This is a genomic window from Alteromonas lipotrueae, assembly GCF_019249215.1.
Classification (GTDB): Bacteria; Pseudomonadota; Gammaproteobacteria; order Enterobacterales; family Alteromonadaceae; genus Alteromonas; species Alteromonas lipotrueae.
Genome location: NZ_JAESDI010000025.1, coordinates 1 through 44,531, shown reverse-complemented (window position 1 = coordinate 44,531; position 44,531 = coordinate 1). Strand labels below are relative to the sequence as shown.

The following is a 44,531-nucleotide window of genomic DNA, read 5'->3' as shown; positions in this document are numbered from 1 at the left end:
CTTCTGCTTCTGCTTCTGCTTCTGCTTCTGCTTCTGCTTCTGCTTCTGCTTCTGCTTCTGCTTCTGCTTCTGCTTCTAAAACGCTAGCCGTTTGAGTAGAAGATTCAACAACAAATACTTCGCTTTCTTGCTTTGGTTCAAGATCTTGAACAGGCGTTGAAAGTAACTCCTCGGCATTGTCGCCATCTTTTGCTGGCGCTGACGGGCTTGCTTCATCGGCTATTTCTACAGCATCTAACTTATCTGGTACCACACTCAATGGCGTAGCGTCTTCTTTCTCTACAGGTACTGGCACTGGCTCGTCAGCCACTGGTGCAACGCTTTCTACTGAATCGCTCTGGGGTGTATCTGTTGAAACGCTCTTGGCAGTTTCAGGTAGATCGCTCTTGGCAGTGCTATGTGACTGCTCAGCATCTGAAGTTTGTGATTCATCAGGCAAAACGGTGCTTTGATCAACTGATTTTTGATCTTGGTTTTCCTGTGCTTTTTGCTTATTTGCTTTTTTGTTCTTACCGAACCAGCCAAAAAGTTTCGACATTGTTAAGACAAATCCTTATAAATACTGGGCAATTTCGGCTACACTTGCCGAATATTGAATAACCCCATGATACCATTGTCAGCGACTATGAAGCGAGTTTCTCGCCCACTCAGGGCACCTTCAACTACAAAAAAAACCCATTCTACCCACGCAAAAGCGAATGGCGGGCATATTCGCATTATTAGCGGTCAATGGCGTGGAAGAAAGCTACCGGTTCTCGACGCCGAAGGTTTACGCCCCACCACCGACCGAAATAAAGAAACCTTGTTCAATTGGCTTATGCCTTATTTGAATGACGCAACGTGCTTAGATGTATTCGCAGGCTCTGGAGGTTTAGGGTTAGAAGCCCTATCGCGCTATGCCCTTTCTTGTGACTTTATTGAATTGGATAAATCGGCAAGTGCGCAGTTAAAGAAGAATTTGGCGTTGCTATCACCTAATGATGCTCAAAATGCTAGTGTCCATCAGGGCGATGCCTTAGCAATACTGCCTACCTTTTCAGGTAAAAATTTCGACATTATGTTTGTCGACCCGCCTTTTAACAAAGGACTGGTTGAACCAACCTTATCGGCTATTGCAAGTAATAACTTATTGTCTAACGATGGGGTACTATACGTAGAACACGAAGCGAACCTTGCGCCTATTGCCTTGCCGAGCCACTGGCAAATTATAAAAGAAAAGCGCACATCGGCGCTTTGCTATTATTTGATAAAGGCTGTGTAGTAAGCTTTTTGTCTCGCGGTGAAAGCGTTAAGCCAAATCGAGCCCTATATTCGAAATACCCTCTTCTAGCGCAATCACTTTAAGCGCATCAGCAGTGCTAGCAGGAGACTTTCCAGCTTCAACACAATCAAGCAACGCTTCTTGCACTGCTACTTCAAACACCATTAGTGGGTGTTCTTTTACCGTTTCATCGTCGGCTTCGCCGCTTTCTAACAAGTAAGCTTCTACACTCCCTTGAGAAAGCTTGCTAACGACCACCGCACCTTGCGGATCGTCGCCTGCGATAAGATTAAGCACAGCGGCTAACCCAATTGCGGCATCAATCGCGGGGTAAACACCGTAGGTATCAAAATCGCTAGTATCGGGCGTCGCCACTTCCACTTTTTCAAGCTGTACTGCAAGGTTAAATTTGCTTTTAGGTGCTTTCACCGACTCCCATACAAGATTGAGACAGTTGCGAATACCTTCTTTATCACCAAATTCGGTAAGGTCACAGAACAGCTCGTAGTTAGGGATCATTCGCTCAAGCAAGGCTGCACTAAACGCAACTGCTTTAAATCCTTCAAGCGCGCGCACGCGCCCAAATGTATTAAGTTTTTGCTTTGCCATTAATTAGCTCCGGTGGCATGCATAAAGTATTGAGTAGCACCATCAAGAAGCATTTGAATGGCTATCATGACGAGGATCATCCCCATTAGTCGTTCCATCGCAATAAGACCACGTTCGCCTAATAGCTTATGAAACACATTTGAAAACATCAAAATTACTGCACTTATCAACCAAGAGGCGCCAAGCGCGAGTGCCCAGTCAGACATACGTTCTGGGTTTTGGTTTGCCAGAAGAATGAGAGCCGCTAATGTTGAGGGCCCTGCAATCATTGGAATAGCAAGCGGCACCAAGAACGGCTCTTCACCTACGGCAAGCCCGCTAGGGTTGCCTGCTGACGGAAAAATCATTTTAAGTGCAATCAAAAATAGGATGATACCACCAGCAATGCTAACCGTTTCTTGTTCAACATTGAGAAAATTTAACACCGACTGACCACTAAATAGGAATAAAAACAAAATTCCTAATGCAAACAGTAATTCTCTAATAAGAATCATTTGCCGTCTTCGGGGTTCTATTGACTTCAAAACCGACATGAACACAGGCAAATTGCCAAGAGGATCCATGATCAAGAATAACATGACGGCTGCTGACCAAGTATCCATTTTTTCTTATTCTCCAATAGCTTGCTGGGTATCATTGGCAGCAAGAATATTTTTTATAAAACAATTTTCAGCATTGTACAAAAAAGCATTCGTAATTTGTCAATTTTAGGCTTAAATATTAAATATAACGCGTTGAAATCGTGGCGGGCCAAAATACATCTAGTGCAAAGCTGCACAATTGAGCTATTCTCGTATTTCTGTATTGAGTCATTTTATTAATAATATGTACCTCAATAATTGAGCGCACCGAGGTATTGCAGCGGTAGCTGCGCTTACAACGAGAATGAATTTAAAAACAAAATAACGTTGGGAACCAGCAGAATGAGTTTGATGACTGTAAAAGAAGTAGCGGCCTATTTAGGTGTTCAAGAAGTGAGAGTTGAACGCTTAGAAAGAGAAAGCTTATTAGTAGCAAAAGAAAAAGACACAGACGGCAATGCCCTGTTTGATAGCGCGGATGTAGAGCGTTACAAAGTGCTTGCTGAGCGCTTAGGCGGTATTTAACTGCCCGCAAACATTTATCTGTACAGATAAACTGAATTAAGTGATGTCGCCACCTTAGGGTGGCGACATCCGTTTATGACTTATTTAAAGTCTTGAAGCATTCTTGCAATGCTTCGAATTCCTTTGGCCGTTGCACCTACTGGCATTTCTGCCGTTGCTCCACCATGATAAGCTGCCGCTAAATCTAAGTGCACCCAACCTTTCCCTTCAGGGTTTACAAACCGTGATAAAAAGCCTGCCGCATTAGAAGCACCGCCACCGCCACCGCCTTTCATAGGTCGGCTGTTTGCTGTATCTGCAAAGGCAGATGGGCATCGCTCTGCATGAAATGATTCAATCGGTAATGGCCAAAAACGTTCGTTTTCAGCGCTTGCCGCCGCAAGCATTTGTGAACGCGCGCTATCATCCATTGAAAATACTGCGTGATAATCAGCGCCTAGCGCCACCACTGCTGCCCCCGTTAAGGTAGCCGCATCAATAATGAGTGGCGCGCCCGTTTCCGTTGCTGCCATTAACCCATCAGCTAATACCAAACGCCCTTCTGCATCGGTATTAACGACTTCAACGGTCACGCCATTTTTGTAGGTAAGTACATCACCTAATTTATAAGCATGACCGCTAATTAAGTTTTCCGCACAGCATAAAATGAGTTTTAAACGCTTACTAATACCTTGGCTAATGGCAAGGCCTAGTGCGCCGGTTACGGTAGCTGCGCCGCCCATATCACATTTCATATCAAGCATACCTTCACTTGATTTAATGCTGTAACCACCACTGTCGAAAGTAATCCCTTTCCCTACCAGAACCGCTTCAACAGGCGCATCAGGATCACCGGTTGGGTTGTAATCAAGCTCTAACATCACAGGCGGGCGTTCACTGCCTCTACCCACGTTATAAATGCCTGTCCAACCCGCATCTCTTAATTCTTCACCCACTGTCATGGTATAAGACACATGTTCTTTACCTAATTCAGATAGCCAAACTGCAGCACGCTGCGCTAGGGTTTCAGGACTTAAATCTTCTGGTGTGTCGTTCACCAACTGCCGGGTAAATAGCAACGCTGCGTAGTTCTGTTCTAGCCACTGCTTATCGTCGTTGTCGGCCCACTTGATAGTTGAAGGGTTGCGGGCTCGGGTAAAACTTAACGCGAAAGCCCATTGTTGTTCTTTGGTCCACTTGCCCATTAAGGCCACTTCAGGAATGTTTAATCCATCAAGCTTACGCGCCACTTGTTGAATTGTGCGCTCAAGCGCGTCACTGTTGCTGTTGTCGAAGTTTGGCAAGTGGATTACTGCGCCGTTTTCACTAAAAGAGAGCTTAGTATTTTCTCCCCACGCACTATTGGCTTTATCTGAGGATAAGCTTACGGTAAATTCTGCCATTACGTTTTAATCCTTATATATTTTTGCGTTTCATTGCTGGGGTAGATATTTAGTTCTAGCAATGCATGTAAATGTATGTCGTTACAGGTCTATTATTATGCTTTTTTCGCCATCACTACTACGTGGCACTTTAATTAAACGCTATAAACGGTTTCTTGCCGACGTAGAACTTGAGGACGGCTCAATAGTGACTGCACATTGCCCTAATACAGGGGCAATGACAGGGTGTGCCGAACCTGGCTACACCGTTTATTTGAGCGAGTCTGACAATCCTAAGCGAAAATTAAAATATACCTGGGAGCTTGCCCAAACCTTCGAAGGCGACTTCATTGGCATTAATACTCACAATGCTAATAAATTGGTGGCAGAGGCACTAAATAACAAGGTCTTGTCCGCATTTTCTAACATTAGTCATTGGAAAGCTGAAGTAACACCGCCTGGTGGTAATAGTCGTTTTGACTTTGCCTGTGGTCAAGGTGACACCCGTGAGTATGTTGAAGTGAAATCTGTCACACTGGCGCGAGGCAACCAAGGATATTTTCCTGATGCGGTAACCGCTAGAGGTGCAAAACACTGTTTAGAACTTGCAGAACTTTCTCAACAAGGTATAAGTACCTGCTTATTATTTTGTGTTCAGCATACGGCCGTGCATTCTGTACAAGTAGCGCGAGATATTGATCCTGTTTACGCCGACGCCGTAAACACCGCGGTTGCATCCGGAGTGAAGATCCTCGCTGCCAGCTGTTCAATTGATGAACAAAAAATAGTTATAAATCAAACACTACCAGTAAACGTGTGAAAAAGAGGTTGATTTTTTTCATTTCGCCTTCATATTTGCGCCTTGTTTTACTGGAAGTACGTGAAACACGTAGACTAGTAACAGTGCTGACTTATAATCAATATCATCAGCATAATAATTACATAGACACGAGCAATTGCTTGTAATGAACGGCTTTGATTTAGTTAATCGATTCATTCAGGACAAGATGGATGTCGTAGTGTAGGAGATGTGGCAGATGCCAACAGGAAAAGAAACAAAATCCCTAGGGCTATTAGCACTAGCAGGATTGCAGCCGTACCAGGCTACCGCTGACGAAGAGTACATGGGCGAGCCGCAAATGGAGCACTTCCGTTTACTGCTTAAAGCATGGCGCAATCAACTTCGTGAAGAAGTTGACCGTACCGTTACGCACATGAAAGACGAAGCAGCAAACTTTCCAGACCCGGTAGACCGCGCTGCGCAAGAAGAAGAGTTCAGCCTTGAATTACGTACTCGTGACCGCGAACGTAAATTAATCAAGAAGATTGAGAAGACCCTTAAGCGTATTGAAGAAGATGACTTTGGTTTTTGTGACCAATGTGGCATTGAAATCGGTATTCGTCGCTTAGAGGCTCGTCCTACCGCCGATCTATGTATCGACTGTAAGACCATGGCAGAAATCAAAGAAAAGCAACTACAGGGTTAATAAACCTTCGTAGTAAGTTACACGCCTCATAGTATTTACTATAGAGGTGTGTAACAGTATTTCTATTAATGCCAACTAAAATCGACTCCTCGCCTCTATATGTCGGCCGCTTCGCGCCTTCGCCGTCAGGTCAACTTCATTTCGGCTCTTTAGTTACCGCGCTCGCTAGCTACCTAGATGCACGTCATCACAATGGGCAATGGTTAGTTCGAATGGAAGACATTGACGCAACTCGATGTTTACCTGGTGTCGATAGCGATATTTTGCATACCCTTGAATGCCACGACCTTCACTGGGATGGTACCGTTTTATATCAACAACAACAGCATGCAAGGTATCAGGCAAAACTTGATAATTTATTAGCAGAAAAGTCAGCCTATTTTTGTGCCTGTACTCGCAAGCAAATAAAAGCAAATGGCGGGCACGACAATCACTATTGTCGAGAACTAGGCCTAACCGCTCAGGCAGTGTCCGAATCAGCGCCAAATACCCGTGGCTTAGCAATACGATTAAAACTTGATTGCCACTTAAGTGCCTTTGATGACGGTATTATGGGCAGGGTTGATAAAACAGGGGCAATATCTGCAGCCCATTCAATCTCGCCTGATTTAACTTCTTCTAGCTTTGCCGAAGCGGGACAACACAGAGTCAAAAGCAATAGCAATAGCAATAGCAATAGCAATAGCGACGATGGCTCAATAAGCGCTAGCGAAGCAACACCATTAAGTACAGTACCAGAAGATGTTGTAATTAAGCGCAGTGATGGTCTTTTCGCTTATAACTTTGTAGTAGCATTAGACGATGAATATCAGGGTGTAACGGACATTATTCGGGGCAGTGACCTTTTAGATGTCACCCCGCTTCAATACGCTATTTATCGTTCGTTAGGCTGCAGTGTGCCACGATATGGGCATATTCCGGTTGCAGCTGTGTCCCAAGGGCGAAAACTGAGCAAACAAAACCATGCTGCACCCATTAACAACAAAAATGCGTTGGAAAATATCGTTCACGGCCTGTCTTTTTTAGGCCAAGGTAACTATCACGCGAACGAATTTGAAAATGTCACACAACTGCTTACTATGGCAATATCACGCTGGGATAGGAAATTAGTACCTAAAATAGCCGAAATTATTGTGGGCGAGCACGAATCCACTTATTATAGCCATCCTTTATAACCTTCGGAGACTTCACCATCATTCATCGTGTTTTCAATTCTGTTAAGCGAGCCTTTACTAAGGAACATACCGCTGACAATGTACTAGAGCCTCGTGTTATGACTCGTGGGGAGCACGGCATCTCTCGCGAAGACGTGAGCCCTAATGCGTTGAAAGTCATGTATCGCCTTAACGGAGCAGGCTTCGAGTCCTATTTGGTCGGAGGTTGTGTTCGCGATATTTTGATGGGGCATGAGCCAAAGGATTTTGATGTGGCCACCAATGCCACACCGGAACAAATTAAGGGGCTGTTTAGAAATTGCCGTTTAATTGGCCGTCGTTTCAGACTCGCTCACATTGTATTTGGCCGTGAAGTAATAGAAGTAGCAACTTTTCGTGGCCATCACAACGAAGAGCCTGAGGCTAAAGAAGTACCGAAGAACAAAGCAGTGTCGAAACGAGATGCCCATGGGCAGCTGGTTAGAGATAATGTTTTTGGCAGTATTGAAGAAGATGCCGAACGCCGAGACTTTACGTTTAATGCCATGTACTACAGTGTGGCTGATTTCACGGTAAAAGACTTTGCGAATGGCCTAGAAGCCATTGAGAAGCGTGAAGTACGTTTAATTGGCGACCCTGAAGTTCGCTACCGTGAAGATCCGGTTCGAATGCTTCGCGCCGTGCGTTTCGCGACTAAGCTTTCAATGCGTATAAGCGACGACACTGCTACACCAATCAAAAAGCTGGCTGGGTTATTAAATAATATTCCTGCCGCCCGTTTGTTCGAAGAAACGTTAAAACTATTCTTATCTGGAAAAGGTGAAAAAACCTTTATGATGCTGCGTGAGTACGGCTTAATTGCACCGTTATTCCCGCAACTTGCGCCACTTATCGAAGACGAAAACAGTCGTGAAATGCAGTTTGTTTTGAAAGTACTGCAAAACACCGATGAAAGAATTAATAACGATCAACGGGTAACACCTGCATTTTTGTATGCTGCACTGCTTTGGTACCCATTAGAGGAGCGCGCGCAAATCTTGCAAGCGGAGTCTGGCTTAAACGCACACGATGCTTTTAATCTCGCATCAACAGAAGTGATTGCGAAGCAAACACAACGCATTATGATCCCTAAGCGTTTTTCCACGGTTATTCGAGACATTTGGATTTTGCAGCAACGCCTTCCTAAGCGTTTCGGCCGTCGTGCCTTTCAGCTGTTAACCCACCCTAAATTTCGTGCTGGCTACGATTTTCTACTCGTTCGCGGGCAAGTTGAAGGCGGAGCCCTATTGGAGCTAGCTCAGTGGTGGACGCATTTTCAACACGGCGAACCCGGTAAGCAAAAGAAAATGTTAAACGACTTACGACGCCAAGAAGGTGATGGCCCAAAACCAAGAAAGCGTAAACGCCGCCCAGCATCGAGAAATACTGATGCATAAAGAGCACGTTTATATTGCTATAGGCAGTAACCTAGGTGACCCAGTTCAACACGTTGAAGATGCCTTTATTGCGCTGGGTTTACTTGAAGGTACTCGGGTGCTGACATGCTCGTCGCTGTATGCAAGTAAACCTATGGGCCCGCAAGACCAACCGGATTACATTAACGCGGTATGCCTAATTGAAACAACGCTAGCACCGGATAAGTTGTTAAGTGCACTCCAGCGTACCGAACACGATTTTGGCCGTGAACGTAAGGGCCAACGCTGGGGCGCAAGAACCCTAGATTTGGACATATTACTTTACGGTAGCCAAACTATTTCTACGCCTGATCTTACTGTGCCACATATTGGCATGTCTGAGCGGGAATTTGTGTTAGTTCCTCTCTTTGAAATAGCCCAATCTATGGTCATGCCCGACGGAAAACCTATTTCTCACTGGGTTGCTAAGTGCTCACTTGATGGCCTTAAACGCCTGCGCCCTTCCATTTAGCTTCAAAATCCGTATAGTTCGCCACATTACTCTTTCCCTGGAAGGTTGCTATGAAGAAAATTACTGTTTCTGGCTTGCTCAAAAAGAAGCAAGCCGGCGAAAAAATTACCTCACTAACAGCTTACGATGCCAGCTTTGCTAAAATGTTTGATGAGCAAGGTATTGATGCCTTACTAATTGGCGATTCGCTGGGTATGGTGCTTCAGGGAGAAAGCGACACCTTACCGGTGACCATTGAAGATATTGAATACCATACGCGCAGCGTAAGGAAAGGCACCGAACGTGCCTTCGTATTAGCTGACATGCCGTTTATGTCCTACGCGACGCCAGAACAAACTTATGCGAATGCAGCCAAGCTTATGGCAGCGGGTGCAAGCATGATTAAAATGGAAGGCGGGAGCTGGTTATGTGAAACCATTCAGGGTTTGAATTTGCGTGGCGTGCCTGTATGTGGTCATTTAGGGCTCACGCCGCAGTCGGTTCACGTTTTTGGTGGATTTAAAATACAGGGCCGTGAAGCCGACAAAGCAGAAAAACTGCTAGCTGAAGCGAAAGCGCTTGAAGCGGCAGGCATTCAGCTACTAGTGCTTGAGTGCGTACCGTCTTCGTTAGGCAAAGCCGTAAGCGAAGCGTTGAGCGTACCCGTTATCGGTATTGGTGCCGGAAATGATACTGATGGCCAGATTCTGGTGATGCATGACATGTTTGGTATAAGCGCCAATTACATGCCGAAGTTTTCAAAAAACTACCTTGCCGAGACGGGCGATATGCGCAAGGCCGTTCAGCAGTATATCGCAGAAGTACAAAGTGGTGCCTTCCCGTCCCCTGAGCACAGCTTTGAGTAACGAGGTTTAAATATGAAGGTTGTTGACGACATTGCGTCATTACGAAAACTTACTGGCGAATGGAAACGCAGTGGCAACACCGTAGGATTCGTCCCTACCATGGGGAATCTCCACAATGGGCACTTAAAACTGGTTAAGCGCGCCAAGGCACATAATGCCCGGGTGGTGGTGAGCATTTTTGTTAACCCTATGCAATTTGGTGCTAATGAAGATTTAGATGCATACCCACGTACCATTGAAGAAGACAAAGCCAAGCTTATTGAAGCCGGTGTTGATGCCGTCTTCTTACCGAGCGTGTCTGATATGTATCCCGGCGGCGTTGAACATCAAACCGTCGTAGAAGTACCTGACATTTCAGATATCTTGTGCGGAGCAAGTCGCCCAGGGCATTTTCGTGGCGTAGCCACCGTGGTGAGCAAATTATTTAATATGGTTCACCCTGATGATGCCTTTTTCGGCGAGAAAGACTTTCAGCAGTTGCAGGTTATTCGCACCATGGTGCGCGACCTTTCTATGGGTGTGACCATTCATGGTATTCCCACACAGCGAGACGTTTCTGGCTTAGCCTTAAGCTCACGCAACGGTTATTTGACCGACGAGCAACGCCATACTGCCGCCACTATTTACAGTGAAATGACGGCATTGAAAGCGCGTATAGAAGCGGGCGAAAGAAATTATGTCGCCTTGGCAGCCGACCTTGCAGATAGCCTCACCGATTCAGGCTTCAACAATGACTATGTGCATATTGTTAATGCTCAAAGTTTAAAGCCTGCCAAACAAACCGATACACACTTGGTTATTTTGGTGGCGGCGTTTCTGGGTAACACCCGTCTTATCGACAACCTCCAAATCCAAGTTTAGGTACAAACCCACGTATAGGCTCCGGTATTAATACCGCGCTTTAAAGCTTACGTTGTTAATGACGCATTAAAAAAAAGCCCCCGTACGAATGCGGGGGCTTTTTTGTATCTGCTTTCATTTGCTAGTAATGAGTCATCCTAATAACCCGAATAGTCAGCGCGATTTATCAGACAACAGGTATTGTCTCTATCATCTTCACTAACTCTTTATAAAGTTTAGTACCGGTAGCAATAACGTGCTGCTCGTTAAGTATATTGCGTAAGTCCTGAGTACTGGTAAGCGGGTTCGCTAACACCACCCTGAATACAGTAATACAGTTAGTGGGGTATTCTGGCGCTTCTAAGCGTGTACGAGAGACAAAAGACTTCCCTGCCTCACGTTGCTGCTTCTGTACAATTACAGTCAGCCTATCAAGCTTCTCGTTAATCTTATGCTTAGTGGCCTCACCCACATGTTTAACCTTTTCTTGAAGGCCAGCAGGACAGACTCGATAAGTCAGCAATGACAGTGTAGGTGACGTGGTCAACTCAAAGTCAGGGTGCTTGGCAATCATATCGGCAAAGGTGACCGCTTTTTCGATGCTTCTGTCGATTAACAACTCATAGCCCCTACGACCAAAAATATGCATGGCAGAGTACACCATCATGGCCATACCGTTACGCGAACCTTCAAGGGTAGTCGCGCCTAAATCTTTAGATCCTGCACGCAGTATGTATTGGGCATGGTGGCGCACTGCATTGGCATCTTCAGGGTTTTTGAACAACGCCATACCTGCCCCCATGGGCACATACATTTGTTTATGGGCATCAATAGTAACTGAGTCGGCACGCTCAATGCCTTTTAAGCGGTGTTTATATTGCGATGAGAACAAGGTTGCCCCACCCCATGCGGCATCAACATGGAACCAACATCCTAATTCTTTAGCTACATCAGCCAATTCGTTAAGCGGATCGACATGCCCTGTTTCAGTAGTACCACCAACGCCAACAATGGCCAGCAACTTGTTGCCTTCTTCCTGATAACGTTTACCTGCGGCGAGTGCTTTTTCAGGGTCGAGGGTTTGATTCGGGGCAGGTAGGGATAGTAATTGCTCACGACCTAACCCCAATGCATCGACTGCTTTTGATAGGGAGTAGTGCCCACGCTTACTGCACATGACACCAAGATGATTAATATCGTGGAAGCGATAAGCCGCAGCAAGCCCTGCTTTTGCTACACCAGCAAACCCCTCTTGCGGGCCCAAAATTTTATTTCTAGCTACCCACAAGGCGGTAATATTGGCAATGGTACCACCGGAACAAAAAGCGCCTAAAGAACGCTTAGCACTGTGTAAGTGACTATCGTAGAAGTTTTTTGATTCGTCATAAACGAGGTTATGCATCATACCTAGCACTTGACGCTCAAGGGGCGTGAAGGCTTTCGAGGTTTCTATTTTTACCAAGTTCTGATTAAGTCCCACCATCAACTTAGACAGGGGCAAATGAAAATACGGTAATGCAGAGGTCATATGACCGATAAACGTGGGTGAATAAGTATTTACCGAATGGGCAACCAGTTTATCTAGTAAGCTTTCAGCGTGGGTTGAAACAAACTCTGGCGATTCAGGTACTTTTGAGTCCGAGAAGTCTTTCTCAATCTCTTCCAGTGAGGTTTTTTTGGTAACAACGTGCTGCGACAAAAAATCTAAGATATTGTCAGATAAATGCTGTTCAATTTGAGCCATCTTTGAGTCTTTGTGTTCAGGCTTGGTAAAGACCCTAAACAGGTGCTCTAGACTAACTTGCGCTTCACCCACTCAACCAACCTCACTTTGAAATGACTCTTTATCAAGAAAACACAACCCAACTTCGTTGCCTACGCTGAAAGCGATCATAATACTTTCAGGGTCACGAACTTTACCTCAGATTGCCCACTACGCCAAGCGTATCCCGATGATTTGACCGTGTATCAGCGCAAGATATTCTGTGGTGATAATTCGCTATCATTACTGTGAAGTAACCTAAACTTCTCAAATGATGACGGGTAATGCTATATTTTGGCTATACATACGAATAAAAATAAAGGCTGCAGTGTGCCAATAAGAGCCGTAAGTGAAACCGTTTCTATCAATAATATCGTGCCCTACTTCCAACCTATCATAGATTTAAGGTCGAAGCGTGTGTGGCGTTACGAGTGCTTAGCTCGTTTAATTACCGCCGAAGACAAAACCTTTTTACCTAGCGAATTTCTCTACCTGATTGAACGTGAGCAACACGTTAAAGCCCTTACTGAAGCCATGTTTTGCCAAAGTGCCCGTTATTTTCGCCATGTACAAGTGCCTTGGAGCATTAATATTAGTGCGCGAGATTTACTAAACGAAAGCCTGACCAATACGCTTCTATCCCATTTAATAGACTACCCCAACCCGGAAAGAGTCAGTGTTGAGATAAGCGCCGCCAGTGCATTAACCCACCCAGAGTTAATGCAAGCGTTTGTTGAGAGAAGCACTGAGGCAGGACTCGGGGTTTTCTTAGATAACGTGGGTGAAAACCCCGGCAATATTAATGCAATACTGAATATGCCGATTAACGGCATTAAATTAGCCGGAGGTTTGATTAGCCACTATGAAAAAGATGACGCCGTACAAGATTACGTCGACAATTTGCTCGCTCTCTGCCAAGCGCGTGCTATTAGCGTGGTAGCAGAACATATTGAAACAGATTTACTGCTGGAAAGCGTGAACAAACTGCCCATTCAGTATGCCCAAGGCTATGTCTTTAGCCCTCCACAACCAAATACACCCCATCACTAGGCGCCGGTAGCTGTTCTCGCCTTTATTCTACGCGCCGCCATCGGCCTCTTCTGAATAGCAATTAAGTGACCAGCAGTGTTGGCCGCTAGCGCGATATTTTCGTTCAAAAGGGGTCATGGCGTTAGCAGATGTAATTTCAGCTACATTCGATACCAAGCCGTAATGCGTAGCAGCTTGAGCAAATTCCATTAAATAAACCAACCAATTACTACGCACTTCAATATTCGGGGTGATGGCCATCAAGTCTGCCATGGCAGCACTACCGTGCCAGCGTTTTTGCACCTGGGTTTTCTTCGGGTACGGATTTGGATAATACAAGCAATGCTGGCTCACCTTCCAATTTGCCCGGTGAACCAATCGCCAAAAATCATTCACATCGGCGCGAATAACCCGATAATTATCTTGCCCAGCTGAATAATGCTGATGCTTGTCCACCCGCAGCGCCGATTTATCTAAGCCAATAACGCGGCAATCAGGGTTCGCTTTAGCAATATTTGCTGTGCTTTCACCCACGCCACAGCAAGAGTCTAAAATAATATAGCCGGTAAACCCGTCAAGCCATTCGGTTGCTTCATTGAAGGCGAGCTGCGTATGCTCGCCAATGGGGCGCTGGTTTTCAGATGACTTGTAACGCTTTACTAGTTCATCGAGCTTTTCGTGCACACCTTCTTGATTTGTTGTAATCCCTCTGGAGTTCCCGCTAGCCATTAGCTACGTATTCCTTTACCTGTTTTAAGCAGGTAATAAGCAACAGCGAACAGCACAATATTAAAGCCCACTAATAATGCTAACGATAAGGTAACGTCAACATCTGAAACCCCTAAGAACCCGTAGCGGAACCCATTCACCATATACACAACAGGGTTGGCTTTACTTACCCACTGCCAAAACTCAGGCAAAAGAGTAAGGGAATAAAATACGCCGCCAAGGTAGGTTAACGGGGTTAATACGAAGGTAGGTACAACACTAATATCATCGAAAGTTTTTGCAAAAATGGCGTTAATTAGCCCTGCCGTTGAAAACAATGATGAGGTCAGTAGTACGGTAAGAATAATGATACCGATATGGTGTATCTGCACATCAACAAAGAACAGCGATACCAAAGTAACAATAATGCCAATTAGCACTGCCCTTGCTACACCGCCCCCTACAAAGCCTAGAATGATCACCGAAGTGGGCACCGGAGAAACCAATAACTCTTCAATATTTCGCTGAAATTTCGCACTGAAAAAAGACGACGATACATTTGCGTATGAGTTGGTGATAACCGACATCATGATCAAGCCTGGAACAATAAACTCCATGTAAGAAAAGCCGCCCATTTCGCCTATTCGGTTACCGATAAGGCTACCGAAAATCACGAAATACAAACTCATGGTAATAGCGGGTGGAACTAAGGTTTGGATCCAAATGCGTAAAAAGCGAGTGCACTCTTTTATCCAAATAGTGGTTAGCGCCACGTAGTTTTGCTTGAACCAGCCAATCTTTTCTTCAGACTGTGTGTTTGCCTGTGAATTCATGTTTAACCCTCTGCCTTTGCCGTTTCAACCAAACGCACAAACAGCTCTTCTAATCGGTTTGATTTATTACGCATACTCAATACTTGAATGCCTTGTTCGGTCAATTGAGCAAAAACAGGGTTTAACCCTTCTGCCTTTTCCACATCGACTTCCAAAGTATGGTCGTCAAGTAAACGACTTTCGTAACCCATCAGGGACGGCTTTTGTTGACCAAGGTTAATGTCCAGCACGAACGTTTCTGTGTTCAACTTCGACAATAAGGCCTTCATGCTGGTGTTTTCCACAATGGCGCCTTTGTTAATAATGGCAATGTTGCGGCACAGCATTTCTGCTTCTTCAAGGTAATGCGTCGTTAAGATAATGGTAATACCTTGGCGGTTAATCTCCTCTAAGAAGCCCCACATTGAACGGCGAATTTCTATATCTACACCGGCGGTAGGCTCATCAAGTATTAATAAACGAGGCTCATGCATAAGCGCGCGGGCAATCATTAGCCTGCGTTTCATGCCGCCTGATAGTTCGCGGGCTCTGGCATCGCGTTTTTCCCATAAATCGAGCTGAGCTAAATACTTCTGAGCCCGTTCTTTCGCTATGCTTCGGGGCACGCCGTAATAACCCGCTTGATTGAGCACAATTTGCATCACGGTTTCGAACTGATTGAAGTTGAATTCCTGTGGCACTAAACCAATACATGCTTTGGCTTGCTCTTTTTGGGTATGAAGGTCGTAGCCAAAAATCGATACCTTGCCATCGGTTTGATTAACCAAAGAACTGATAATCCCGATAGTGGTAGATTTACCCGCGCCATTAGGCCCAAGTAAAGCGAAAAAGTCACCTTTATCGACAGTGAGATCTACGCCTTTAAGTGCCTGTACGCCACCTTTATACGTTTTGGTTAAGCCTGATATATCCAACGCTTTCATGTGCTGCCCGTAAGTTGCTCGTAAGTTGCTCGTAATTTGAGGCCTCCAGAAATGGAGTGCTCTGTAAATCGAGAGCCCTGTAAATCAAATGCTCTATAAATTCAGTTTGACGCAAGTTGAAGTGATTACCAATCTGCCATAATACACCGACAACAGTGATAATATGACGGTATACCTACCGTAAGCGTGTTTTAAGCATAGTGCTGGCAAATGTTAGTAATTCAACCCTTGCCGTAATAGGGATATTCAATACCCATTCCACTCATGCTATCACTAATTCAAAGACGAAATAAAAAAGGGGGTAATTATGTCACACTTATTATCCCATCTGTCTGCAACTCCCCTGAGCTTGCCGATTATTTTGCTATTTTTATCGATTTTTTATCGAAGCCTCAATGTATTCCTTTATCGATATTGAGCATTTTTGCCCTGTCGTTTACTGACTGGGTTACAGACTATTCAGGGTGATTAACGATTATCGCAAGCAAACAAAAATAGGAAGAGAGCGAGATAAAGGAGGCTTAACCAACGGTGGCAGGTATAAAAAAGCACTGCACCTAGTTGGGGGTTAGGCACAGTGCAAGGGGTTGGCGTACCAAAGTGAGTCATACTTGAGTCAATCTGTCTTCCCAAGCACAGATATAGTTAACCAAGCAGACAAGGCAATATCAGGGCACAATAATGGAAAAGCTATTTTGTTTAATGGCAAATATGGCCAAAAGCGGGCGACTTTATGGAATTTGCGCCGAACTCAGGCACGCGCGCTTTTGCCAAGGTATAGTAGTGCCAATAATGATTGAGAGTAGATCCCATGCCTAAAACAATTGCGCTAGTAGAAGATGATGCTGCTATCAGAGAAAACTACCTTGTTGCCCTAAGAGCACAAGGCTACAAGGTGAATGCGTTTGAAGATCGCCCCTCGGCAACTCAGGCGTTTAACGAAGCATTGCCAGATTTAGCCATCATTGATATTGGTTTAAAAGAAGAAATGGAAGGCGGTTTTTTGCTATGTCAGCAGTTGCGAGGTTTGTCGCCCACTTTGCCTATTATCTTTTTTACCGCTAGAGACAACGACGTAGACACCATCAGCGGGCTTCGCATGGGTGCCGACGACTACTTAACTAAAGATATCAGCATGGCTCACCTACTTGCCCGTATCGCCGCGCTTTTCAGACGAAGCGATTTAATGTCAGCCCCTGTCGAGCAAAAGGACGAGCTTCGTATAGGCGAATTAAAAGTGGATGCCTCTCGTATGACAGTAAGTTGGAGCGGCGAGCCTGTCGCCCTGACAGTGACAGAATTTTGGATGTTACACGCGCTGATTAAACACCCAGGCCATGTTAAAAGTAGGCAACAATTAATGGATGAGTCGCGCATGGTAGTAGATGACACCACCATTACTTCTCATATAAAACGTATGCGCAAAAAATTCATTCAATTAGACCCGCAGTTCGACCACATAGATACCGTTTACGGTATGGGGTACAGATGGCAGTTGTAAGGTATTGCTAATATGCGGTTAAGGTTCTCCATACGCTTACAGTTGCTTGTGTTGTCGCTGTTCTTTTTTGCCATTCCCTACCTTGGGTATAATTACGTATGGGAGCTAGAGCAATACCTTCGCACAGGCCAAGAACAAACCATGATAGGTACGGCGCGGGCGGTAGCAACCGCCCTACATGAGCGCCCTGCGTTATTCGACAGCGAATCGGCCTATTTAAAAGACGTACGCCCTGGCACTGACTTATACGCCCCGCCCATTCCTTATCCTATTCAGCTTGACGGTGAACTAAACGATTGGCAACAAGTTGACGACTTGCTTACCCACTATGGCGCAAGTGAAATTGTTGAGCGCTTTACTAACCTTCACACTAACGACGAAAACAAGGGCGCCGCTAGCGAGAATAGAGGCACCGCTAGTGTAGATAAAGCGATTAGCCTCTCATTCGAGCATATGGTAGGCCGATATGATCAGTTTCTGTATGCCATGTTCAACGTTACCGACGATGCCTTGTTGTGGCGACAGGCAAATAGTTTAAGTGTGGAGCGGGGTGACCATTTACTTATTGGTATGCAAACCCCAGCAGGTAATTTAGCACGATACGTAGTAGCCCCCTATGAAAGTGGCTGGGTAAATGCGTTTAAACTAGCAGAATCTGGCTCAGCATATCGCGCTGTAGAAAATGCGCTTAGCATTCAAGGTCGCTGGCAAGAAACCGCTACTGGCTATAATATTGAACTTCGCTTTCCCCTTTCAATGACATCAGGTGCACTCGCCTTTGCCATTGTTGATGTTGACGACCCAGTAACAAGGCAGAAACGCTATGCCATAGGCACCGCCAACACCAATAATATTGATGAGCTAGGGACTGTGGTAACACCGTCACCAGAAATTGAGCGCATATTGGCAGGGCTAAAATATGCTGATTCCAGAGTGTGGGTGATAGACAACCATAAGCGGGTATTGGCGCGAGCAGGCGATATACAAACGGCTTCAGGGCTAAATACTGCCAAGCGAGAGGCAAGCGAAAACCCGGTATGGCAATGGGTGGAAACCCATTGGCTACTGCCCTTGTATTACCATATTCTCACAAAGCCACCCGCCGACTTTGTGGATGAACTGGAAGATGCGTACGCGTTGGCTGGCCGAGATATAGGCTTAGCCCTTAACGGTCAACCGGATTCATTATGGCGGTTAACACCCGATAACAAAGCCGTGGTGGTGTCTGCCGCTTACCCTATTTTTATTGAGGGCGCAGTAATGGGTGCTGTGGTGGTAGAGCAAACCACGAACGGTATCCGCACATTGAGAAACCGCGCTTTAGAGCAATTATTTCACGTGATTTTGGCAGTCATGTTACTGGGTACTTTAGGTTTATTACTTTTTGCCAGCAGAATATCCAATCGTATTAGGCGGCTTCGAGATAACACCGAGGCAATCATTGATGCCAACGGTAAGATTGTCGGTAAATTACCGGTTGCCAAAGAGGGTGATGAAATTGGCGATCTGTCGCGAGCGTTTTCCGATGTTTTAACGCGATTACAGCAATATAACTCCTATTTAGAGAACATGGCTTCTCGGCTTTCCCATGAACTTAGAACCCCAATAGCCGTGGTGAAGTCGTCTCTTGACGCGTTGTCTCAAGTGAGTGCCCAAGACAGTACTCAAGCCAAAACTCAGCAGCCTAATACTTCTCAAGAAGACCAAGCAAACGCGGTCGTGCAAAGCAGTACACAACAAGATGTATTCGTTCAACGTGCCCAGTCCGGTATAAGTCGGTTAAGTTCTATTTTAAATGCCATGAGTGAAGCCACCCGACTAGAGCAAGCCATTGCGCAGGAAGATGTGACTACATTCAACCTGATTGACGTAATTAAAGGCTGCGTGGGTGGGTATCAACATGCTTACACCGATAGGCAATTTGCACTGTCTTGTGCATCAGACGCTGCCGTTCTCGAGGGCGCCCCCGACCTTATCGCGCAAATGTTTGATAAAATTATTTCTAACGCGGTCGATTTTAGTCAACCCGACGACATCATAGATGTGGCAGTTTATACCAAAGATAAAAGAATTATCCTCACTGTGAACAACCCTGGCCCCCTATTGCCCGAAGGCATGAAAAAACAACTCGTACAATCAATGGTATCGGTTCGCCCTGATTCTGAGGCGGCGCAATCAGCAGGTTCACCGCATCTAGGTTTGGGGCTCTATATCGCTGACATTATTGTCGCTTTTCATCAAGGTACGCTCGCCCTGGCCAATCGAGATGACAAACGCGGAGTGATTGTCTCCGTTAACTTCCCAAAGATATGATGCGCTACGCTATTTGAGGTGGTTTGCAAACCACCTTCCATTTTCTGTTATATCCCCTTTAAAGCAGCCCTTTAAGTTTTTCTAAAAACCCTCCAATAAATAACGCATGAGAATTATTCTCATTAGTATTTACATTCATTTACTACTTGAATACACTTCTGTGCCTCAACACACATAGGGAAAACACACACAATGATAAATAAAACGTTAACGATGGGTGCACAAACCATTGCTGCGGCCTTAGCTTTCGGACACGGCGCTGCAATTGCACAAACTCAAGAAACTGAAATCTGTAAAGATAAAACCGAAGCGGAATGTAAAGCGCAACAAGACGAAATTGAGCTAATTCGCATCCATGGTGTTCAGCAGTCTATCTATCGCTATGACAAGTCTGGCGATCCTCGTCGTTTAGCCGACCTTGTTGATACACCACAAACCATTAGTGTTCTTACACAAGACCAAATTCAAGAAAGTGGTAAAACTGACCTTAAAGATATTCTTGCTGCGCAAGCCGGTGTAACTCTTGGCACAGGTGAGAATGGTAATGCTTTTGGTGATCGCTATGTAATACGTGGCCACGAAGCACGCAGCGATGTGTTTGTTGATGGTTTGCGTGACCCAGGTATGACTACCCGTGAAAGTTTCGCCACCGAGCGTGTTGAAATTACTAAAGGCCCAAGTTCAACATTTGCTGGCCGTGGCTCTTCAGGCGGTGCGGTAAACAGCATTACGAAAAAAGCCTCTACTAGCTATAACTTTGGTCGTGTTGATGCTGCCGTTGGTACCGATGAGCACACGCGCTTAACGGTAGATTTGAACAAGACCTTAACGGAAAACAGTGCAATTCGTGTTAATGCACTCACGTCTCAAGAAGACAAGCCGGGTCGCGAAGGCATTGAACGTGGACGTGATGGTGTTCAGCTTTCTTACGTACTAAACCCTAACGACAGGTTGTCTTTCATTGGTGATGTTTATTACCTTAATGCAGAAGATAAGCCTGACTTAGGGAGTTACTACGACCGTGATGCGGGTTATCCGTTAGAAGATATTCCTGTTTATGCACAAGATGACGACTTCCAAAACTCAGAAGTCACCACTTTTACCTTCCGTACCGAATATGAAATTAGCGACAATGTTCGTTTTTATAACGCGACTCGTGCAGGTAACACTGAAAACGAATACGTAACGACCGGTATGAGCGCGACAACGCGTGATGATTCTGATGAAACCGCACCAGGTGTAGATACACTTCGACTTAGCACTCACCAAGGCTGGCAAGAAGTAGATTACTTCACGACTCAATTTAACCTTTTCTGGGACACGTCATTTGCAGGCTTAGATCACCGTTTAGTATTTGGTTTTGAGTACAGCGATGAATCGGTTGATAACGGTGTTTTTGATATTGAAAACCTAAATACTAACTGTGCAATTGGTGGTCGTCGTGGCGTATCACAAAGCTATTGTATCCTTGATGGTGATGGAAACCTTATCGATAACATCGGGTCATTAATGGACAGAACCATTGAACGTGGTGATGAAGATGCCCTTTTCGATATTGAAACCTATGCCATTTACGCCATGGATACCTTTGCGTTAACCGATAAGTTAGACGTGTTCTTTGGCCTACGTATGGATAGCTACGACTATAGCAACCAAACAAGTCGCGACCTTTATGAGTTTTCTGATGAGTTGTTTAACGGGCACTTAGGTTTAGTATATGACATTACTGAACACGGTAATGTTTACGCCTCTTACAGCACTGCAACGAACATCAATGGCGGCGAGTCTGACCTTGGCGCGAACTGTGGTTACGGTGGACTATGTGGTACGCCTGAACAAGCTGCGCAAGCTGATCCAGAGCATGTTGAAAACATCGAAATTGGCACAAAATGGATGCTATTTGATGAAAAATTGATGGCAAATGCATCAATCTTCCGCATTACGAAAAGCGATGTACATGAAAGTATCGGTGAAGTTGACTACTCAACCATTGGTACATTAAACACGGGTGAAAACCGCGTTGAAGGTGTTGAGTTTGGTGTTAGTGGTGATATTACTGAGAAGTTTAGTGTTCAAGCCTCTGCCGCCTTCATGGACTCAGAAGTACTAGACTCATTCACAGAGTCTAATATTGGTCTTGCATTAAGTAACTTCGCTGATGAAAGTTTCTACTTGCAGTTGCGTTATCAACCCAATGAGAAATTCGCGTTTGGTGGTGACTACACGTACAAGTCGGAAATGTTCGGTGGTCAGCCTGACACTGCGGCAGGTTACAGCGCAGATACTGGGGAATACTCAATTGTCGTTCCTGACTATCAAGTATTTAACTTGTTTGCAAACTACTACGCATCTGAAAAACTAACGTTCCGTGTTAACATTGGAAACTTGTTTGATGAAGAATACTGGACTGCCGCTTATCGCTCTGGTGCCTTCATGTACATTGGTGACGGCCGTAACGTAACTGGTACGGTAAACTACGAGTTCTAAGTTAGTTTAAAGAGAAACGCAAAAAGATGATCATTATTGATAACCTACTAGACGCCGACCAAGTAGCGCAATATCGGGCTGCTTTAGCCGAAGTACCATTTAACGATGGAAAAGCGACCGCAATGGGCATGGCAGCAGGGGTTAAAAATAATGGTCAAGCTGATGCGCAGCACGCTACGGTTCAAGCGCTTGCCAACAACTTGTTGGCAAGCCTAGGCAACCACCCGCAAGTAGTCTCTGCTGCGCTACCTCAGCGCATTTTTCCTCCTTGTTTCAACCGTTACAGCGAATCGCAAACTTACGGCTATCATGTAGATGCCGCTATTATGCGTATTCCTAATACCCCTGATGTTTTGCGTAGCGATATGTCGATGACGGTGTTTCTATCTAGCCCAAGCGATTACGAAGGTGGAGAGTTAGTTATTCAGACCGGATTCGGCGAGCAGAAAGTCAAAGGTAACCTAGGTAGCGCTGTACTCTACCCTTCCTCAAGTTTGCATAAGGTTACACCAGTAACTCGCGGCGAGAGAATTGCAGCGATTACATGGATGCAAAGCATGATAGCTGACCAAGACATTCGTGAAAGCTTATATGAGCTAGACCAAAGCATTCAGTCTTTGGTGCAAGGCGGTAAAGCCGATAGAGAAGAACTCGATAAACTTCATCACGTATACCACAACCTCATTAGAAAATTCTCCATCGTTTAAACTGGACAAAACCTTACCCGTCACGCAAGGTTATTCTTGTAGGTATGTTTTGACAGTCTTATTTTATTAATAATTATATCTTGCTAGGTATTTTCCTCGTTTATGTGTAAATGCACCTTAAAGATTGGCCTAACGTCATCCATAAAGTTAGGCAGCGTAAAGAAAGATTATTAATCAATGCGCTTATTTAAACACTTACATAGATGCTCATATAAACGCTTACAATACTGTGAAATAAACCAGCTTTACCTCCGGTCTCTATATGACTGAAAAAACAGCTTTTAGCAAAAGATAGGGTTACTCTTAGATGAATGAACTAATGTGTGGATCATGCTTTTTTACACCGAACATTTGCTGGTTTAACCGCGTGGCGCAAAACTTCAATAAGCGTGCTGTGCTAGCCTTTATTGTAATGCTTGCGCCATTTAATGCGCTTGCAGATAATGTAACCGCATCAATAACCCTATTAGACGCCGAACAGTCCCCCGTAAAAGACGGCGTAGTTATCTTCACCCCTTTGTTTGATTTACCCAGCACAGAAACTAAAAACTCAGAAGCAGAATCAACACCTAAAACTGCAATTATGAATCAAATCAATAAGCAGTTTGCCCCTCATGTACTTGTAGTACAGAAGAACACAGAAGTTACCTTCCCTAACGCCGATAACGTGTTCCATCATGTTTATTCTTTTTCACCCACTAAGCAGTTTGAGCTAAAGCTATACAAAGAATTTACCGCCGAACCATTGTTCTTTGAGCAAGCTGGAATTGTGGATATTGGCTGTAATATTCACGATTGGATGCTAGGTTACATCGTTATTGCCGATAGCCCTTATTTTGTAAAAACCGCAGATGACGGTAACGCCGGTATCTCACTTCCCGCTGGCAAGTACAGTGTTGAGTTTTGGCATCCTAACGCGCCAAACGAGAAGCCCTTTATTGAATCTGAAGTTGAGTTAACCAGCGATAAAAGCTTCACACTAACCTTAACAAAAGTGATAGCAAGCGATGATGATTTCGACGATGGTTTTGGTGATTATTAATGTTCAGCCGCTGTATTCTCGCTATTTTTTGCTTCATCAGTTTTCACGCTTTTTCAGATACAAGGTTGTTGCTTAGAGGTAGCATTCTTTCAGCAGATAATGCTGGTACATTTCAAAAAAATGGCGCTTCCCACCAGCGCTTTGAAAATAATGCAGTCGCGTTATCTCAAGCGGCCCTGGCGTACAATAAAGTGCTCAGCGATGATTGGCAGTTTCATGCTGTGGCCAATGGGTATAGTGATGGAGAACAAAAACTCGGGGTTAGCCAACTCTATACTCAATACCGACCACTCACTCCATCTACGATTAAACCAGAAGTTAAGCTTGGCTTTTTCTACCCTGCAATTTCTGCCGAAAACACCGACATGGGGTGGCTGTCACCACACTTTCTATCTAATTCAGCCATTAATAGCTGGTTTGGCGAAGAACTTCGTACGTTCGGTGTAGAGGCAAGCTTAAGACAAAACGGCAGGCAAGTAAGGCGTGACTGGTCATGGAAAGTGGTAGGAAGCCTATTTAAGGGTAACGACACCACAGGCACCGTGTTATCTTGGCGTGGTTTTGCGCTACACGACAGGCAGTCGCTGAACAATGATAGAGTGAAATTCACTCCCATTCCTGGCGTGGTATCTGAAGAAGGAATAGGCGCTTGGGCATGGACAGATCCCTTTCGTGAAATTGATACTAAAATAGGTTATTACGCAGGTGTGCATTTAGCCCATAAGCGCCGTTCAGAGCTACGTTACTATTATTACGATAACCGTGCCAACCCACTCATTTTCGACCCTGACAGGATATATGCTTGGCGCACGCGATTTCACGCGTTAACCCTTCGCCATATGCGTAACCGCAATGTAACCTTTTTCGGGCAAGCGCTGATAGGTGATACCTTGATGGGGGAAAATATTGTCAACAATGACTTTTACGCGGCCTACATTGCTGCAACGTATACCCATGAAGCACATCAACTTTCTACACGTTTAGATTGGTATCAAGTGATAGATAACGACAACACCATAAATGACCCCAATAACAGCCGAGGGGAAGCCATTACCGTTAATTACACTTATGCAATGAGCTCGAAAATAGCATTATCTGCCGAGTGGCAAGTGAATCGAGGCCGCCAAGAAAACTTGAGATTTTTAAACGCTGCATCGGTATCTAGCGAGGCCTTCCACGAAAATCTGCTTCAGCTTGCGGTTACCTACCGAATCGACTGAACAGAACTAATCAGCGTTACCATTGGATTTAGACTTATCGAGTGACTCATCGGGTACGTTTTTGACCATCATTCGCTCTTTGCGGCGTGTCATCATTTTCGCCAGCCTGCGCATACTTACCGTTGTGTCTTTTTCATCAATAATATCCACACCTAGCAAGCGCTCTAGCAAATCTTCAAGAGTAATCACCCCTTCCAATCCACCATACTCATCTACCACTAAAAGCATATGAACATGTTTATCGATAAAATGGTCGAAGGTTACCGACAAAGGCATAGAGCCTAATATGGTTACCATGTCTTTAGCATATTCAGATAAGGGTTTATCAGTATTCCCGCGAGCTTGCGCTACTAATAAGTCTGAACGCATGACATAACCGGTGATGTTTTCCGAGTCTTTGTCTTCATAAATGGGGATTCGTGAATACTCGATATGCGCGTGTTTGTGGAAAAACACTTCTACCGTCATCGACTCTGCCACTGAAAACAACACTGTACGGTGTGTTATGGCATCTTTTACTTTTAATTCGTGCAAGCTTAACAAGCTTTGTAAAAATACCGCCTCGTGGTTGGCCAACTGCCCTTCTTGACCCGATAGCTCGGCCATGGCGTGAAGTTCTCCGCGACTTAACCCTCGAAGTGGACTGTCATCTTTAAATCCACGGGTGAGCAGTTCAGACATCACCACAAAGGGTTTAAGAATTATAATAAGATACTTAAGGAAATAGGCTGTTACTGGCGCCAATCCACGCCAATAGGTTGCACCGACGGTTTTAGGAATAATTTCAGAAAAAACTAAGATAAGTAGTGTTAATACCGCTGAAATCACGCCTAAGTATGCTTCGCCAAATACACTAGCCGCTTGTGCACCCGCGCCAGCAGCACCCATGGTATGCGCAATAGTATTTAACGTTAAAATTGCCGATAACGGCGTATTAATATTATCGGTTTGCTTTCGTAGCAAGATACCGCTAGGACGATTCTCTTTTTCTAAAACAGAGATGTAGGCTGAGGACACACTTAAAATGACTGCTTCAGCAATTGAGCATAAAAAAGAAAAGCCCAAGGCAATCAGTACATAAACGATGAGTAAAAACATGAGTCCTTTCCGATAATCGGAGTATGAAGCAAACGACCATTATGCAAGCCTTAACGGGACTTACAAGGGCACAAGTGAATTAATTACGAATACCGAACAATTTACTTAAAATATAGGTAAATATGAGCGGAAGTTACTCAATAATCTTGAGCTTTATCTTAGCCGCAACAGTCTTGGTGGCTATCTTCACGCTGCGCTACTCTGGCGCTAACTTTTTTAACGCCTAATCGAGCCATTAGTGCAGCAAGTAGAATGGCGCACGCCGCATAGAGCGCTTGAATGTTAGCGCCATGACTATGCAGTTGGCTTTCCATGTGAATTAGGCCTTCTAACGACAATGCTGACACTCCGTAATTAAGCAAATAGCCAAACCCAATACTGGCAGAAATAACGCTAAACAAATATAAACAAAGGGTTCTAAAACCCATTTCTTGCTTAATCATGCCCATGGTAGAAACATTAGTAGCCGGCCCCGCCATGAGAAATACCAACACCGCACCGGGTGATAATCCGGCAGCTAAAAAGCCCACCGCGAGCGGCGTAGATGCCGTAGCACAAATATACATTGGAATACCAATGACGGCCATGACTAACATCGCGATAACCCCATCGCCCCATTGAGTGAGAAAATCCGTTGGCACCCAAGTTTTAATGGCCGCGGCTAAAGCTAGGCCCACAAGTAGCCATACCACAATATCTTCTAGCAACTTACCCGAGGCATAACGAAGCACCTGGGTGAGTTTATTCGCTTGTTTTACTGATTTACCCTGAATAGCTGGCGTGTCGTCGCAACAACTTGTGGTTGGCTTTTCACTGGCACAACAACTAGTTTGTACTTTATCCAGCGATGCGGCTTCTTCTTGCTCTGGAGCTATAGAGGCTTCACTTGAACAGCAAGATACACTGCCCGCGTGTTTATGAGGGTGCTGATGAGAGCTCTTAAGAGAGTGAGCATCTGAATGCTCTGCTTTCTGACGCTTAGCGTCATCAAACCATCTCACCATAAGACCGGCATAGATTGCGCTAGCAATAGCGGCTATTGGTCTAACAATGGCGAACAGGGGGCCTAGTAATGCGTAAGAAACAGAGACACTGTCTACCCCTGTTTCAGGCGTAGAAACTAAAAATGAAATTGTCGATGGTTTAGACGCGCCACTTCTACGCAGCCCTATGGCCGCAGGGATAACGCCGCAAGAACACAAAGGCAATGGAGCACCTATTACTGCGGCTTTGGTGATAGAGGCTGTAGAGCTGCTTCCCATATGACGTTCTAAAAAGCTAACCGGCACCAATTCGTGCATAATCCCCGCCACCAGCAGGCCAAGTAACAGCCACGGAGCAGACTCCATAAATAGGCTGATAAAATTTTGCACTAATAGCATTAGGTCAGTCATACCACTCCAAACGAACCGCGTTGAACATTTATATTTTTCACTTGCTGATTTGCTTTGCTGACTTGCTATCCGACTTCCGACTTCCGACTTCCAGCTTCCAGCTTCCAGCTTAATGTACCAATTTACTTGGCGGTAAATTTACCAAATCAGGCGAATGCGTATGATAGCAAATTTACGCGCCTACCGTGAATGAACGATAAGTAATCCACCTCATCGAATAACCCGATTGCCTACAAAAAAGCCGACGCAGAGAATAACGCTCTACGTCGGCTTTGTATAAAGCTAGCACTCAACAATGTTGTGATAGCCGCTAGCCACTATTTTTACCGCTGTTGCTATTCCTTCTCGCCCACTTCGTCTTGATGTCCGCTACGAAGTTTAGCCACAACAGACCATGCTTCGAGCATCACCAACACAGACACCACTAGCACCACAGCATCTAGGAAAACTAATAGGTAATTTTCAGCAAGATAATACTCTTTAAGCTTTATTAGCCCAGCAAAGAAAGCCATGACCAAAACGAATACCATGGGTATTAATGTGTAACGGGCTGGTCTTCCCATCTTAATCAGCATGACTGAAATAACCAACAAGGTAAGACTAGCCAGTATTTGGTTTGTAGAGCCAAACAGCGGCCAAATGATCATACCGCCACCGCCTGATGAACCACCTGCGCCGAACGCTAGCAGTAAGCAACAAGCAACCGCTAAGAAAGTGGCTACCACACCATTTTTAAGTGCTGACAATTTATAAATATCGCCCCACTCTTGAATAATGTAACGCTGAAGACGAACACCAGAGTCCATGGTTGTGCCCGCGAACAGCACGACCATTACCGCCAGTATGGTTGATGAAAAGGCTTCGGGCAGCCCCCATCCTTGATGGATAAGCGCCGCGCCGCCGCTAATAAACGCACCTACGCTACCTGCACCTAAGTGACTGTAGACTTCATGCCATTCTTCTGGAGAGGCCGCAAATGCCACACCACTAACCGCAACAATGGTAATCAATGCCAAAGAACCTTCGCCAATCGCCCCTAAATAACCGACAAAGCGTGCATCAGTTTCTTTATCTAACTGCTTAGAGCTGGTGCCTGAGGCCACAATACCGTGGAAACCTGAGACTGCACCGCAGGCAATCGTAACGAACAATAAGGGAATTAAGCTGGGAGAGTCCATGGCCGTCTGTGTATTAAAGGCAGGCGCGGTAATGTCTGGCATAGCAAAGAAGACCGCACCATAAAGTAGGAATAAGCCAACCAACAGCTGCATACCGTTAATAAAGTCTCGGGGTTGAAGTAACATCCACACTGGCAATAACGAAGCGATGGCAGCGTAAATAAATAAGATAATAATCCAGTTCGCTTTGTCAGCTAAACCAAACATGGTTTCTGGCAAGCTAATAGGAATGTAGCTACCGGCATAAACCGAGGCATAAAGCACCACGATACCCACAAGGCAAAGAGGCACTAACCCAAAGTTGCGTTTCAATAACTGACCAATAACAAGGGCCACGGCAATTGCCGTCCAAGCAGGGAAAACCGCATTGGGCTGAGAGACAAACGAGTTTGCTATTACCACACCAAAAACGGCGTTAACCATTAATAGTACGAGAAAGATAACAATCATAAACAATGAACGAGAACGCTTGCCTATAACACTTTCAGACAAAGCTCCCATCGATTTACCCTTGTGACGAGCACTGGCCCACAAGGCCCCCATATCATGCACACCCGCAAACAGTATGGTGCCGAAAATCACCCAAAGTACGGCAGGCACCCAGCCCCAGTACACGGCGATAGCTGGCCCTACAATTGGCGCAGCCCCAGCAACTGACGTAAAGTGATGCCCCCAGAGCACCACTTTATTGGTAGGTACAAAATCTTTACCATCCTGCAGCTCGTGAGCAGGCGTAGTGAAGTTATCGTCTAGTTTAAATATTTTCGTGGCAATAAATTTCGAATAAACGAACCACCCGAGGAGCATGCCCACGATCCCGAGTAATACTATGGCTATTGACTGCATATTATTGTCCTGTGTCGATGTTGCACCGCATTATTCAATTTCTTTTTTAAACGCATATACAACGCTTTTCTGTCGTTAAAAAACGCTTATCTAAACATTAAAACATTATTTACTTTTTGACGTCGCCATATTAGACCAAAGTCTATTGTGGTAGCAGCTTTTTTACACTGCTCGTACCATGCTAGCTTTGTGGCTTCTACCAATCATTTACAACAAAAGTAGCAGGCTTAAAGAAAATAGCTGCTAAATATAGCGTTAATCTTACCTACACCCTTCAAATACCGCTCAGTCTCGTTTATAAAGGCTCATCAATAAATAATTCTATTAATAAGCAGTTATGGCATCACCAAAATTTCATATGGCCGTCCGTAAATATCACCGATGGTTAGGCTTTTTCTTAGCAGGCATAATGGCAATTTATGCTATCAGTGGCGTGTTACTCATTTTTCGCCCCACCGATTTCCTGAAATTCGATAAAACTGAAGTCCGTCAGTTGTCTCTAGACTTGAACGGAAAACAAGTAGCATCAAAAATTAAGGTGAAAGGTTTAAAGGTGGTTGAAGAGAATGCCAGCCAAGTTGTGTTAAATATGGGAACCTATGACAAGGCAGATGGTGTCGCTACTATTACTCGTAAAGACTACCCTCTTGTGTTGGCAAAAATGGTTAAGCTTCACAAGGCGACGAATAACAGCCCATTATTTTGGTTGAACATTAGCTTCGGTGTTGGACTTTTGTTTTTCGTCATCTCTGCATTTTTGATGTTTATGCCTAAGCTGCCTATGTATAAAAATGGGCTTAGAATAGCGGGATTAGGTGCAGTAGTGGCTGTACTTGTGGTGATGTTCGGCTCATAACTTCACGTGTTCGAACCGCCGTGGTGTGGTTCGAACACTTTTTAGCACATGCTTGAACCCTGTGGTAACGTATCTGAATAGTAACGAACTCGTACGCTCACTATCAGGGAAGATTTATGCCGCGCCAGTACAACCTTCTTTTCACTGTAAGCACGCTTGTATTTGGTGCTCTCACTTCAGCTTTACTCGAGTTACAACACACTTCAAATATAGCTGTGCATCTGCTCGGTGAGCGTCTATGAACTTTGTCGATTTCACGGTAGTGGCTATCTACCTCGTGGGTTTGTTAATCATGGGGTTTGTGTTTCGAAAGCAAGTGAGTAAAAAAGATTACTTTCTTGCTAATCGACAGCTGGGCTGGAAGCCACTTTCCCTTTCCATTATGGCCACGCAGCTATCTGCAGTTAGCTTTATTTCGGCCCCTGCTTTTGTGGGGTTAAGAGAAGGTGGCGGTCTTATTTGGTTGTCATACGAGCTTGCGCTTCCCCTTGCCATGCTAGCCCTACTCTATTTTATCTTGCCTACCTTGTATCGCTCAGGCGTAGTCAGCGTCTATGATTTTTTAGAGCAACGCTTTGGCCGCTCTTCTCGGGTGCTCATTAGCGTGGTGTTTCAAATAAGCCGTTCTTTTGCCACCGCCGTCATGATTTATGCGATTTCTATCATCCTGCAAAGCACCATGGGCTTAGCGTTCTGGCAAAGCGTGTTGTTAATTGGGGTTATAACCCTCATTTATTCCCTTCAAGGTGGCATGAAAGCCGTAGTGTATGGTGATGCTGTGCAAATGGTATTAATAGTCGCAGGGGCCTTGGTATGTTTAGGTTTTGGGCTATATCACATAGGCGGGTGGACAAGCTTTCTTGAGCAAGTGCAGCCTGAACGACTCACTACACTAAACACCGCATCTTATGGGTTTGATGGCGAAGGTTTCGGCCTGCTGCCCATGATTTTTGGTGGCATCGTGTTATACGCTTCGTATTACGGCTGCGACCAATCAGAAGCCCAGCGTTCGCTGTCAGCGAGAAGCCTAGGTGATTTAAAGAAAATAATCATGACCGCCAGCTTTTTACGTTTCCCTATCACCCTTATTTACTGTTTTGCAGGCTTAATCATTGGTACATTGGCTCTGACCACCCCTGAATTTTTAGCACAAATTCCTGCCGACCAACCTGATTGGCTGATGCCTATTTTCATTGTTAACTATCTACCAAATGGTATTTTAGGCTTGTTGTTGGTGGCCATTTTAGCTGCAGCTATGTCGTCTTTAAGTTCTGCGGTGAACAGTTTAGCGGCAGTTTCAGTTGAAGATTATTGTCGTGTGGTGGGTAAAACCCTGTCGCCAGAAAGTACCCTTCAGGTTGCTAAGTATGCAGGCATGTTTTGGGGATTGCTCACATTGAGCTTGTCATTCGTCGTAGACGATATTGCCCCTACTATTATTGAGGCCATCAATAAGATTGGCTCTGTATGTTACGGGCCTATTCTTGCGACATTCTTTCTAGGCGTGTGCACAAAACATCTTTCAGCAAAGCAGGTTAATACTGGGCTTATTGCAGGCGTGCTTTTAAACATCTATCTGTGGCTAGCCCAACCAGATGTATTTTGGTTTTGGTGGAACGTGATTGGTTTTTCAACCGCGCTTGGTATTTCACTGGGAGTGTATTGGCTTAGTCACAAAAAGGTTAAACAGCCCTTTATTAACACCCGCCAGGATGTACTCACTAAAACCAATATAGCGGCACTCATTACTTGGTGTGTTGTGCTTATTGGTATTTGTATCGCCTTACCAGTAATGCTTATTCAATAACCGGCTAGGTCGTACATTTAAGTTGTTAACCGTCATTAACGGCGGTTAGTCGCTACTTTTAGTACACACGCTTAGTAGAAATTGCTTAAGCTCTTGGTATACAGAGTGAGATTCTGGGGCTTCATAAGCAACAACGTAATCGGCATGGGATAACCCTTCGAAAACCTCTAACTGAGTGCGTACTTGCACATCACGTAACTTCCGATTCACCCGCACCGTATCACTTAGAAACATATCTCGCGTGCCTGATATTAAAAACGTAGGCGGGAAGCCATCAAAATTGCCATAAAGAGGGGAAATAGAGGAGTGGGTTAAGCTTTCACTTCCAGCATATAGATTAGCCGCTGCTTCCAAAAATCCTTGGTATGTCACCAAAATACGATCAACACCTTCATTGGTATAAAGGGTATCGCCGGTTTTCGTCAAATCAGCCCATGGGGTGCCGGCATACACTGCTGATGGCAACGGTTGTTTGTCAGCAATAAGCGTTTGCACGGCAGCAAGCACTAAGCCTGCTCCTGCAGATGTGCCACCTATAAAAAGGTTCTGTGCGCCATGTTCTGCAGCCACGCTGCTATAAACCGACACTACATCGTTAAGTGCTGCTGGAAATGGCGCATGAGGTGGCATGCTATAATCGATACTAATCACTGTAATACCCACTCTATGGGCAATTAACAAGCTTTCTTCTATGCTGGGCAGCCCGGAAAAAAACACGTAAGCGCCACCGTGTACGTCAATAAATACCTTGTTTTTAAATTCAGGGGCAATTGTCTTTGGCGTAAGTCGCCTGACCGGTACGCCATTAATTTTTTCCAAAGACACATCAACATCAAACTGCTTGCGCATTTTTTTGATTTTCTTTTTTTGCTCCCCATTTCTTGTTTGAATCATTTCACGCCACTGCGCTACAGATTCAGGAGTATTCCTACTGACTTCATCAACCGATGGCATCGGGTATTGGGAAATAGCGCTTTTAAGTTCATCGCTTGCGGCACTTGGCAGCGGTACCGTTTTAGCTGACACTGTTAATGGAGATTCATTTGACATTTTGACTGTATCGGTCTTTTGTTTACTCGCACTGGCCGTATCAGTGTTGTGGTCAGAAGCCCCAGATGTAGAAGACGAAAAGGTCATTGATACCACCAAAATGAAAAAGGCGAAGGAAAAGGTAAGTAGGTTCATGCGTAAAACGCTTTTATATTATCAAGATTGTTATAACCGATAGACTCACCCGTATATTGTTACTTTTCAACAATAATCACTATTATTAATAGTTACGCGAGTGGCTTGCACGAAAAAAGCTATGGGCGATTGCGACCATATTCATCATGACTGGATACCCACTCATCTGCCACTACCGCCGCACCTAACGATAGCTCGCCGCATAATACAGTAGCAGCAATGATCTCAGCCAACTTATTCACGCCACCTTTGCCATAACACCCTAGCGTTTCTAAGCACTCTCGCTGCGTAGCTAACCCAGTACCACCGCCATAAGATGCTACGACGAGTGAAGGGATAGTAATAGAAAAATAATAATCGCCATTCGGGGTAATTTCACTGTAGGTATACCCTGCTGATGATTCGGCTACATTTGCGACATCTTGGCCGCAGGCTATAAACAGTGCAGTAATCCCATTGGCAAAGTGGGCTCCATTACTCACGCTGCCTGCCACAAATGCCCCCATATTAGACAACTGGCGTTGCTTGAATAAGGCGTGCGGCGAGCAATGCATTAATGATTTCATTAAATCAGCAGGAATAGTGGCCTCGGCAACCACACGCTTACCTCGGGTATGTAGGGAATTCACAAAAGAGTGTTTCTTGTCGGTATCTAAATTACCCGATAGGGCAAAGTGTTCAAGCCCAGCTATGTGTTGCGCTTGCATCCATTGGCAAGCATGTCGCGTGGCCTTGCTAACCATGTTCTGCCCTGCCGCATCGCCACAGGTAAAGTTAAAACGTAACCAACGCATTTTTGATACGGCATACTGCTCGATATCACGCAGCTTACCTACCGAAGTCGTTTCTTCTGCTTTGGCTTTAATTAATTCAAAGTTGTCAGTGACCCATTTTCCGAATGCTAGTGCAGCGCGCGCATCTTCAAACACAAATACCGGCGCCCGCTGCATGGCATCATCAATAACCGTAGTTTTAACCCCACCCGATTCAGCAGTTAACCGCATCCCCCTGTTATAACTGGCAACTAGCGTCCCTTCGGTAGTTGCCATTGGAACATAAAACTCCCCGTGAGCATCTACGCCCTCGATGACCAATGGGCCTGCTAACCCAATAGGCACTTGGGCGACACCGGTGAAGTGTTCTATATTGCCCGGCAAAGTATCTGGCTCGATTGAAAATGTACCGACATGATTCATTTCAGCGCCAGTCTTATCTTTCACGAATTGACGCCGAGTTGCCGCCATCTCTGTGCTGTACTCGCTGGAGTTCTGGTCATTGGATTTGCTTCGCGGGATCTTAGCCATAACACTTGCTTGTTAATTTAATGTTAACTCATTATGTTATGCCTTCAGCCTCCATACCAATCAACCCTGTGTATTTTTACTCATAGCTATCCGCAATAGTATTATCTACAACTTCCTAATGCGTTTGTTAAAGACGCAATTGGCTGGCATATTTCGGAGGTAAACTTTTAATAGTTATAAATGCATAGGAGATGTTGACGGTGATAAGCGGATTTTTAGTTTAATAAAGATCTCTGTGATATCGACCTTTATCGACAAGCATACTGTAGTACTGTTTACCAAGTACATCCTGTAAGGCAGCATCAACCCCCTTACCCATTCCTTCAAAATGACCGCACACATAAATTTGCGCGTTGCGACTAGCCTCGGAATTGACACCGCTACTATCATTAACACCTAGGAATACCTTCAAAGCATCAGCTTGTTCTACTATCAAGTGTTGTACATATTGATTTGGTGCAATATTTGGCTCTAAAGAAGGCTTTGAAAAAATCACCGAGCGTTTATGAATACACGATGCATTGTGAAAAGGAGATAGCGCTTTGGGCAAAATGTCATCTTTTTCTGGGCTTCGTTCACCGTAAAAAATCCACACTGGCCCGCCATCTTTAAGCATGGCTCGTTTAGCAAGTTGCGCTCTAACGCCTGCAATACCGCTTCCGGCCGCTATAAGCACTAATGGACACTGCGTATCGGTGATAACCGCATTCGTGTTTTTACGTATTTGCGCATATACGGGCTGGTTCATCGCCAATTTGCTCGTTAAAAAACCAGAGCCATAGCCTAGTTCACCATGCTCTTTTCGTACTTCTCTTACTATCAGCTTCAAGTCATTTTCTTGCGGTGCCGAGGCTATGGTGTACGAACGTCCGACTCGTTTTCTTGGGTGCCCGCTTGAGGGTTCTTTTAAGTGCTCGCTCGAGGGCTCTCTTAAGTTCTCGCTCGAAGGCTCTTTTAAGTTCCGGCTCGAAGGCTCTTTTAAGTTCCGGCTCGAAGGCTCTTTTAAGTTCCGGCTCGAAGGCTCTTTCATAGAAAGGTACCCATGCGCCATGGCAGGGTAAATATCAATGATATCCCCCGCTTCCCAAGCTATTGGCACTTTACCAGCCTCACGGGCTGATGGCGGCTGCTTTAAGGTCATTGCATATAAGCCACGGGTATCGTCTTGATTGAGCTGTTTTCGGTGTTCTAATACCCAAGGTTGCATTTGTTCAGATGGTTCAGTCGTTAAAGAATTAAGATGGACTAAATGTTCACCTTTTCCACTATCTAATGTGGTGAGTGATGTTAATGGCGTACCGCCCAGTAAGCTTACGTTCTCATAAAGAGCCACTGCAAAACGGCAAAACTGTTTGTATTCCCGACTTCCCAAACCGATAACTTCGTATGACAAGTTCGATAAAGGTGTGGCCCCACTCTTTTTGGCTCGCTGCAAAGCGTGATAAAAGCGAGTGCCTGCATCCGGCGGCTCACCCTCACCATAAGTGCTAACTACAAACAGCGCCTTCGATACGTTGCCGAGCATCGCAAGATTTAACGAAGCCATGGAAACCAAAGTAATCATTTCACGCTCAGCCAATGCCGCCGCTTTAGCCCGCGCAATCTTTTCGGCGGTGCCGGTTTGGCTGGCATAAACAATAAGGGTTTGATTTTTACTATCGCGGCTCTTTACATGTGTATTGTCTGTTAGGGGATCGGTGACGGAGCGCTTTTTCCTATTCCTATAAAAAATCACCGCTACCCACAACACATAAAGCGTGATGCTAGATAGTGCAATAAGTAAACGGTGAGTTTCAGTCATGGTACTTTTAAAGTATCTCAGTAAATGCCTAAGCTTATAGCGGTAGCACTTCGAAAGTACCTGAGTAACTTCCCGTTCTTACCGTTGCTGGCTTTTCAGCTTTATCATCTTTATAACCAATCTCGACAAAATACATGCCTGCTTTTGGCCAAGTAACTTCAAACTGACCTTCGTCGTTAGAGGTTACCGAAATCGTTTCTTGGTCATTTCTGTAACGCATACCACCACGAACAACTTCAACTTCTGCACCCACTGCAGGTTCGCCGTCGATAAGCAAAGTAAAGGTAGCGGCTTCTGTAGCAAACAAATCATTCGGGTGAGTTACTGGAATAAGTTCTAAGCCTTCGTTAGTTGGTGTAAATACCTTTTCTGAAGGCTCACCAAGGGTTACAAAGGTTTCCACTCGACGAGAGCCTTGGGTAATACGTAATTCTGATGCCTCTTTCGGTACTGATGAAGCAAACTCTTCAGCTACATAAGCCTCACCACGACCAGGCCACATTTTGCGTTTACCCTCGTCATCTTTCCAAAAGGCACGTATACCCGAACTGAAAGACGTGATCTTAAAAGTCCCTTCCTCTTCCAACTTTACGTCGAAAGTGGTGCGATATTTTCCACGGGTTCTATTTTCAGTCTCAATCGTTTCCCCGTTTGGCGCGGTCACGACTAAGTTGTCAGTATTCATTGCAAAATGATCTGGGTGAAAGATAGTATTTGAGATAGCGGCGTCAAACGTTACATAAGAATCTTCACCTGATAGCACTGTTGAACTTGGCAATATCCATGCGCGGTGAGCGCTGGCAGAAAATGACACGGCTAATATTGCGGTTATTGCCACGATTGATGTAGTAACTGATAATTTTTTCATAATGTCCTCTGAGAGTTTATTCATCTTCCAGACGCAATGAAACGCGCCCAATTTCTGATTTGCCTTCCACCGTAACGGGGAGTATTTCTACTGATAAAGGGAGACTAAATGGAATAGACAATACTTCTCTGCCACCCACTTCACGTGATGCTTCTACACGAAGGGTATAATCTCCGTCACTCAACTGCGCTAAGGCGCTATTAAGTTGAGTATCGATGACGTGCGCACCAGGACCTTTCGTCGCGCTGGTTAAACCGTCGAAAGGTAAATCTAAACTTCTACCACCACGACGCCACCATTGCCTAAGATCTTTAAGCCATTCTTTACCTTCGTGCTCACGCATATCGACGTCATACCACACCGCGACTTGAGTCGATTTACGCTTACTGTTTTCAATCCATACAGCCACGTACGGTTTATGATACTCAGCTACATCTAGCTGAGGTAAGGCTATATCAAGCGTTACTGACTGCGCAGCCATAGAGACTGGCGAGGCTAACATAAGCCCTAGCGCACCAGACGCTATCGCAAGACCATTTCGCACTTTCATCTTTTCACTCCTTTTCAAGTTCACGTCCCAAAACCGCTAATGTACAAATAACAGCAAAATGACAAATGGAATTAATACGCCCAGAACAGTTACAGGCCAAGTTGATACTCTACTGGGTGCATGACGCATAAGTAACTGCAAACCCGTGACACTAAAAATAATGCAGGCAACAGCAAAAATATCGATAAACCAAGGCCACACTACTCCTGTATTTCTACCTTTGTGCAGATCGTTGAAATACGAAATCCATCCCCTATCCACACTCTCAAAAGTGACCATTTTAAGTTCACTATCTACAGCCACCCAACTATCTGTACCCGGACCGGGCCACGACGCATAATATTCAATACCGTCCCATTCACCCACCACCGAAGCAGGGATAGCAACACCATACTTATCAGATACGAAATCCACCAAGACATAAGGAATAACAGCGTCACCCTCTGGCAACGCCACAAAGTCATCTATTACAGATGCAGGCAACGTAGCTTCTATTTCAGTCACTTTTTTATTGGCAGGAATATCTGCAGCGTGATTAAGTGTTATACCCGTTAAGGAAAACAGTAATATGCCGACAAGACACCACGCTCCACTTATCCAATGCCATTGTCTAATACTGCCTAATGAGAAGCGCATAGATGTTTTACTATTCCTTATTCATGGCTATTCAATCGTTCGAGGTGGTTGATAATACAGATTTTACACAGCGACTCAATGCAAATGAGATTTATTCTCAAACTTATTCGATAAGTGGGGCTGACCCATTAGAAAATGCCCAAAGGTGGGAATGTATTGGCGGGCAAAAAATGGGCTGAAGTTTTTCACTTCAGCCCGAAGGTCCAGTTTAACATACATACCTACTTGGTAATGTATTTGCCGAAACTGCATTTCGACGCTGACCAGTGTAAAAGAATCGCAATAGTTAACCAGTGTGTTGTGATAAACCTACCATCTAGTGTGATAAAGGGTATTTTTCGCGAGGTAACCTGCTTTTACGACTTATAAAAATCATAAAAGCCAGCAACATGTGCTGGCTTTTAAAAGTGAATTTAACCTTAGTCAAAAACACTAACTTCCTTTAAAACAAAGTATTAAAACGTAGCACGCACACCTAAATAGAACTCTTGCCCAATAGGGTCGTAAGTACCTGCGTCGGTTTCTGTACCCGTATCGCTACCGGTTACCCCAGATAAAATTTTAGGCGGCTCTTTGTCGAATAAGTTATCAACACCGCCGTATATTTCTATAATATCAGTCAGTTGATAGCTTGCTTGCAGGTCAACGTACGTGACTGCATCGATGCCTACACCGCCAGGCGCGATGTCAAATCCAGCCAAAAACTGATCATCAAAATCCGCGGCGCCAATGTAGGTAAGTCTAGCAACCACGTTCAAATCGTCGTAACGATAACCTAAATTAAAGAACGCTTTGTGCTCTGAGGTTCCTATTTCGCCCACGAACGGATCTTCTGCCGCGCCAGGTAATGGCGTGGTTGCGCCATCTATTAAGTAGGTGTAGGCGAGTCTTGCTGATAAATCACCGCCACCCACATCAGTACTGTAGTTCACCGTAACATCCACACCTTCTAAGGTAACGCCACCACTGTTTGAAACCGCACTATCTATGAACTCGATAGATCCAGCACTATTGTTACCCACTGCAGTTGGACGACGCGTCACAAAATCACAAAAAGATTCATCGCCTCCGCCATAACACTGGTCAAGAATGAATTGCCTAGGTGTCGATACAATAGCGTCTTCAATCTCGATATCGAAGTAATCGACTGTGAAATCAAAATCTTCTAATACTGAGATATTTTCGGGCGTATACACAACACCTACGGTGGTAGATGTACCAACCTCTTCGGTCACACTTTGATTACCTCGATCGAAACCACTGATCCCTTGAATATCAGATTGGTTCAACGTAAAACTGCCATTTTCAGCAATATTAGCAGCCACACCCGTATCGGCTAAACAGCGCGATGACGTATTTGACACACACGGGTCGATTAAGCCAGTCGGAAATGTTTGACTATCAGGTTGGAAAAGCTCGTCGATGTTAGGCGCTCGCGTTGATTGAGCTTGAATAACCCTAAAGCGTATTTGATCGTTTGGCGCATAATTGAAGCCTACATTCCAGCTAGACGTGCTGCCCACCGTAGAATAGTCAGACGCCCGAACGGCAGCTTTAATGTTAAACCCTTCGAACACAGGAATATGTGTTTCCACATAAAACTCTGTCACATCAAATTCACCCTGAGTAGCAGGTATTGCATTCCCAGCATTCAGCCCCGCTTGTTGCAATGCATCAAACTCACTGCGCGAGAACTCTTCTCGATACTCAAAACCAACCGCCACTCCCAAGGGGCCTGCGGGAAGCTGGAACGCTTCACCAGATAAGTTTCCTCCGATGACTTCTTGCGTAACTTCTGTAGACAATAATGCTGGGGCCGAAACATAGGCTGCTGCTTCTGCAGAAATAGAATCGAATCCATAGATATTAATCGGCACACAGCCAAAACTCCGCGCTGTTTCATCTAAGCAAATGGCTTCATCGGTAATACCATCGCCATCAAAATCATCTACATCTGTTATTGCTTCCAATGCATATCGGAAGTTTTGAACATTAACCAGTCCATTCGAAACTTGCGCTTCTTTCGTTTGACCGTACGAGTAGAATACATCGTAGTACCAATCATCGAAAAGCTCGCCATCCATTCCCACCAGTACTCTAAATGTGTCTCGTTGGGCTGTATTTCCACGGTTACCAACGTCTTGTAAACGTTTAGCAAAAAATAAGTCCTTAACACCATCGCCGTTACCATCAACAGCCGAATTAAGTATGGCGTCAGGAACATATGGATTTGCCACCAATTGACCATTCACCAGAAACTCTAAAGGCACAAGCCCATCTGAATAGATGTTGTCAGACGCAAAAGGAAAAGGTTCTAATTCGGTGGTGGTAGAACCGTTCGAGTAAGTCCCCTCAAAAAATAAGGTATGCTCATCATTGAGCTCGTATTTCCCATTTACTGCCATCAAATAGCGCTCAGTTGGGATTGCAATTGTTCTAAACGCAGATCGATTAAACCCATCTGGTCCTATCGTACCATCTCCATTAGTTGAAAAACCTTCTTGAAGATTATTATCAGAATCAAACGTATAGCGGGTGCCGCCGGCATCAAATCGTCCTTGTGGAGGGAACGAAGAAAAGAAAGGCTGAACCGCATCAAAAATAGAATCTGGGTTAGCAACAGGATCATCTTCAAAATAGATTCCAGATAATTGGTCAATTGCAGAGCGCTCCCTATCTCTTGAGAATACCGAGCCTTGATCAGTATAAGAAATATGCGCCATTATACTCGCGCGACCGTCCGAGGACTCGGTTCCCGTGGTCAGTGCAATTTGACGCTCTTCTGCATCACCTTCTGCAGAACGACCAAACTGGGCATTCATTTCTAAGCCTTCAAATTCATCTTTCATCACAAGGTTAACAACCCCTGCAACAGCATCAGAACCGTAAACCGCTGATGCCCCCCCAGTGAGTATTTCGATACGTTCGATAAACTGGGCAGGTATAGTATTTAAATCAACCGCTGAGCTACCAGGCACACCTGATACAAAGCGGCGACCATTAACCAGAACAAGCGTTCTCGCCGTATCCAGATCACGTAGATCGATTGTTGATACCCCGGCACTAGCCGTTGAGAAGTTCGAGTTCGTTCGACTGATAGCAGGTGTACCAAACGCCGGATTTTCGAGTAATAAATCTTGAATATTTGCCACCCCCGACGCTTGAATATCGCTTGCGTCGAGTATTTGCAATGGCGAGGCTGAGGCGAGTTCCGCTGACTTAATTCTTGAGCCTGTAACCGCGATTTTTTCGATGGCTTGCTCTTGTTCAGCAGTGTCTTGCGCCAGTACTTTGATAGGTATTGCTAACGTGCATGCGGTTCCAATAGCTAGGGACATCTTTATCGTATTGGCCAACTTGGTTTTTGTGTACATATTTAGCTCCCTGGGAGACTACCTTTGGTAGTTCATTTTTTGTGTTTTTTCGATAGCACAGCTATCTGAAGTGAACCTAGGGAGAAATACTGTTTTGCGCTACGTGATATACGTAAAGTGCCACTATCGTGTGACAAAAGGCGGAAACAGAGGGACAAATGGAAATTAGATTGTAAACAGGAGCTAAAAAGACAATAAAGTAATATATATCAATTATATAGCATTCCCCCCAACTTATCTAAGATACATTCTTTTACAAAAAACATGAAAATTAACAACAAACGTATTGCATGAATCCCTAAGGCGGTGATTATAATGCACAGCTAATACATTCAAATTTCTCACAAGAAAATGATGCGGTTGACTCCGTAACCGGGCAACTTGACTACTCTTCGCGCCAATTAAAGCAAAAACGTATTTCTGCTAAATACGTTACTAAGCGAAATAATTGTAGAGGCCAAATTGGAATGCAAAAAAATACCCAGGCTCCCCTATTAGGGAGGTATTTTTGGATCGCTTGTATTTGTACATGGTTTGCGCTATTAAGCGTAGTAACCTACGTGCAGTACAATAGTGCTTTGGGAACGGAGTATGCTTTAAGTTGGGGCAAAACTTGGGTACTGTTAAGCCCTTGGTACTTAAATTGGATTTGGTTGACGGCTGCTGTATTTATTCTGACAAGAACACTAGATAAGGACGATGTAAAACCCTTACATCAAATTGTCGGACATCTCATTGGGGGAGCGTTGCTCCTGCTCGCTTATTTCACTGCATCTACTTTTATACGCGGATTATTGGTATCAAGGAGTTGGGACGACAATATTACTTCGCTACAAAAAGTGTTATCTGGTAGTGCGCACATCGATTTACTTATTTACGGTAGTATTCTTTGCATTGCATTTGGCACACGCCTTTATCAAAGAAATCTCAACGCCACCATGGAAATTGGAAGACTTGAAGTTGAATTGGTAGAGGAGCAACTTAAGTCACTTCGCACTCAACTAAACCCCCATTTTTTATTTAACGCATTAAACACAATTTCTAGCTTAGTGCGATTGCAACATCAACAAGAAGCAGTCGTAGCACTGTCTTCATTGAGTGTGATGTTACGTTCCATACTTGGACACAAAGGTGACAAAAACATTAAGGTTAAAGACGAGATAGTATTCATAGAAAACTACCTCGCACTCCAAAAACTACGTTTCGAAGATAAATTGGATATTTCCATACAGGTTTCAGAAGACTGTATGAATTTGAAAATTCCAAACATGTTATTACACCCTTTAGTTGAAAACGCGGTGCAACACGGGGCGCAATCCGATACAAAGAAAAACCCGCTTCAACTTCGTATAACGAAATTGAAAGGCATGTTGCAAATAAACCTATTAAATGCGGTGTGTGAGCAAGACAAGCATCAAGGATACGGGATAGGCATAACCACAACCAAAGAACGCCTTAGCAAAATGTTTGATAACTTTAACCTTGAACAGCGTACGCTTGAAAATGGCATGTTTGAAACTCAACTAGCAATACCGACGGGAGAAATGGATGTTTAATGTACTCGTTGCAGATGATGAAAGACTAGCCAGAGAAACGATTAAATTGCTGCTAGCTAATGCCCCAGGTGTGGGAAATATTTGGGAAGCGAGTGACGGCCGACAAGCTATAGAGCTCGGAAAACTGCATTCACCCGACTTGGTGTTTCTGGATGTCGAAATGCCAATATCAAACGGCATTGAAGTGGCTCGAGAACTTCCGAGCAATAGCATTATTGTCTTTGTTACCGCCTTTAACGATTATGCAGTTACCGCGTTTGAACTTAATGCCATCGATTATATTTTGAAGCCTTTTGATGACGAACGCTTCGAAAAAACACTGAGTAAAGTGAAGCAAAAATTCCTTGAAGGAAGCCGAAGTAATTTCAGCCAGATTGGCGAAGTAATCAAAGAGATTATTGATAATAAAAATAGCTACCGGCAACGATTAGTCATTCGTGATCCAGGTAGAATTCGGCTAGTTGACGTTGACTGCATATTATATATTAATGGAGCCGGAAATTATGCAGAGCTTCACCTCGAAGACGGTAATATCGTTTTGCACCGTGAAACGCTGACCATTCTGGAAGAGCAACTGAATCCAGACGATTTTATTCGCATCCATCGCTCGACTATAGTTAAACGCCACGCTATTTCTGAACTCCGCCCCAATGAAAAAGGGGATTATTCAGTTATTTTAAATTCTGGCGATACACTCACGTTGTCCCGCCGCAACCGCACAAAACTTGAAGAGTTAACTGGTGACTAGCACCATAGAATGAAGGCTTTGTGCACTTCGGAAACTCTCTACAGCATGCGGGCTGTAGCGAAGGCCCCATGGATGGGTTATCCCTACTATTCCAATAGTTTATGCTAGCGTTTACAAGGAAGGAGTATCCCCCATCTACAACCTTCCACAGCATAGATGCGACTGCACAGGCTCCATTGATGGATTCACGCCGCATTTCTGATGGGATTAATCACT

General features: G+C 44.7%; 37 protein-coding genes and 1 pseudogene. 20 read left to right on the top strand and 18 right to left on the bottom strand.

Going from position 1 to position 44,531, the window contains the following annotated elements; translation table 11 throughout:
• Positions 1-538: pseudogene (locus JKP82_RS20110) on the bottom strand (signal recognition particle-docking protein FtsY); the annotation flags it as partial.
• Positions 539-604: 66 nt separating this feature from the next.
• Between JKP82_RS20110 and rsmD the strand changes: the two are divergent.
• Positions 605-1,261, top strand: a complete 657-nt coding sequence (gene rsmD / locus JKP82_RS20105; protein ID WP_218398478.1) for a 16S rRNA (guanine(966)-N(2))-methyltransferase RsmD — start codon at positions 605-607, stop codon at positions 1,259-1,261.
• 27 nt (positions 1,262-1,288) lie between these two features.
• Here the strand turns inward: rsmD and JKP82_RS20100 are convergent, their stop codons facing one another.
• Both JKP82_RS20100 and JKP82_RS20095 read right to left on the bottom strand, forming a co-directional pair.
• A complete protein-coding gene (locus JKP82_RS20100) occupies positions 1,289-1,870 on the bottom strand; it encodes a YjaG family protein (protein WP_159533585.1) in 582 nt (193 codons plus the stop codon).
• The gene (locus JKP82_RS20095; RefSeq protein ID WP_159533587.1) at positions 1,870-2,472 is read right to left on the bottom strand and encodes a YhgN family NAAT transporter; all 603 of its coding nucleotides are present in this window, start codon (positions 2,470-2,472) and stop codon (positions 1,870-1,872) included. Before JKP82_RS20095 ends, JKP82_RS20100 begins: the two co-directional genes overlap by 1 nt.
• A 321-nt stretch (positions 2,473-2,793) precedes the next feature.
• On the opposite strand from JKP82_RS20095, the gene JKP82_RS20090 reads away from it, so the two are divergent.
• Complete coding sequence (locus JKP82_RS20090) at positions 2,794-2,976, top strand: MerR family transcriptional regulator (RefSeq protein ID WP_013786295.1); 183 nt, start codon at positions 2,794-2,796, stop codon at positions 2,974-2,976.
• Between the two features lie 80 nt (positions 2,977-3,056).
• On the opposite strand, the gene pepB is transcribed toward JKP82_RS20090, so the two are convergent.
• Entirely contained in the window at positions 3,057-4,358 is a 1,302-nt protein-coding gene (pepB, locus tag JKP82_RS20085) for an aminopeptidase PepB (protein WP_159533589.1), read from the bottom strand.
• 97 nt (positions 4,359-4,455) lie between these two features.
• Here pepB and sfsA point away from each other — a divergent pair, with 97 nt between their 5' ends.
• The 7 genes from sfsA to panC all read left to right on the top strand — a co-directional run bounded on the left by sfsA (position 4,456) and on the right by panC (position 10,610).
• Entirely contained in the window at positions 4,456-5,157 is a 702-nt protein-coding gene (gene sfsA, locus JKP82_RS20080) for a DNA/RNA nuclease SfsA (protein WP_159533591.1), read from the top strand.
• Between the two features lie 217 nt (positions 5,158-5,374).
• Entirely contained in the window at positions 5,375-5,824 is a 450-nt protein-coding gene (gene dksA, locus JKP82_RS20075) for an RNA polymerase-binding protein DksA (RefSeq protein WP_013786299.1), read from the top strand.
• A 68-nt stretch (positions 5,825-5,892) separates the two neighbouring features.
• Positions 5,893-6,999, top strand: coding sequence for a glutamate--tRNA ligase family protein (locus JKP82_RS20070; RefSeq protein ID WP_218398477.1), 1,107 nt, complete (start codon positions 5,893-5,895; stop codon positions 6,997-6,999).
• 98 nt (positions 7,000-7,097) lie between these two features.
• Positions 7,098-8,414, top strand: a complete 1,317-nt coding sequence (gene pcnB, locus JKP82_RS20065; protein ID WP_159533594.1) for a polynucleotide adenylyltransferase PcnB — start codon at positions 7,098-7,100, stop codon at positions 8,412-8,414.
• Positions 8,407-8,904: a 2-amino-4-hydroxy-6-hydroxymethyldihydropteridine diphosphokinase gene (folK, locus tag JKP82_RS20060; protein WP_218398475.1), complete on the top strand. Its 498-nt coding sequence runs from the start codon at positions 8,407-8,409 to the stop codon at positions 8,902-8,904. Before pcnB ends, folK begins: the two co-directional genes overlap by 8 nt.
• Positions 8,905-8,954: 50 nt before the next feature.
• The gene (gene panB / locus JKP82_RS20055; protein ID WP_159533598.1) at positions 8,955-9,749 is read left to right on the top strand and encodes a 3-methyl-2-oxobutanoate hydroxymethyltransferase; all 795 of its coding nucleotides are present in this window, start codon (positions 8,955-8,957) and stop codon (positions 9,747-9,749) included.
• A 12-nt stretch (positions 9,750-9,761) separates the two neighbouring features.
• The gene (gene panC, locus JKP82_RS20050) at positions 9,762-10,610 is read left to right on the top strand and encodes a pantoate--beta-alanine ligase (RefSeq protein WP_159533600.1); all 849 of its coding nucleotides are present in this window, start codon (positions 9,762-9,764) and stop codon (positions 10,608-10,610) included.
• 166 nt (positions 10,611-10,776) lie between these two features.
• Here the strand turns inward: panC and panP are convergent, their stop codons facing one another.
• Entirely contained in the window at positions 10,777-12,405 is a 1,629-nt protein-coding gene (panP, locus tag JKP82_RS20045) for a pyridoxal-dependent aspartate 1-decarboxylase PanP (RefSeq protein ID WP_218398474.1), read from the bottom strand.
• A gap of 276 nt (positions 12,406-12,681) precedes the next feature.
• On the opposite strand from panP, the gene JKP82_RS20040 reads away from it, so the two are divergent.
• Entirely contained in the window at positions 12,682-13,401 is a 720-nt protein-coding gene (locus JKP82_RS20040) for an EAL domain-containing protein (RefSeq protein ID WP_218398472.1), read from the top strand.
• A 27-nt stretch (positions 13,402-13,428) separates the two neighbouring features.
• Here JKP82_RS20040 and trmB read toward each other — a convergent pair whose 3' ends face one another.
• Genes trmB through JKP82_RS20025 form a run of 3 tightly spaced genes read right to left on the bottom strand, consistent with a single transcriptional unit; the run spans position 13,429 to position 15,844 of the window.
• On the bottom strand, positions 13,429-14,109 hold the full coding sequence (trmB, locus tag JKP82_RS20035) for a tRNA (guanine(46)-N(7))-methyltransferase TrmB (RefSeq protein ID WP_218398470.1): 681 nt from the start codon (positions 14,107-14,109) through the stop codon (positions 13,429-13,431).
• The gene (locus JKP82_RS20030) at positions 14,109-14,921 is read right to left on the bottom strand and encodes an ABC transporter permease (RefSeq protein WP_159533608.1); all 813 of its coding nucleotides are present in this window, start codon (positions 14,919-14,921) and stop codon (positions 14,109-14,111) included. The genes trmB and JKP82_RS20030 overlap by 1 nt, the downstream gene beginning before the upstream one ends.
• A gap of 2 nt (positions 14,922-14,923) precedes the next feature.
• Positions 14,924-15,844, bottom strand: coding sequence for an ABC transporter ATP-binding protein (locus tag JKP82_RS20025; protein ID WP_159533610.1), 921 nt, complete (start codon positions 15,842-15,844; stop codon positions 14,924-14,926).
• An 811-nt stretch (positions 15,845-16,655) separates the two neighbouring features.
• Here JKP82_RS20025 and pdsR point away from each other — a divergent pair.
• The 6 genes from pdsR to JKP82_RS19995 all read left to right on the top strand — a co-directional run bounded on the left by pdsR (position 16,656) and on the right by JKP82_RS19995 (position 25,114).
• Entirely contained in the window at positions 16,656-17,345 is a 690-nt protein-coding gene (gene pdsR, locus JKP82_RS20020) for a proteobacterial dedicated sortase system response regulator (RefSeq protein ID WP_129740251.1), read from the top strand.
• Between the two features lie 12 nt (positions 17,346-17,357).
• On the top strand, positions 17,358-19,658 hold the full coding sequence (pdsS, locus tag JKP82_RS20015; protein ID WP_159533614.1) for a proteobacterial dedicated sortase system histidine kinase: 2,301 nt from the start codon (positions 17,358-17,360) through the stop codon (positions 19,656-19,658).
• A 192-nt stretch (positions 19,659-19,850) separates the two neighbouring features.
• Positions 19,851-22,145, top strand: coding sequence for a TonB-dependent receptor (locus JKP82_RS20010; RefSeq protein WP_218398468.1), 2,295 nt, complete (start codon positions 19,851-19,853; stop codon positions 22,143-22,145).
• A 26-nt stretch (positions 22,146-22,171) separates the two neighbouring features.
• A complete protein-coding gene (locus tag JKP82_RS20005; RefSeq protein ID WP_218398466.1) occupies positions 22,172-22,852 on the top strand; it encodes a Fe2+-dependent dioxygenase in 681 nt (226 codons plus the stop codon).
• A gap of 307 nt (positions 22,853-23,159) precedes the next feature.
• Positions 23,160-23,894: a methylamine utilization protein gene (locus tag JKP82_RS20000; protein ID WP_218398464.1), complete on the top strand. Its 735-nt coding sequence runs from the start codon at positions 23,160-23,162 to the stop codon at positions 23,892-23,894.
• Entirely contained in the window at positions 23,894-25,114 is a 1,221-nt protein-coding gene (locus tag JKP82_RS19995) for a hypothetical protein (RefSeq protein WP_159533622.1), read from the top strand. The genes JKP82_RS20000 and JKP82_RS19995 overlap by 1 nt, the downstream gene beginning before the upstream one ends.
• 6 nt (positions 25,115-25,120) lie before the next feature.
• On the opposite strand, the gene JKP82_RS19990 is transcribed toward JKP82_RS19995, so the two are convergent.
• The 3 genes from JKP82_RS19990 to JKP82_RS19980 form a co-directional block, all read right to left on the bottom strand.
• A complete protein-coding gene (locus tag JKP82_RS19990) occupies positions 25,121-26,212 on the bottom strand; it encodes a CNNM domain-containing protein (protein WP_159533624.1) in 1,092 nt (363 codons plus the stop codon).
• A gap of 158 nt (positions 26,213-26,370) precedes the next feature.
• On the bottom strand, positions 26,371-27,606 hold the full coding sequence (locus JKP82_RS19985; RefSeq protein ID WP_218398462.1) for an SO_0444 family Cu/Zn efflux transporter: 1,236 nt from the start codon (positions 27,604-27,606) through the stop codon (positions 26,371-26,373).
• A gap of 335 nt (positions 27,607-27,941) precedes the next feature.
• The gene (locus tag JKP82_RS19980; protein WP_159533628.1) at positions 27,942-29,630 is read right to left on the bottom strand and encodes a carbon starvation CstA family protein; all 1,689 of its coding nucleotides are present in this window, start codon (positions 29,628-29,630) and stop codon (positions 27,942-27,944) included.
• A gap of 337 nt (positions 29,631-29,967) precedes the next feature.
• On the opposite strand from JKP82_RS19980, the gene JKP82_RS19975 reads away from it, so the two are divergent.
• Complete coding sequence (locus JKP82_RS19975) at positions 29,968-30,486, top strand: PepSY domain-containing protein (RefSeq protein ID WP_218398460.1); 519 nt, start codon at positions 29,968-29,970, stop codon at positions 30,484-30,486.
• Positions 30,487-30,724: 238 nt separating this feature from the next.
• Positions 30,725-32,293 (top strand): sodium:solute symporter family transporter, encoded by a 1,569-nt coding sequence (locus tag JKP82_RS19970; protein WP_218398458.1) that lies wholly within the window; start codon positions 30,725-30,727, stop codon positions 32,291-32,293.
• 45 nt (positions 32,294-32,338) lie between these two features.
• Here the strand turns inward: JKP82_RS19970 and JKP82_RS19965 are convergent, their stop codons facing one another.
• The 7 genes from JKP82_RS19965 to JKP82_RS19935 all read right to left on the bottom strand — a co-directional run bounded on the left by JKP82_RS19965 (position 32,339) and on the right by JKP82_RS19935 (position 42,011).
• A complete protein-coding gene (locus tag JKP82_RS19965; RefSeq protein WP_218398456.1) occupies positions 32,339-33,478 on the bottom strand; it encodes an alpha/beta hydrolase fold domain-containing protein in 1,140 nt (379 codons plus the stop codon).
• Between the two features lie 119 nt (positions 33,479-33,597).
• Complete coding sequence (locus tag JKP82_RS19960) at positions 33,598-34,782, bottom strand: hydroxymethylglutaryl-CoA reductase (protein WP_218398454.1); 1,185 nt, start codon at positions 34,780-34,782, stop codon at positions 33,598-33,600.
• 220 nt (positions 34,783-35,002) lie between these two features.
• Positions 35,003-36,583: an NADPH cytochrome P450 oxidoreductase family protein gene (locus JKP82_RS19955; protein ID WP_218398452.1), complete on the bottom strand. Its 1,581-nt coding sequence runs from the start codon at positions 36,581-36,583 to the stop codon at positions 35,003-35,005.
• Between the two features lie 34 nt (positions 36,584-36,617).
• Complete coding sequence (locus JKP82_RS19950) at positions 36,618-37,451, bottom strand: DUF4198 domain-containing protein (RefSeq protein WP_218398450.1); 834 nt, start codon at positions 37,449-37,451, stop codon at positions 36,618-36,620.
• A 16-nt stretch (positions 37,452-37,467) separates the two neighbouring features.
• Positions 37,468-38,001 carry a DUF2271 domain-containing protein gene (locus tag JKP82_RS19945; protein WP_159533643.1) on the bottom strand — a complete coding sequence of 178 codons (534 nt, stop codon included), beginning with the start codon at positions 37,999-38,001 and terminating at the stop codon, positions 37,468-37,470.
• A gap of 36 nt (positions 38,002-38,037) precedes the next feature.
• Positions 38,038-38,637, bottom strand: a complete 600-nt coding sequence (locus JKP82_RS19940) for a PepSY-associated TM helix domain-containing protein (protein WP_218398448.1) — start codon at positions 38,635-38,637, stop codon at positions 38,038-38,040.
• A gap of 455 nt (positions 38,638-39,092) precedes the next feature.
• Positions 39,093-42,011: a TonB-dependent receptor domain-containing protein gene (locus JKP82_RS19935; RefSeq protein ID WP_159533647.1), complete on the bottom strand. Its 2,919-nt coding sequence runs from the start codon at positions 42,009-42,011 to the stop codon at positions 39,093-39,095.
• A gap of 467 nt (positions 42,012-42,478) precedes the next feature.
• Between JKP82_RS19935 and JKP82_RS19930 the strand changes: the two genes are divergently transcribed.
• Positions 42,479-43,567: a sensor histidine kinase gene (locus JKP82_RS19930; RefSeq protein ID WP_159533649.1), complete on the top strand. Its 1,089-nt coding sequence runs from the start codon at positions 42,479-42,481 to the stop codon at positions 43,565-43,567.
• Complete coding sequence (locus JKP82_RS19925; protein WP_218398446.1) at positions 43,560-44,315, top strand: LytR/AlgR family response regulator transcription factor; 756 nt, start codon at positions 43,560-43,562, stop codon at positions 44,313-44,315. The genes JKP82_RS19930 and JKP82_RS19925 overlap by 8 nt, the downstream gene beginning before the upstream one ends.
• Positions 44,316-44,531: the final 216 nt, after the last annotated feature.

What these genes read in the sequence shown, in the direction of transcription:
- JKP82_RS19995 (WP_159533622.1), top strand. Translation starts at nt 23,894, where the DNA reads ATGTTCAGCCGCTGTATTCTCGCTATTTTTTGCTTCATCAGTTTTCAC.
- JKP82_RS19930 (WP_159533649.1), top strand. Translation starts at nt 42,479, where the DNA reads ATGCAAAAAAATACCCAGGCTCCCCTATTAGGGAGGTATTTTTGGATC.
- pcnB (WP_159533594.1), top strand. Translation starts at nt 7,098, where the DNA reads ATGACTCGTGGGGAGCACGGCATCTCTCGCGAAGACGTGAGCCCTAAT.
- JKP82_RS20000 (WP_218398464.1), top strand. Translation starts at nt 23,160, where the DNA reads ATGAATGAACTAATGTGTGGATCATGCTTTTTTACACCGAACATTTGC.
- pepB (WP_159533589.1), bottom strand. Translation starts at nt 4,358, where the DNA reads ATGGCAGAATTTACCGTAAGCTTATCCTCAGATAAAGCCAATAGTGCG.
- JKP82_RS19990 (WP_159533624.1), bottom strand. Translation starts at nt 26,212, where the DNA reads ATGTTTTTACTCATCGTTTATGTACTGATTGCCTTGGGCTTTTCTTTT.
- JKP82_RS19940 (WP_218398448.1), bottom strand. Translation starts at nt 38,637, where the DNA reads ATGCGCTTCTCATTAGGCAGTATTAGACAATGGCATTGGATAAGTGGA.
- folK (WP_218398475.1), top strand. Translation starts at nt 8,407, where the DNA reads ATGCATAAAGAGCACGTTTATATTGCTATAGGCAGTAACCTAGGTGAC.
- JKP82_RS19965 (WP_218398456.1), bottom strand. Translation starts at nt 33,478, where the DNA reads ATGAACCTACTTACCTTTTCCTTCGCCTTTTTCATTTTGGTGGTATCA.
- JKP82_RS20095 (WP_159533587.1), bottom strand. Translation starts at nt 2,472, where the DNA reads ATGGATACTTGGTCAGCAGCCGTCATGTTATTCTTGATCATGGATCCT.
- pdsR (WP_129740251.1), top strand. Translation starts at nt 16,656, where the DNA reads ATGCCTAAAACAATTGCGCTAGTAGAAGATGATGCTGCTATCAGAGAA.
- rsmD (WP_218398478.1), top strand. Translation starts at nt 605, where the DNA reads ATGATACCATTGTCAGCGACTATGAAGCGAGTTTCTCGCCCACTCAGG.
- panB (WP_159533598.1), top strand. Translation starts at nt 8,955, where the DNA reads ATGAAGAAAATTACTGTTTCTGGCTTGCTCAAAAAGAAGCAAGCCGGC.
- JKP82_RS19960 (WP_218398454.1), bottom strand. Translation starts at nt 34,782, where the DNA reads ATGGCTAAGATCCCGCGAAGCAAATCCAATGACCAGAACTCCAGCGAG.
- trmB (WP_218398470.1), bottom strand. Translation starts at nt 14,109, where the DNA reads ATGGCTAGCGGGAACTCCAGAGGGATTACAACAAATCAAGAAGGTGTG.
- pdsS (WP_159533614.1), top strand. Translation starts at nt 17,358, where the DNA reads ATGCGGTTAAGGTTCTCCATACGCTTACAGTTGCTTGTGTTGTCGCTG.
- JKP82_RS19945 (WP_159533643.1), bottom strand. Translation starts at nt 38,001, where the DNA reads ATGAAAGTGCGAAATGGTCTTGCGATAGCGTCTGGTGCGCTAGGGCTT.
- JKP82_RS20090 (WP_013786295.1), top strand. Translation starts at nt 2,794, where the DNA reads ATGAGTTTGATGACTGTAAAAGAAGTAGCGGCCTATTTAGGTGTTCAA.
- JKP82_RS19980 (WP_159533628.1), bottom strand. Translation starts at nt 29,630, where the DNA reads ATGCAGTCAATAGCCATAGTATTACTCGGGATCGTGGGCATGCTCCTC.
- JKP82_RS20025 (WP_159533610.1), bottom strand. Translation starts at nt 15,844, where the DNA reads ATGAAAGCGTTGGATATATCAGGCTTAACCAAAACGTATAAAGGTGGC.
- JKP82_RS20030 (WP_159533608.1), bottom strand. Translation starts at nt 14,921, where the DNA reads ATGAATTCACAGGCAAACACACAGTCTGAAGAAAAGATTGGCTGGTTC.
- JKP82_RS19975 (WP_218398460.1), top strand. Translation starts at nt 29,968, where the DNA reads ATGGCATCACCAAAATTTCATATGGCCGTCCGTAAATATCACCGATGG.
- JKP82_RS19950 (WP_218398450.1), bottom strand. Translation starts at nt 37,451, where the DNA reads ATGAAAAAATTATCAGTTACTACATCAATCGTGGCAATAACCGCAATA.
- dksA (WP_013786299.1), top strand. Translation starts at nt 5,375, where the DNA reads ATGCCAACAGGAAAAGAAACAAAATCCCTAGGGCTATTAGCACTAGCA.
- panC (WP_159533600.1), top strand. Translation starts at nt 9,762, where the DNA reads ATGAAGGTTGTTGACGACATTGCGTCATTACGAAAACTTACTGGCGAA.
- JKP82_RS20100 (WP_159533585.1), bottom strand. Translation starts at nt 1,870, where the DNA reads ATGGCAAAGCAAAAACTTAATACATTTGGGCGCGTGCGCGCGCTTGAA.
- JKP82_RS19955 (WP_218398452.1), bottom strand. Translation starts at nt 36,583, where the DNA reads ATGACTGAAACTCACCGTTTACTTATTGCACTATCTAGCATCACGCTT.
- JKP82_RS19935 (WP_159533647.1), bottom strand. Translation starts at nt 42,011, where the DNA reads ATGTACACAAAAACCAAGTTGGCCAATACGATAAAGATGTCCCTAGCT.
- sfsA (WP_159533591.1), top strand. Translation starts at nt 4,456, where the DNA reads ATGCTTTTTTCGCCATCACTACTACGTGGCACTTTAATTAAACGCTAT.
- JKP82_RS20010 (WP_218398468.1), top strand. Translation starts at nt 19,851, where the DNA reads ATGATAAATAAAACGTTAACGATGGGTGCACAAACCATTGCTGCGGCC.
- JKP82_RS19970 (WP_218398458.1), top strand. Translation starts at nt 30,725, where the DNA reads ATGAACTTTGTCGATTTCACGGTAGTGGCTATCTACCTCGTGGGTTTG.
- JKP82_RS19925 (WP_218398446.1), top strand. Translation starts at nt 43,560, where the DNA reads ATGTTTAATGTACTCGTTGCAGATGATGAAAGACTAGCCAGAGAAACG.
- JKP82_RS20070 (WP_218398477.1), top strand. Translation starts at nt 5,893, where the DNA reads ATGCCAACTAAAATCGACTCCTCGCCTCTATATGTCGGCCGCTTCGCG.
- JKP82_RS19985 (WP_218398462.1), bottom strand. Translation starts at nt 27,606, where the DNA reads ATGACTGACCTAATGCTATTAGTGCAAAATTTTATCAGCCTATTTATG.
- JKP82_RS20005 (WP_218398466.1), top strand. Translation starts at nt 22,172, where the DNA reads ATGATCATTATTGATAACCTACTAGACGCCGACCAAGTAGCGCAATAT.